The organism is Photorhabdus bodei (genome assembly GCF_003287735.1).
Lineage (GTDB): Bacteria > Pseudomonadota > Gammaproteobacteria > Enterobacterales > Enterobacteriaceae > Photorhabdus > Photorhabdus kayaii.
Genome location: NZ_NSCM01000031.1, coordinates 1 through 53,854, shown reverse-complemented (window position 1 = coordinate 53,854; position 53,854 = coordinate 1). Strand labels below are relative to the sequence as shown.

The following is a 53,854-nucleotide window of genomic DNA, read 5'->3' as shown; positions in this document are numbered from 1 at the left end:
AAAAGTGATAATTCCCTATAAATCAAATGAAAAAGCGCGGTCAGATGGACGGGTTAAATTCGACCATGAAACGTATCGAAGAAGAAATGTTGTAGAAAGATGTTTTGGTCGACTCAAAGAGCATCGTGGCATCGCCACCCGTTATGAAAAGACAGCAAGAAATTATATCGCTATGGTGAAATTAGGTTGTATCCGCTTATTTCTTAAGGCCATAATTTAATTGAGGGACATAACCTAGTATATTTTCTGTTTTTTTCACTGTCATTCATCTCATATAATAAATATGTTCTGAAGACTATAACACCATAGAAAAATGATTTCCAAATGGAAATCATTTTCTTGCGAGTGCAGCCAACAATACCCGCTGACTGCCTTGCCGTTCCTGCCTCAACTGACGAACCCGGCTCCCCAGGGCTGATTTGCTGACATTCATCGCCTTAGCAGCTTCCATAATACTGTAATTTTGGTCAAGGAGTGACTGGGCAGATTCCCGTTTGAATTCAGGGATAAAACTTCTTTTCATCATGTCACCTGTTTGATTGTTGAAGTGAAAATATCACCTTTATTACGGTGACCAAAATTACTGTGCCACATCAGTATGGTGACTGTCTTTGTAGATAAAATAATAAAATCCGCGTGAATATAATAAATATCCGGTAAGGATTTTTATTAATAAGCGAATTATTTGTTATAAAATTAAGATCTAAACTATGCTTATAAAGTATATTGGGAAATTATGATCTTTATATTTAATTCCTTTTAATAACGTTGTTGGAATATATTTCTTGATTATATTCAATATAACCAAAAGTTATATTCTATAGAGGAATCAGACATACATTAAACTGTCACATAAGCCAGCCGGTGATTAACTTTGGCATATCGCCGGTTTTAAACGGTTTGACATACGGATGGTAAGAGCACGTGCTTGGAATATGTCTCGTCGCCAACAATCGGGTTAATTGGGCGTATAAGTTTGTTTGGGTAATAGGTGATGAAAGCTTTCAGGTTTCTCTATGTTGTACTTTGCCCCTCCTATTCTATTGTCATTCTATGAAAATATAACCTAACGGTTAATCCATAACATCATGGTTTTCAACCTTTTTTAAATACGGTAATTATTGCTGAACATTTATTTTATTCTCTGATTAGCCAGAAAATATGAATTTGTATAGTGAAATTATAAAGTAATCTGGTATTATAAGTTTTTGCAAATGTAACACCGGTATATTATTGATTTTTACGTGAAGCGGTTAATATTTTTCGTAAATGCTGACAAAAACTGTCACTAGTTTATGAATAATGCTTGTTAGGGGTAATCGTGTTTTTCCGTGAATAGCAATAATATATACCCTATGGATTTCAAGATGCATTGCGACGGCAAGGGAGTGAATCCCCGGGAGCATAGGTAACTATATGACCGGGGTGAGCGAGTGCAGCCAACAAAGAGGCAACTTGGAAGATAACGGGTATAAATAACGATAGGAATAGTTCAGATGAAATATGCCTTTATTACCGGCGCGACAGGAGATATTGGTTTCGCAATTACAGAGAGATTATCTGAGGATGGTTTTGAACCAATATTATTATCGCGTACTCCTGAGCGTCTTGATAGTGCAATTGGCAAACTACGTAATAAATATGGTAGTCAATTTGCAAAGAAAATAGTTTGTGATGTCTCTAATCATGAAGATGTTAAAAAAGCGTTTGACCAACTGGAGCTTGAAGATAATAAGCTGACGGTACTTGTGAATTGCGCTGGCATTTCTGGTGGCGGTATTACTGCTGAAATAAGCCCACGAACTTGGCAAAATGTCATAAACGTTAATTTAAATGGCACTTATTTTGTTATACGTGAAGTTTTGACAAGAAAATTAATGTTATCTGGTGGCAGAATTATCAATATTGCCTCCACCGGCGGGAAACAAGGTGTTATTTATGGTACGCCTTATTCTGCTTCTAAGCATGGTGTTGTTGGCCTGACTAAATCCTTGGGGCTTGAATTAGCACGTAATGGTTCAGGTGTTACAGTTAATGCAGTTTGTCCTGGGTTTGTTGAGAGTGAAATGGCGGAGCGTGTCAGAGAACATTACGCCAAAATTTGGGGCACTGATATAGCAGAAGCGAAAAGAAGAGTAGAAGAGCGTGTTCCTATCGGAAGATATGTTGAACCTAATGAAGTGGCTGAAATGGTTGCTTATCTTGCATCCCCTCTCGCCGGGGCTGTAACCGCTCAAGCACTTAATGTGTGTGGTGGATTAGGTAATTACTAATCATGGACGATATTTCTTTATCATCTGATTTTTTTGATCTTTGGATTATAAAAATCGACGATATTGATTTAGTTTCTATTGAACAGTTAATTCACCGTTCTGATATAGTTCGCCATAACCAAATTTGTTTAGCGGATAGAAGAAAAAAATTTATATTTAGACGGGTTGCGTTACGTTATGTTTTAAATCAATATTTATCTGATTATGAAATCATAACGAATGATAACGGTAAACCTTATATATCCACGGAGAAAGACTTCAAATATTATTTTTCTCTGAGTGCATCAGGAGACTATTGTGCCATCGGTTTTAGCTCAAGGGAAATAGGTGTTGATATTGAAGTCACTCCTTCTAAGATAAAATTTTCTGAAATTATTGAACGTTTTATTAAGGATAAGGAGTTGGAATATATGAAAGGTGTAATGTTAAAACAACTATCAGGAGTGAGTCCCGGATTTAAAAATTATTATCACTTAATGTCATTATACTATTGGGTTAGACTTGAAACATATATTAAATTATTTGCTTCGACTTTACATGAGAAATTATTGGCTAATAACTCTGATTCTGTTAAAGATATGAAAGAATTAGAGGCGAGCACATTATTGATTCATCATCAGCAATTTGTTTGTGCCTTATCTCAAAAGAAGGTAATTTCTACACCAAATATCAAGGAAATAAACTATTCCGACATTATAAGGAACAAAGATGAGTAATATTATTGACTTAAGTGTTCCTATAGATTGTGATTTTTGGGAACCTGAGAAAGTAACCAGGGGAGTCGTTGATCATAAAGAGGGCGCTAATAAATTAGGTGAAAGTTATTTATATTTTCATACCAGTGCATGGTGGAAAAGAGCCTTTATAAAATTATTCAAACGCAAAAAATGGATCATTGATCACAATGATTTTCCTGATGGTATGGGATTATCACTGATGTATTATCAATTGACCACACATACCGGAACGCATATTGATGCTCCCTATCATTATGGGTGGCATAAAGGACAAGATCAGCCAGCAACAATTACTGATATTCCTTTGGATTGGTTTTATAGCCATGGTGTATTACTTGATTTTAGTCATGATAGTCAGTCAATTGATAAACAGTCGGTAGAAAATCAATTAAAGAAAATTAATTATAAAATAAAAGAAAATGATATTGTCCTGATCAATACCGGAGCTGATAAATTCATGGGGGAAAAATCCTATTTTACTCACTATAGAGCGATTGAAAGTAGTGCTGTTCAATGGCTAGTAGAGCAAGGGGTAAAGATTATTGGGACAGATGCATTTAGCTTTGATCGGCCGTTCATAGAGATGATTAACGATTATAAAAAAACGGGGAATAAAGATTGCTTATGGCCGTCTCATTTTATCGGGCGGGATCACCCTTATTTACAGATAGAACGGCTTTGTAATTTAACCAGTATTCCGAAACCTTATGGATTTAAAGTGTGCTGTTTTCCAATAAAATTAGAGAAAGCAGATGCTTCATGGAGTCGAGTGGTCGCAATATTATAATAAATAATAATATGTAATTATATGGTAAGACGGGGAGAATATGAGCAGAAAAGAGATTTCATAGATCATACAATTAAATCTAATGACCAATATACCTGAGCATGCCTTAGATATTGATATTTAAAAGAAAGGGATTAAGGTATAAGTTGTGCATTGCATGATTTAAATCCACAAAAATAAATCACAGTGTAAATTAATGACTAGAGGTGAGTAGATACGCCGTTTGATCGGAAATTCCCATGATCAAGGCGATATATATACCCTATGGATTTCAAGATGTATCGCGACGGCAAGGGAACGAATCCCCGGGAGCATAGATAACTATGTGACCGGGGTGAGTGAGTGCAGCCAACAAAGAGGCAGCTTGAAAGATGACGGGTATAAGATATAAGTTAGCAAAAGATATATTATCTTGGCTATGTTGTTTGGCTATATTGTACTGTGAGAGGGTATGTCGGCTCTATGATAATAAATTTGTCATCTCCTTTCTGGATGATTTTTAAGAATAAATTGAGATGTTAATAAAAAGCTTAATTATTCTATCCATGTGCAGAGCGAAGGGAGTTAACTTAGTTTGGTTTAGACTGGAGTATTCATATTATTCTTGCAGTTTAAATAGATGAAAGAACAGTGAAGAACCAAATAAGTATTTAAATAGAGTGATGATTTGGTGCTTATTTTAAAGAATTTTGGTTAGGAGATGAAAATCAAATATATATGACAAATATGATTTTATAGATAAATAAAGTAGTTTAATATCACTACTTACAGATAATGGTTTTCTTAAATGAAAATGGGTAATTTTTATATTAATAAAACTTGCCTGAGTAAATGTTTATTCTATACCCAATGGATTTCAAGATGGATCACGACGGCAAGGGAGCGAATCCCCGGGAGCATGGATAACTATGTGACCGGGGTGAGCGAGTGCAGCCAACAAAGAGGCAACTTGAAAGATGACGGGTATATTTCTATCGAGATAATTATTGTGATAATAAATAACAGAAATGAATCTCAACCACGTAGAGTTGTGGTGACAGGGCTAGGTGTTGTTGCACCGACAGGTGTTGGCGTTAATGAATTTTGGAACAATATTCATAACGGGAAATCGGGAGTGAGTAAATATGAGTGGGGAAGAGAAAAATTTGGCTTTAAAAGCGGAGCAATAGGACAAGTTTACGGTAGTGATGGCAATAACAAAGAATTTGTTCTGAAAAGTGAGCGTAAATATCTTCAGTTTGCGCTAGAAGCCTCTGAGATGGCAATGCAAGATGCAAACTTAAAACCCTCAGACATTGATGGCCGGCGTTTTGGTGTTGCGATAGCAACAGCGATTGCCGATGCTGCGGGAATGGAAGAGTGTTTACTCAGGATCACTAAAGGGGGCAAAGAGAATATTCACCCTGATTTAATTAAATCAGAAGATTATGACAGCTTTGATTTCAGCTCTGCCGCAACTTCTGTTGCGAAAAAATATGGTGCGTCTATGTCCGTCAGTAACATATCAACCGGATGCGCGGCAGGACTTGATGCATTAGGCATTGCGATGGAGCATATCCGTTATGGCAGAGCGGATATTATGCTGGCTGGCGCAAGTGAAGCGCCACTTTGTCCACTCTCTATCGGCTCTTTTGAAGCTTTAGGGGCACTATCATCAAGAGAGTTGGAAAATCAGCAAGCAGCGACTTGCCCTTTTTCCCTTGAGCGGGATGGATTTGTGATTGCTGAGGGGTGTGGAATATTAATTTTAGAGTCTTATGAACACGCTAAGCAGCGTGGAGCACATATCTATGCTGAATTAGCAGGGTATGCATCCGTCAATAATGCTTATCATATGACTGACTTACCCGCGGATGGAATGGCAATGGCACGATGTATTGATATGGCGTTGAAGGATGCCCAGATATCGCCATCAACGGTAAATTATATTAGTGCTCATGGTAGCTCTACAGCGCAAAATGATATTAACGAATCAAATGCGATTAAGTTTGTTTTGGGAGAAAGTGCATTTGATATTCCAATTAACTCATTAAAGTCAATGACAGGTCATGCTTTAGCTGCCGCTAATGCGATAGAGTCTGTAGCATTATGTCTTGAAATAGAAAAGCAGTATGTTCACCCAACAATTAATTATCAAACGCCGGATCCTAATTGCGATTTAGATTATATTCCTAATCAAGGTTGCTCATATCCAATTAAGACCGCGTTAAAATTATCAAGTGGTTTTTCTGGTATTCACAGTGTTATTGTTATGAGGGCAGTAGACAATGCGTAAAAGAGTTGTCGTTACCGGTGTTGGTGCAATACATCCTGATGGCAATGATGTCACCGCTATAAAATCAAAAGTCATTCAGAAGTTATTGGGCCAAGAATCGAAAAATAATACGACCGCAAGTTCTGTAATAAGAACATTGAGTGATTTCGATGGCGCGAAATATATCAATAACCGCTTAAGACGTAAAATTGATGAATTTTCGGTTTATGGTATCGTCGCCGTTGAAATGGCATTAAAAGCGAGTAGATTGGATGTAGATAAGCTTGATCCTAATCGCGTTGGAATATATGTCGGAAACTGTTTTGGTGGATGGCAACATATTGAGGATGAAGTTAAAGCGCTCCATATTGAAGGCATAAAGGGAATGGGGCCTTATGTTGCCACGGCATGGTTCCCTGCGGCACTTCAAGGGCAATTGTCACTGCTTTATGGTTTTAGTGCGCAATCTAAAACGTTTTCTACCTCCGATGTGGCAGGGATGCAAGCAATAGGCTATGCGGCGGAAGCAATTTCTAATAGTGTTGCGGAAGTGATGTTATGTGGTGCGTCGGAACATCTTTCCAGCCCATTAGTTAAAAATTTATTGGAGAAAGCGTCAAACCAGAAACACTCTGAGGTTTTTGGCGAAAAACGGCCAGGAGATTTTTCGGAGGGCGCTGCATTTCTGGTGCTGGAAGAGAGACAACACGCTTTAGAGCGTGGTGCTTCGATATTGTGTGAATTAACCGGTTTTGTTGATTATTTTGCACCTGATAAAAATACAAGAAATAATACCTTAGAATATACCGCTGAACTATTCAACCATAATGATAATGCTGTATTTATTATGGATGGAATATATGATGATGAAAAAGAAATAACGAGTAAGGCTTTCTCAAATAAAGAGATAAAAACATCATTTATAAATCTGAGGCCTTATTTGAATAATCAATTTTCAGTCAGTGGCGTGATTGATTCAGTCCTGGCGTCATCATTCTTGTCAGAAAGTCATGGGGATGGGGAACAACAATCTAATAAAATTAATGAGTTTTCAAATGCTAACCAAATAATAATTCAGCGTTTCAGTAACCAAGGTCATGTATGTGCGTTGAGTTTTTCAGCTATTTAATCTCTAAAATATGTAATTACGCGAGGAAAAATATATGAATAATAATCCAGAAGTAAGAATAAAAACAATTTTGTCTCTTTTTCTTAACATTAATATTGATGATTTCAATATGGATGCAAACCTTGCTGATGCCTATGATATGGATTCCACGGAATTAGCTGATTTGGCAAAAGAGATTGAGAAAGAGTTCGGTATTTCCGTGACGAAAAGTCAATTCAGTCATTGGGAAACAGGAAGAGCGGTTCTTGATTTCGTCTCATCAAGTTTAAACGATAAAAATTAACTGCTAATTAAAGGGAAACAGAAATGAAACTAATCTCTATGTTGTTACATTCAGGGCGTGATAACTTACATCATGATTGTATTATCACTAAGGATTATCACTATACAAGAAAAGAGGTAATATCTTCTGTTTCCCATTTAATTGATGATTTACTTAGTCGAGGAGTTAAAAAAGGTAATAAAGTCATTGTTATATTTGAACATGATGAATTAGGTATTTTCTTTTTAGCCGCGGCTAGTGCTATGGGGCTGCATTTATTAATGCCCTATAATTTATCATCAGCGACAATCGATGAATGGATTAATTTTACCAATGAAGTGCAATACGATTTTGTGGTTTACCTTAAAAAAGATAAACATTTTGTTGGAAGATTAAAAGAAAACGACATTAATGTGATTGATATTTCAGATCATAAGATCCGGGTCAGTGATGGTATCGCGGAAACCCCAATAATAACTTATTCTCCGCAATCTATTGCTAACTTTATTGTCCTGTTCACCAGTGGAAGTACAGGTAAACCGAAAGCCATTAGTATTTCAGAATCATTAGTATGTCGACGAATTTATTCGGTGACAGAGAAATTAAAATTTACTCAAGATGCTAAAATATTCATGTCAGGTTTGTTGAATAATACAACGGGAGTGATTTTTTCTTTCGGTTCATTATTACATCAATCAACACTTTTTATACCGGAAGACAGAAATGTAGAGAGATGGCCTGATTATCTTTCTCTCAATAAAATAACTCATATTATGTTACGCCCAGAATCGATGAAGTTATTCGTTAAATCAACCGCAGAACATAATATCGATCTCTCTGACTTACAGGTTGTTGCTTATGGTGCCGCAGCTATGCCGCCTAGCGTACTGGAGAAAGGGCGTCAATTAATTGGCTGTGAATGGATGCAGGGATATGGGTTAAGTGAAACTTATGGTCCTTTCTGTTGGGTAGATGAGCAAGATCATCGTGATAAAAGATATCTCAATTCAATTTATTGTGTTGGCAAAATTGATAATACATTGGAGGTAGCGGTTAAACCTATTATAGGCTCATCTGATGATATTGGAGAAATTATAATAAGGGGTGAAAGTATTATGGAGGGATATTATGACGTCCTTTCTGGAGAAATAACGCCTCCTGATGAGTGGTTTGCCACCGGTGATCTCGGTTATATAGATGAAGAGGGGTATTTAATTTTAAAAGGACGTAAGCAAAATACTTTTATGAGTGCTAACGGACATAGAATTTATCCTGAAGAAGTTGAATCTATTTTATCCCGGATACCCAATGTGAATGTGGCTACGGTTGTTGGTTTTTCTTTCCATGAAAATGGTGTTGCTATTGATCAACCGGTTGCCTGTATGAGTGGCGAGATATCGAAGAAATCATTACCTGAAATTGAAGATATTATTTCATCATTTTTAAGTCGTAAATTAAGTCGGGAAAAGTGGCCGGACTGGTTCTATGTTACTGATGAATACTTTCCAAAGAGCCATAATGATAAAATATTGAAAGCAGAGTTAATTAAGTCAATCGATCCTAGAAAACTATTTACATTGAGGAATCAATAATGAATTATGTAGAATCACATTCAATTATTTGTAATGCTCAGATGGAAAATGTATATCAAATCATTTTAAATTCTGACAAATGGCCGGAAATATTTGAGCCTTGCCAGGAAGTAAAAGCTCTCTTTAGGGATAACGAGGGTGAAAAAATAGAGGTCAAAGCTTTACTTAATGGTATTTTAATGCAATGGGAATCAAATCGTAAATTTTATCCAGAAACATTCAGTATAAAATCAAAACTGAATCCCCCAATGACATTAGTTAAAGAAATGGAAACGTCATGGCGCGTGGTTAAAATCAATTCTCAGCAATGTGTGCTGTTGTTGGAGCATTTATATGATCTTGAGTCTGAAATAGCCGGGTTAATTGATGGTGTTGAAACAATAGAGCAGGCGCACCAATTTATTAGTAAAGCTATTGATACTAATTCAGTTAAAGAGCTCAATAATATAAAAAATATCGTCGAATCAACAGAAGGCGTGGGAAAAGTATTAAAAGGAACGATTACTCACTCAGTCGTATGTGAGGCACCGGCACAGCAGGTTTATACTTTGGTTAAAGATGTCTCTTGTTGGACAGATATTTTTTCATTCTGTGATGGTGCAGAAGTTTTAAAGAGATCAGGTAACGAAGAATTGGTTGAAATCAAAGCAAAACAAAATAATAAAGCAGTAAGTTGGCAAACGCAGCGATATTATTTTGATACTATTTACCGGATTGATTATGTTATGCCTACACCGATGCCATTATTAAAAACAATGAATGGCAGATGGCAAATCATTCCTATTAATGATCAACGCTGTATTCTAACAGTACAAAGGAACTGGGGTTTATTAGAAGATGTCAGTGGTATCGTTGATGGTGTTGATAATCATGACCAGGCTAATTCCTTTATTATCTCATTTATCAATGATAATACTCGAATGGAGATGGATAGTATAAAAAGCCAGGTAGAAAGTCATAAAAAATCAAATTTATTAACTTTTACTGCGGGATATTATATTCCTCACCAGGTTGATGATGTTTATAAGATCTTTTTAAATATCGATGACTGGAGCAAGATATTACCGCATTGTGATTCAGTAAAAGTTATTTATAATGATAATAAACATCAAGAATTTAATATGGAAGTATCAACACCAAATGGAAATGAGACTTTCCGTAGTATACGATTCTGTGATGCGGATAATTTATTGATTGAATATTTTCAACCAGAGCCGCCTTTAGTATTAAAGTCCCATAGTGGCTCATGGCGTATATTAAGTAAAGGAAGTGGTTCGTTCATTGTTTCTAGTCATGATGTTGAGTTAAATCATGATTTATGTGCAGTTAAATTTGGTACGGAAGATAAAGTGAAACAACAAGCGATAGTAAAAAATGCTATTTCAGAAAATAGTGAGAAAATGGTTTTTGCCTGCAAAGAGTGGTTAGACACTCGTATTTAGTAAATCAAAGGAAAATAAGATGAATAATAAAAATAAACCCAATAGAATTTCGCCAGAACTTCTTGCTACTTGTGGTTATTTTATGCCAAGACTATTTTTCCTAAATTCTCAATATGCTCCCCAAGTTCATTGGGGAGATGTTGTTGCGGCATTGAGTCATTTTCCGGTGGGAAACTTAGACTTATCCTCTGAAGAGTTTTGGTATGAATGGATGATTAATTGGTCAAAAGTGGGTGATAGCTATATTAATATCGCTAACTCGGCTAAGAGTGAAGTCAGTCATGTTCGTGCTTTGAGGAGTGCCGCTGCCTGTTATCATTGGGCAGAATTTATGTATTTTAGTGATAAGAGTAGAAAGATACAGCTCAGAGAGTATATTCGTTCATGTTTTTTATCTAGTATAAAATATAGTGATTTGCTGGTTGAGCACCAATATATTGTCGTCGATAAATTTCATATGCCGTTCTTCCTTATATTCCCTAAAGGGTATAAAGAAGAAGAGAATCATCCTTTGCCTTGTGTTATTTTATCCAATGGATTGGATTCAATGACTGAAATTGAAATATTATCTTTGGCCGAGTTTTTCTTAGGGAAAAATATGGCGGTAGCTATATTTGATGGACCAGGACAGGGAATAAATCTTGGAAAATCGCCAATAGCTATCGATATGGAATTATATGTTAGTTCTATAGTTAAATTATTAGAAGATGATACCAGAATTAATAGTAATCTTCTTTGTTTCTTAGGAATTAGTTTTGGTGGTTATTTTGCTCTACGCGTTGCGCAGAGAATTGGCGATAAATTTTGTTGTATCGTCAATTTATCCGGTGGGCCTGAAATAGCAGAGTTTGATAAGTTGCCAAGAAGGCTTAAAGAAGATTTCCAGTTTGCATTTATGCAAGATAATAGTCGTATGCAGTCTATTTTTGACGAAATTAAATTGGATATCTCTTTACCTTGTAAAACCAAGATTTTTACTGTTCATGGTGAGTTAGATGATATATTTCCGATCGATAAAGTGAAAAAATTAGATCAATTATGGGGTGATAATCATAAGTTATTATGTTATGAATCAGAGGCTCATGTTTGCTTAAATAAAATAAACGAATATATGATACAAGTTTCAGATTGGGTTAGTGAACAATTTTGGCTAAATGGCTATAAAAAAGGCTAACTTGAAAGATAACAGGTATATACCCTATGGATTTCAAGATGCATCGCGACGGCAAGGGAGCGAATCCCCGGGAGCATAGCGAACTATGTGACCGGGGTGAGTGAGTGCGGCCAACAAAGAGGCAACTTGAAAGATGACGGGTATAACTGCCTATTCCATTAGAACTCATTATTGTGGACTATTATTTTGTAAGTTAATAGTGAATGTAGACAGCATGCAAGAATCATTGTGTATATATAGTATATGAGAATGAGTTGCATTTCTTCTTATTTGAGATGTACTAACATGTATTTAAAAGTTAACATTTTTGTTTAAGTATTGTCTTGGTTCACTCTTTTTATAAAAAATGGGAAACGAAATAGTCTAATGGGATGGGCGTTAAATAGGGTTAAAGTATGAACATCAGGCTGTGAATAACTGTTCTTATATAGAGTTATAAAATTTTCACAGATTCATTAGATTATCCAGATGATTATTATGGACAGAAAAAATAATTATCAAATCTAAAACATAAAGTTATTAACCAACTGAGGTATTGTTATGGGTAAATATTGGTTTTGCCTTTATCTTTATTAAACACAATAGTGTGCTTATGTAATATTATCGTTTGATATTAATAATCTTATATTAAAAATAAATTAAAGATAAGCTAGGGATTATTTATCTTGTCTAAAGAAATTTATTTTTTCAACAGAAGTTAAGGTTAGACCTATTTGGGTATACCCTATGGATTTCAAGATGGATCGCGACGGCAAGGGAGTGAATCCCCGGGAGTATAGGTAACTATGTGACCGGGGTGAGCGAGTGCAGCCAACAAAGAGGCAACTTGAAAGATGACGGGTATATGCCTTTTAGTTCCGCGGCTCTTTTACATTAGTAATAAAATCAAAACATCTTCCCAGGCATTACGAAGTGATATGCCAGAATAATAAGGCCATACTTTTTCTGCTGAGGTATTAACTGGCAATATGAGAATTGACTTTAATATTTGTGTTTTCTTATATCATTAATACATAGTAAGTTTACTTATGATAAGTTATCTTGTTGTGTGTGAATTTTATTTTTTGTATTAATTAACAGTATATTAAACTTTTAAATGTTTGCGCTATGTATGATGTTCGACACTTACTTCAACCTTGTTTCGGTGTAATGCATCGAATATTTACTCTTGACAGAGTTTGGTAATTATGTAAGACGGCAATAGTATTTTCGTCAATCCTGACAATTGATGGCTATATTAAATATAGGATTTCGAGTTGATGGTTTTATAGAGAAATCTCGACATTGTTCCATGATAGATAATTAAGAATAAATAGTTATACCCTATGGATTTCAAGATGTATCGCGACGGCAAGGGAGCGAATCCCCGGGAGCATAGCGAACTATGCGACCGGGGTGAGTGAGTGCAGCCAACAAAGAGGCAACTTGAAGGATGACAGGTATATATTGGGTAACTGGCTAGTAACTCAATACTATTTATTCAGTAAAGCCTTTCCTATTTGATTTTTATTAAAATGAGGAGTACGGAAATGTCAAGAACCGAAAGACTTATAGTATTATTGCAATACTTGAGACAAAGAAGGTATCCTGTCAGTGGTAAATTACTCGCTAGTGATTTAAATGTAAGCTTGCGCACGCTTTATCGAGATATTGCTTTATTAAATAGTCAGGGGGCAAATATAGAGGGTGAACCCGGTTTGGGCTATATATTACGGCCCGGCTTCATGTTACCTCCTTTAATGTTTACGATGGATGAAATTGATGCCTTAGTTTTGGGCAATAAATGGGTTATTGAACAGAATGATGTTGTTTTGTCTAAGTCTGCTCATAGCTTTATATCTAAGATTGCCGCGGTATTGCCTGAAGAACAGCGTGATCAGCTATATTATTCGCCAATGTTTGTAAAAACAGAAGGTTACAGCAAAGTTACAAATAATAACTTAATGTTATCTGATATCAGAAGAGCGATATACCATAAATCAAAAATAGTGATAACTTTTCTTGATTTAAATAATACACATACTGTGAAGACGACCTGTCCACTGTCGGTCTTTTTCAATAATGAATTCTTTTTAGTTTCTTGGTGTGAATTCAGTCATAATTTTCTTAAGTTACAAGTAGGAAAAATAGAGAAACTGGAAGTATTGTCTGAAAGATATATACAAGATAGAATATTATTACTAAAAAAATGGAGTGAGAAAGAGGGATTGTCTGATAATAATTTATCCTAAGTAAATGATTACGAATGAGTAATTTATATGGGTATTTATCCTATACATGTTTAATTGTTCTTTCTATTAAGTATATAGTTTCAAATATAGAGTAAATTCTGATGATTATCTGGACTTTCTGCTGAGGGTTCGAAAAGTTTAGTGATTTTATTGGGTTTGCTAAAATTCGGTTTTGTTTGCTAAAAATTAGGGGCGAGCCCCTTAAAGAATCGAGTGGACAAGAACGATTATTAGGAAAAATCCGCCCTAGAGTGCCGATTGTGAATGGTAGGATAAATCACTTAATTTGGTAATCTGGGGCAACGAACAACATAGGCGAGCTTGTGATTGAGGATAATAAGGTTCAAGAATTTTCCCAGGGTAAGATTTTAATTCGATTAAACAAAGATCGTGATGCCATCACGATCTTTGTTTTGTCGACTTGCGAGCTTGTCTTTATGTAAGAGTGCTATCGATATTTTCCACATGATGCATTTTTCTTACATAAATAATGAAGTGGAAGAAAAGCTACCATTTCCATGCATCCGGGCTGGTGCCAGTAGGTAATACACTAATGCCAAAATCGCTAATCACAACAGCGACATAGATATCATTGTCATAACAATTTAATTGATATGTTCTCCCTTTTGCCGTCCATTGCCAATAATCATTTTTCCAACTTTCTGGATAGAATTCTTGGATAAGTGAAGCGGTTGCTGGATGTAACCCATCAACATTGAGAGTGCTCGTATTTCCAGAACTGCTCCAAATCACATCACCGATTAAGTTTTCATTGGTAAGATTAATAACGAAAAAATAATGATTATTAATTCCAAGCATTTCACCTTTTTCTTTTTCCTCAGTTTCTCTCATCTTCAACTCCTGGTTAATGGATAAAATGGATGATTATTATAGAAATAATAATAGTTTCTCTGATATTTCTATTTTTATTGTGATAAATGCAATAGCCTAACTAATAATTACCGTAGGAATATAACCATGATAAATATATTTTTATTTGATATTGTTTTGTTTGGATGATTTTTATTGATCTGTTAGTTACAGTATTTTATTACTATTCTGGATGGTTTGTTGCCTATGAAATAATTGCATTTATGAATAGTAATCAGACCATCATGAATGTTTTACATGAATATTAAGTGAAGGTTAATTGTACATTGGAAAATGGTTTGACTTGATGATGTTGAAATTCATGGAGTTACTGTTGGTTCGTCAGCCATCGGTTGTGCGAAATTTACATTGATAATATCGAAGAAATAAGAGATGCTATCTCTCTTTTTATATATTTTTTAACAGTTTGTCATCTTATTTTTTTATTCATGGCAAACATGGTAGGAATGGCATAATCAATATGTCTACGCCTGATTCTGTAATGGGAAAGAATATTTTTAATATTCTTTCCCTGGATGAAGTTATTACGCTACAGAGTATCTACGTGTCATTTTTCTGTAATTTTCTACTTTTCCTGTCATGACATTTTCTATACCGGACAATATTCCAGAACAATTATGACAAGCAGGGAAGTCTTGATTTGTTGCACCAACGAGTCGTTGTGTGAATATGTAGGTCTGACTCAAATGACTTGATAGATTTCCTCCATTTTTAGAAAATTCAGTGACCATATAATTTAAGGCTTGTACTTCAGCATGCAGGCCCGCAATACCTGCCATTTTAGGTAAAATGTTTTTGTTTTCCTTAATATGTGCTTTGATCCTCTGTTCAATCAGAGGATGTAATTCAATGTCCGATGATTTATATGCATCTTTTACACCAGATATAAATTTTTCTATATCAGTAACACGATAGCTGCCAAGATCCATATTTGGCCTCCAACGTTTGGAAGTTTGAAGTGTATTGGGGTGGTATTGTTCGAAACCGGGCTTCGCTTTTTCGCTGATAAGTTGCACACCAGGGAAGGTGTTTTTTGCACCTAAGCTACCACTCAGATTTAAAAATTTATCTTTATAGGTAGTATCATGCATAATACCCGCATGGGCAGCATATCCTTTTAGTTTTGCGTTTGTGAACGTCATTTCTTGGGATGTTTTTATTCTCTGTTTTTGTTTCTGTTTTACTTCCTTTGATATTTTCGCATCTTGCTCTTGTTGCTTCATTCCCTCTATTTTTTGCTCATTTCTTTCTGTTTCTTTTAATATTTCACCGGTGCTTTTAGTAAAATATTTGTATCTCTGCTCAACTCTTGGATTTTGTTTATACAAAAGTGGCGAAATGTCAGGTTTGTTTTGCGCAATGGCTAGATCAAGCCAGTCTAAACTTGAGAGCCCCATATTATCCGCAAGCGTAACTGGGTTATTCATCACCATACAATAGAGATTTAATCCATCAATAGTACCGGCCGGGTCCGCACTTAGCCATCTTCCCACCCACGGTTGATAATACCGATAGCCGTAATAATAGAGTCCGGTGGCATCCCGCTCTTTACCAGAATACCGGATCGTTTTGTAACTGGCTTCTGTCTGGTTTCTTGCGGCCCAGAGCGCTGTACCGCCAAATGGATAGTACTCTTCTTGACTGATAATTTGCCCATCACTATCTAGCTCAAGCTGGCTGGAGCCAATGAGATTGTCATAACTGTAACGTACCTGATTATTGTTGATATTTTCCGGTTTGCCGCTTTCCCAATGTAGAACTCGCACTTGCGCACGACCCGCTTCACCCACTGTAATAATCTGCAACTCTTCCGTTGTGGTAGCACCGTTTTGGGTTGTACGTAGTTCCAGTCCTGACAGGTAAACGACTCGTTGTTGCCGGAGGATATTCTGCATTTGCTGTTCACTGACTTTTAACAGCCGCATCCCGTCGTTGCCATAGCGATACCACTCTATGTCGCTGCCACTGTCGGTGTGGTTATCCCGTTTTACCGGTGTCATCTGTTGTAGTTCACCTCGTGCATTCCAGTTTAGGTTTTGTCCCGGTAGTAATGTCTCCTGATGACCACCTGCCTGAAACAACGCATCCACTTTGGTCGGGTCAGTGGTTAAGGTATTCAGTACCGCACGGTTGCTGCGGTTCGAGACGGTTATGTCTGTGGTGTAGTTGTTTTGGCTCGCGGATGAGCTATGCCGGATTTGGGTCAGGTTGCCACCACGGTCATAGGCATAAGTACGGGTGTAATTGGTATAAGTGTTGTTATCGGAAGGTAGTGCTGTAGAGGGGAGATTCTGATTCTGCTGGCCGATATTCGCCATTTAGCGCCCTGTTGCGCTAATAAGCTGATACAGGGAATCGTAGGTATAGATATTCTCTGGAACCATTTTCTGATTGCGCCAGAAGCGGGTCGCTTCTGCATCGTTACGGAGACTGATTATGTTGCCAACCGGATCATATTCATAACGTAAGTCTTGCAAAGCCTTGCTATCGGTTGAACGACGGGTTGTGATGCTCATCAGTCGCTGGGTTTCCGGCTCGTAAGTATATTCGGTGATGATACCGTTACCGTGTTCTTCGCGTAGTTTTTGTCCTGCGGCTGAATAGGTTAGGGATTTAATGATAATCTGCTCTTTTTGGCCTTTTACCGTTAGCCAGCTTCCTTTCAATTGTCCGGCTACATTATAGGCCAGATGCTGGATGTTTCCTTTGGCATCGGTTTGTGTCAACAGAGTGCCGGTAGCATCCGTCTTGTTTTCGGTGGTGTATACATCACTACTTAATTTCTTATCCCAGATCTTTTTATCATCCCCGAACCAATCTGCTTCTTGACCATCAACCAGTAGCTGACGGGATTGTGATGAAGCCGCTCCGGTCAGGGAAACTCGATTCAGTTGGGTCGCTCCTGCTGTATCGTAGTGATGTACACACTGACCAGCAAGATTTTGGTCTTTTTCTGCCGATGTGTTTCCAGCCCAGATGAGACGTTCGGTGATATGGGATGCCCTTTCCTCTGGCTCTTGTTCGGTTACGGATAACAGATGACCGGGCAGAGAGTTGTCTTCATATTGTCGGGTCTGCTTGACACCCGTTGCAGTTACAGTCAGGACAAGACGGTTTTCAATATCATGAAGAGTGACAGTATTACCCGCATCGACACTCTCTGTACGTAGGACGTTGCCCGTTAAATCATACTGCCAGAGAAAATTGGGTTTTACCGAGCTATCTTTCTGCCAGGCGTCATACAGGCGTGGGTCAATACTTTGGTGCAGGTGTCCGAGAACATCATACTGATGACGGGTGATACGGATATCACTATTTTTTTCTGCGGTAGCTCGGTGATAACGGATTTCACGGACATCCAGCCCACGGTTATCGTGAACAGTGATAGTGGGAGTGTGTTGGTAAATTTTGGGGTCAAAGTTGTTCATAATTTCCCTCTTTGTGGTGTTAACTCATTGTGGTGTTAAATAATTTTTTATCTGCACAGCAGCGAATGAATGTTAAGTTCCATTTCTCCATATAATGAGGATAACCTTTCTATTGAGATACTAGCGGTATGCAAGATTTCAGGAGATAAACAGGAATAATCTCATTCAGAAGTATGCTGCTCAAAGGTGCTGCTACAACCGAATAACAGTAGCAAGTATAGGTAGAGGAGTACAAGTATCGTAGAAAACAGCGTTAGCATCTATTGCTATCGTTTATGGCTGTAATAGGTGAGTTTTTCAATAAAGGAGAAGTAACCTATCTTTATTTAACATACAGTTATGTACCGGTGGAGTGTTTACGGGAAGTACAGTTATCTGTTATAGATGTGAGTTATTTTATTGGCTAAATAATTTTTGATGTTCGTCCATATACGAAACTCGGATTAGTTAGTCTGGCGTCAATTAATGACGCCAGGTAAATCGGATATATCAGATTATTGTGTTAAGCAGATATTCCAATCAGTATCACTGATTTAAACTTCATTTGTACGTCCCTTGCGTTGGAATAAATCTATAGGGTATATTGTTCTTATTACGGTATCGTAAGACACTTTCAGTGATTATTATCTGGCTGTTTGTTGAGTTTCTTAAATAGAAAATTAATTAAAATGAAGAAGCCAGATTTTAATTTGTATGAGGTTTATATTGCATTTATATTTAATTTATATATGAGATAAAATAATAAATTTGGTAAATAATGTAATTATTACATAGGTTAATATTTAAATACATTATGAGTTAGATATTAGTTAATTTACTATTGTTATTTTAATAAAATAAATAATATTATATTGTGATTCTTGGTTAAGTTGTAAAATAAAATATTGGTTTTGGGAATTATAAATATAAATGTTATATTTTTAGTATTATAAATGGAAATTTCAGGTAAAATTAAGTGTTATATTTTGTATATTTTAGATATTTACAAAATAAAAACTTTTGGTTTTTTATTGAAATATCATTATATATAATATTGCTTATTGGCAATTCTTATTTTGATTGTTATTGAAATATTTTATTCTTCCCAGGAGTTATAATGGTTGATAAAGAAATATTAACATGAATGATTAGTAAGATAGGTAAATTAATTATATAAAAGCAAATTTCTATCATGGGTATAGAAATGTGTTTTTTATTTTTAACTTTTTGATGGTTTTACTTCAAGTTTAGAGACTTTACCTGTTGGGAAATTGACAAGAATAAAGAAATAACGTTGTTGATTATTATACTATTCCCTATGGATTTCAAGATGGATCGCGACGGTAAGGGAGCGAATCCCCGGGAGCATAGATAACGATGTGACCGCGGTGAATGAGTGCAGCCAACAAAGAAGCAACTTGAAAGATGACGGGTATAAATATTAATTGCGTAAATATCATGGAGATTTCAGTATCCTATTTGTTTTTCAAATGTTAAATATTGACTATAAATTCATATTTGATGAGTGATTATAGACTTTTTCAGCTGTTATTTACGCATAAATAATGATGTCCAAATTCGTTGATAAGGTTATTAAATATAAATTTTTTATTACATTAGTGTTTATTAATTCATAATTGTTATGTTTTTATTATTTTTATTACAAGGAATTAACAAAATTAAATGTGAGTTTTACCAGAACGGTGACCTGTTTTTATTTGGTTAAGGCGTTGTATTCAACATGTCATTATTTTTTCTTCGGCGGAATTGATTTGCCGGAGGTTGAAATAACGTACCTATTATTTTAAGGGAGTAAATGCCCTTTTTTCTTTAATTTCTGGAGACGACTTTTGACCTCTCTTGCTTATGTTGACGCCCTTTGCGCGCTTGATCATCCTTATCGGGTCGATAGCGTTTGCGACCAATTATTTGATGCTGCCATGCGTGAGTTGACGCTGTATCACTGTGAAAATACTCCCGGTTATTCTCAGTGGTTGAAGGCTAACGGTCTGGAAGTGGAAAGACTGGAGAAACTGGACGATTGGTCGCGTTTGCCGCCTATTTTCGCTAATTATTTCAAACGCCAGTTGTTGCTCAGTACTACGGGTAGGAATGCATTGGAGCTGACCTCTTCTGGGACAACCGGCCAAAAGAGCCGTATGCGTTACGATGCACGTAGTATGCGTGCAGCTCAAAATATGGTTGAACGGATTTTCGAGTATTACGGTTGGAATACGCCGCAGCAGCCCTGCAATTACTTGCTGCTAAGCTATGAGCCTGCCGGTACGGTGACGTTGGGAACCGCGTATACCGATCAGTATCTGTGCAAGTATGCACCGGTAAACCAAGCCTGTTATGCACTGCGCCACAACGGAAAAAGCAATGAGTTTGATCCTTTTGGTGTGATCCGATCCTTACAAGAATTTGCGGCACAAGGGCTGCCGGTGCGTATCTTGGGCTTTCCGGCATTCTTGTGGTTCACACTGGAGCGGATGCAGGAAATGGGGTTGCCGCCGGTGCAGTTGCATCCTGAATCACTGGTCTTTTTAGGTGGCGGTTGGAAAACGTACGCTGATAAAGCCATTCCAAAATCCTTACTGTATCAGCGTTTGGGGGAACAACTGGGTATTCCTGACGAGCGGTGCCGGGATGGTTACGGTTCGGTGGAGCATCCGGTGCCTTATGTTGAGTGCCGAAATCACCATTTTCATGTGCCGGCCTATGCCCGAACCTATGTCCGCGATACCGCTAACATGGCGGTTCAACCCTATGGTAAGCCAGGTTTTCTGCATCTGGTATCACCTTATATCACTTCCAGCCCGGCACACAGTATTGTGGTGAGCGATTTGGCGGTGCTGCATCCCGCTGCTGAATGTGGTTGTGAGTTAGCTACCGATTGGTTTGAGTTACTGGGTCGTGCCGGTACCAGTAAAAGCCGTAGTTGTGCGATTGCCGCTTCTGAGTTGATAAAGGAGTCCTGAAATGTATTTAGTGAATGGTAAGGTTATCTCTGACTTGGAGCCCGCTAGCGTATTGGCGGAACTGAAAGGTAATTTGGCTGAGACGCTGGCTTGTCCCCCAAGTGTACAACAGGTATTGGCGTGTGCTGAGCGCTTCGTTGATGATCTCGATAATGTTGCTGTTAAGCTTGGGCTGGATACCGCTGCTCTCACCGCGTTACGCCACTTCTGTCATCGCGATTCTTTAGAGGCAAAGTTGCGGCACGAACTGGGAGAACAACCCTTTTCTCTGCGTCGTTTTGACTATACACAGCCCCGTTTTGAAACTTGGCAACCATTGGGATTGGTGGTGCATATTACGCCGGCCAACGCGCCTTTACTGCCATTTATGGCCGTGTTAGAGAGCTTGCTAGTGGGTAATGTTAACTGGTTACGTCCTAGTAGCAGCGACCACGGCCTTAATGCGCAGATACTGGCTGAATTCCTACGTCATGACCTGAGCGGCACGTTGGCACCTTATATATCTGTGTTGCCTTTGCCGTCTGATCAATTATCAGAATTATTGTCGTGTGCTGATGCCGTATCCGCCTGGGGTAGCAATAGCGCCCTGACCGCTATTCGTAGCCAATTACGGCCCGGTTGCCGTTGGATAGATTGGGGACATCGTATCAGTTTTGCTTATTTGGACCCGATGGTCGCCAGTGATGCTGATTACGATGCATTGGCTGATGATGTTTGCCGTTTTGACCAACAAGCGTGTTCCAGTCCACAGTGTTTGTTGGTCGATAGCACTGACGAGAACGTCTTACGACAGGTGGTTAGTGCCGTGGCCGCCGCACTGGCACGACGTGCGTCAGTATGGCCAGCCTTACAGCCAGATATACAGGAAGCGGCGGAAATCAGCAGTCAGATGGCATTCTTACAGTTGGATCACACTTTTGCTGATCTCTGCGGCTCAGTAGAAAAGGGCAATGGTTGGCGGGTAGCCTGGATACAGCGTCAAGAACTTGCTCCATCACCTCTGTTCCGTACTTTGCAAGTTCGTCCGGCGCCACGTGCACAATTGGTCGAGATTTTGTTGCCGTGGCGCACCTATTTGCAGAGTTGTGCTTTGATAGCTAAAGAAAAAGAGCTGCCGATGTTGAGTCGTCAGTTGTTAGCCGCCGGGGTTAGTCGGATATGTCAGGCAGGTACGATGCACGATGGCTATGAGGGGGAGCCTCATGATGGTGTTTACGCATTGACTCGGCTGGCTCGACGTGTCTCCGTCAGTTTGAAAGCTGAACAACTACCAGGCCATGTCGCATTAGATAAAGGGTCGGCCAATCCGCCGGAACTGGCAGGGATTCCAGTGATGGATAAAGCAACGTTTCAGAACGGCGGCGTGACGGCAAAAGCACAGGTGTTTTTCCGCAGCGGTGGTAGTAGCGGCGAGCCAAAGCTGGCGGGTTTCAGCCATCGAGATTATCACAGTCAAATGCAGGCCGCGGCAGATGGTTTGTTCGCTGCTGGTCTGGAGCCATCCCAAGACCGGGTAATGAATTTGTTTTATGGCAGTAACTTGTATGGCGGTTTGATGAGTTTCTTCACTGTGCTGGATAAATTATCCGTGCCGCATTACCCGATGGGCGGCCCGATAGACGATGATTTTAGCCAAATCAGGCACTTTATTGTCACTCAGGGAATCAATACGCTGGCGGGAATGTCAAGCACTATCCACCGATTGTTTGAATGTGAAGAGGCTGCGTTGCGCGCCTATGGTGGGATACGCAAAATTTTTACTGGCGGTGAGCATATTGGTGAAGAGCGACGTCGGTTTTTATCCAGTTTTGGTGTACAGATAATTCGCTCGGCGATTTACGGTTCCGTGGATGCCGGTCCGTTAGGTCATGCTTGTGCTTGTTGCCAAGAGGGGGAGTTCCATCTGTTATCTGATATTCAATGGCTGGAAATCTTGGCTCTTGATAGTGATCAGCCTGTTCCGACAGGGGAAAGTGGTCGACTGGTGTTTACCCCTCTGGCGCGGGAAGGGCAGGTGGTCCAGCGTTATGATATAGGTGACTTAGGTTATTGGCTGCCAGATCTCTGCGACTGCGGGTTACCAACGCCGCGGTTTAAACTGGAAGGCCGTCATGGTGCGTTATTACGGGTAGGTTCTATTTTTTTGAACCCAACCGAATTATCAGCCGGGCTACCGTTTCCGGTGCAGTGGTTGGTAGGGAACAACTCCAGTGGTTGTGATTATATCCATATATTAGCCGACGGAGATGCTGATCAGATACGTATGCATCTGTTGCAACATAGGATGCTGAACCAAGTCGTCAGTGGTGGATTGCTTCAATTGGAAGTTATCCCGACACCTGTTGGGCAGTTCCATCGTCACCCGCAAAGTGGCAAAACGCCGCTGGTGCTGGATAGCCGATTCTGAGACCAATAATACTACTTTTTGGGTAAATCATGACACTATCATTACACGATCTGGTTGAATACGCCCGCGATCATGCGCCTTTTTTTAAGGATCTTTATCGTGATCTGCCTCGATCCGGTTGGGCGCTAACTGATCTACCATTGATCAATCCTGATGACTATTGGCAGCAATCGCAATCGCTGGAAAACTGGCCGGTGTTAACCGGCCCTGTTAACGGTGGTCATGTTTTTAAAACCGGTGGCTCTACCAGTGATGGTCGATTGTCGGTATTCAGTTGTAGCGAATGGCGTGCTTTCGTGCGCGCATTTGGTCAAGGGCTTGCACAGCAATTACAGCCCGGTGACCGCGTTGCTAATCTGTTTGTAGCTGGTGATTTGTATACCAGTTTATTGTTTATTCACGGTGCGTTGTCCTATTCACCAGTGCCGGTAGTGGAGTATCCGTTTACCTGGTCAGTTGATGATCGGGCGCTGGCCGATGCGATTGTCAGCTTGGGAATTAATGTTCTGGCCGGCGTGACGGCGCAGCTATTACGTTTTGCCAGTACCTTGCAGCAGTGCGGCCAGTCTATTCCCGGCATTGATCGTCTGTTGTACGGCGGTGAAAGCCTGTTTCCAGAGCAATTGACACTATTGAGTCAGGTATTTCCTAATGCGCGTATTGGTTCAGTTGGTTGTGCCAGCGTAGATGCGGGCCTCATTGGGGCGGCGTCTCCCGATTGCTGTTACGGCGAGCATCGGGTTTTTGATACGGATACCATTGTTGAAATTATTGACGAATCCAATGGTCAGCCGATTACGGTGCCCGGCCAAAATGGCCTGTTGGTTGTGACCAATCTGCAACGACGCTTGATGCCAGTTATCCGCTATCCTACCGGTGACATGGCCTGTTGGTGTGAAGAGTCAGGGCAGCCGAGTCGCAAATTCGCTTTGCAGGGGCGAGCGGGCAGCGCTCACCGAGTGCGAGTTTTCTCGCTATCCATTTTTCCTGACCATATTGCGCGTTTACTGCAACAGCAAGAGGGCATACTGGCTTGGCAGTTATTGCTGAGCCGTCAGGGTGGCATGGATAAGATAGAACTCTTGTTAGCGGGCGATTCATCACTGGCGTCATCGACAACATCAGTGCATCAGACATTGTTGGCGGCACAACCCGCGATGGCAAAGTTATGTGATCAGGGATTTTTGCATGTGGAAGTCACTTACTGCGCTTTGGAAAATATGGTCACTCATCCACGCTCCGGTAAATTAATGCGGGTGGTTGATCATCGTGGTTATGGTGCTGAAGAGAAGGCAGCATGAGCATGAATCTAGGAATACCATTAGTTCGATTATTCCGGGAAGAGGATTCTACCGGTATTAGTGCGTTATTTCGGGTTGTTTACGGCGAAGATTATGTTTACCCGGAAGTCTATTTACCTACCATGCTTGGCCGTTATAACGCGGCAAAACAGTGGTATTCCGCTGTTGCGGTACAGGATGGACACGTGTTGGGGCATGCCGCACTGTGGCGGGATGAACACTGCTCATTAAGCGCTGAACTGGCGTTGATCGCAGTACATCCACAGGCACGTGGGCAGGGTATTGCTACCGCGCTTGGACGATACTTGTGTGATCAGGCTAAGAAAATGGGGTTAAGTATCCTCACAATTAAGCAAGTGTCGTCGCATAACCATAGTCAGCGTCTGGCCCAAAATCTGGGGTTTCACACCACGGGATTGCTGCCGGACTATGTAACATCACCGTTTGATCAGGCACGCCCGGAAAGCATAGTACTGGGTTGTTTACCTTTACAAAGCTGGCCGTTTCCAGAGTTACATTGGCCTTCCGGTTGGCAACTGTGGTTGACATCGGTGACTCAAGTGTTTGGTCAAGAGCCTCTGCAACCGGAGGAGTTGGCTGATGCAGATATCCGTATAACCAATCATGGACGTCGGTTGGAAGTGTGGATAGAAAAGCAGACAACCGAGCGGGTAAAAGAGGTGGCAGAGTTACCGGCACACAAACTGATATACGTGAGATTGCCGGTAGGGGAAGGGACGCTTCAGGCAATGGAAATTTTGCAGCAGGCGGGATTTGCCTGTACAGGGTTTGTGCCCGGTCATCATCACCATTGGGAAGCTTTACTGGTTCGAGGACATAGTAGGAAAGAGTTGACCTTAGATTGTCAGTTTGCTCGTCGTTTGCACCAACAAAGCATGTTTGCTTGTGCAGGCGCATAGCCCACCTGCGATTATCAGAGGTAATCTGGTAAAGCCCATCAAAGCTTGAATAGTTTTGCAGATTTTTGACAAAGTGTTGGTCTTTTGGTCAGCACTTTGAACGGATAGTGGTTAACAGTTTGACCATAATTTGAAAAAATCTACGGTGTATTTCTGCCAACTTGGCACTGCTTCTTAAATTCTCACTTTTGATAATTAATTGTATTAAAATTATTGCAAAATCTAAATTTCAGAATATTCCTATATATTTTTAAGTGAAATTCATTGCACCATTGTGATCGCTGATTAATCCATAAGTGGCAAAAGCATGATGATGATTTTAATCAGATTCACTCTTCATGCTGTAAATCAATGGAGAAGTGAATAGATGGCAATAGGATCTTTCCTGCTGGTTGGTGATAAAACAACCTGCGGCGGACAGATTATTACCGGTGACCACACCATTTATTACCGGTGGCCACACCATGACATTTAATGGACGTGCGACCGCTCGTGAAAGCGATAAGGTTACCTGCGGCAAACCTCCCGATACTTACGTGATTGTTGGTGGTGTATCCGATGTGTTTGATATAGGGCGTTTGTTGGTTGCGTTCACTTACCCCGGTCACATAGTTAGCTATGCTCCCGGGGATTCGTTCCCTTGCCGTCGCGATGCATCTTGAAATCCATAGGGTATATATTGTTTAAAAAATAATGAAAATATACCAAGAATATTCATTATATTAATTGTTTTGTAAATTAATCATCAATATAAGTAAATATTAATTCCAAATAATTATATAAAGGTAAAGTTATTTTATTGTCTGTATTTTGTTTTTTAATGTAAGCAAGTTTTGTGATTTATTATATTTTTCCTCACACATCATCACTGTGTATAGCGCCTTTAGAAGGCAGGAGGACCTGATGTTCTAAAGGCACATGTTTGATCTGGTCCCTCTCTTATACATAACGATGGTGATTATTTTTTTGCGCGAAAAAATCTGTTTCTCATGATAAACCTCAATTCAGGAGTCCGTATGAATCAACTCGCCAGTCCCCTGATTTCCCGCACCGAAGAGATCCACAACTTACCCGGTAAATTGACCGGCCTTGGTTATACCTCAGTGTTTGATGTGGTACGTATGCCGCGTGAGCGTTTTATTCGTGAGCATCGTGCTGATCTCGGGCGCAGTGCTGAAAAAATGTATGACCTGGCAGTGGGCTATGCTCATCAGGTGTTACACCATTTTCGCCGTAATTCTCTTAGCGAGGCTGTCCAGTTTAGTTTGAGAAGTCCGTTTTCCGTATCAGGTCCGGATTACGCCAACCAATTCCTTGATGCAAACACGGGTTGGAAAGATAAAGCGCCAAGTGGATCACCGGAAGCCAATGATGCGCCGGTAGCTTATCTGACTCATATTTATCAATTGGCTCTTGAACAGGAAAAGAGTGGTGCCAGTACCATTATGAATACGCTGGCGGAGCGCCGACCTGATATCGGGGCTTTGTTGATTAATGATAAAGCGATCAATGAGGTGATACCGCAATTACAATTGGTCAATGAAATTCTGTCCAAAGCCATTCAGAAGAAACTGAGCTTGACTGATCTGGAAGCGGTAAACGCTAAACTCTCCACCACCCGTTACCCGAATAATCTGCCGTATCATTATGGTCATCAGCAGATTCAGACAGCTCAGTCGGTATTGGGTACTACGTTGCAAGATATCACTCTGCCACAGACGCTGGATCTGCCGCAAAATTTCTGGGCAACGGCAAAAGGAAAACTGAGTGATGCGACTGCCGGTGCTTTAACCCGACTGCAAATCATGGCGAGTCAGCTTTCACCGGAGCAGCAGAAAATCATTACGGAGACTGTAGGTCAGGATTTTTATCAGCTTAACTATGGTGACAGTTCGCTTACGGCGAACAGTTTCAGCGATATGACTATATTGACTGGCCGAACAAGTTTGACTGTACCCCAAGTAGAACTGATGTTGTGTTCAACTGTCGGGGGTTCTACGGTGGTTAAGTCTGATAATGTGAGTTCTAGTGACACGACAGCGACGCCATTTGCTTACGGTGCCCGCTTTATTCATGCCGGTAAGCCGGAGGCGATTACCTTGAGTCGCAGTGGTGCGGAGGCGCATTTTGCTCTGACGCTTAACAATCTGACCGATGACAAGTTGGACCGGATTAACCGCATCGTGCGCCTGCAAAAATGGCTGAATCTGTCCTATGAGGATATTGACCTGTTGGTGACTTCTGCTATGGATGCGGAAGCAGGAAATACTGCGCTGTTGATGAGTAACAATACGCTGCGTATGTTGGGGGTGTTCAAACATTATCAGGCGAAGTACGGTGTTACCGCTAAACAATTTGCTGGCTGGCTGCGCGTGGTGACTCCGTTTGCCATTACACCAGCAACACCGTTCTTAGATCAGGTGTTTAACTCCGTCGGCACCTTTGATACACCGTTTGTGATAGATAATCAGGATTTTGTCTATACATTGACCACCGGGAGCGATGGGGCGCGTGTTAAGCATATCAGCACGGCACTGGGCCTTAATCATCGTCAGTTCCTGTTATTGGCGGATAATATTGCCCGTCAACAGGGAAATATCACGCAAAGCACACTCAACTGTAATCTGTTTGTGGTGTCAGCTTTCTACCGTCTGGCTAATCTGGCGCGTACATTGGGGATAGATCCTGAGGCTTTCTGTGCCTTGGCGGATCAATTAGATGCAGGTACAGGCATCGTCTGGCAGCAACTGGCAGGGAAACCCGCCATCGCTGCACCGCAAAAAGATTCCCCGCTGGCGGCGGATATTCTGAGTTTGCTGCAAGCGTTAAGTGCGATCGTTCAATGGCAACAACAGCACGATTTAGAATTTTCAGCACTGCTTTTGCTGTTGAGTGACAACCCCACTTCTACTTTGCAGGGCACTGATGACCAATTGAACTTTATCCGTCAGGTGTGGCAGAACCTGGGCAGTACGTTTGTGGATGCAACATTGTTATCCCGTAGTGGTGCGCCATTAGTCGATAACAACGGTCACGTTATTGACTGGTTTGCTCTGTTCTCGACAGGCAATAGCCCGCTTATCGATAAGGTTGGTTTGGTGACTGACGCTGGCATACAAAGTGCTATAGCCACTGTGGTCAATACACAAAGCTTATCTGATGAAGATAAGAAGCTGGCAATCACTACTCTGACTAATACGTTGAATCAGGCACAGAAAACTCAACAGGGCGTGGCTGTCAGTCTGTTAGCGCAGACTCTGAACGTGAGTCAGTCACTGCCTGCGTTATTGTTGCGCTGGAGTGGACAAACAACCTATCAGTGGTTGAGTGCGACTTGGGCATTGAAGAATACCGTTAAGATTGCGGCCGATATTCCCGCTGATTATTTGCGTCAATTACGTGAAGTGGTACGCCGTTCCTTGTTAACCCAACAATTCACGTTGAGTCCAGCGATGGTGCAAACCTTGCTGGACTATCCAGCCTATTTTGGCGCTTCCGCAGAAATAGTGACCGATATCAGTTTGTGGATGCTTTATACCCTGAGCCGCTATAGCGATTTATTGCTCCAAGTGGGTAAAGCTGGTGGTACCGAAGATGATGTACTGGCCTACCTGCGCACGGCTAATGCTGCTATGCCGTTGAGCCAAGCTGATGCTGCACAGACGTTGGCAACGCTATTGGGTTGGGAGGTTAACGAGTTGCAAGCCGCTTGGTCGGTATTGGGCGGGATTGCTAAGACCACACCGCAACTGGATACGCTTCTGCGTCTGCAACAGGCACAGAATCAGACTGGCCTTGGTGTTACACAGCAACAGCAAGGCTATCTCCTGAGTCGTGACAGTGATTATACCCTTTGGCAAAGCACCGGTCAGGCGTTGGTGGCTGGCGTATCCCATGTCAAGGGCAGTAACTGAGCATGGCAGAAGCTTACTACCTGAGTGGATTTGATTTTTCCGTATGGCCCAATGAGGCTATTTCTAAACCGCCATTTAAGTAAGGCAGATAATTATGTTATCGACAATGGAAAAACAACTGAATGAATCCCAGCGTGATGCGTTGGTGACTGGCTATATGAATTTTGTGGCACCGACGCTGAAAGGCGTTAAAAAACAACCAGTGACGGTGGAAGACTTGTACGAATACTTGCTGATTGACCCCGAAGTGGCCGATGAAGTTGAGACCAGTCGAGTCGCTCAAGCCATTGCCAGCATACAGCAATATATGACTCGTCTGGTCAATGGCTCTGAACCGGGGCGTCAAGCGATGGAACCTTCTACCGCTAACGAATGGCGTGACAATGATAGCCAATATGCTATCTGGGCTGCGGGGGCTGAGGTTCGAAATTACGCTGAAAACTATATTTCTCCCATCACCCGGCAGGAAAAAAGCCATTATTTCTCGGAGCTGGAAACGACTTTAAACCAGAACCGACTCGATCCGGACCGGGTGCAAGATGCTGTTCTGGGGTACCTAAACGAGTTTGAAGCAGTGAGTAATCTGTATGTGCTCAGTGGTTATATTAATCAGGATAAATTTGACCAAGCCATCTATTACTTTATTGGTCGCACTACCACTAAACCGTATCGCTACTACTGGCGTCAGATGGATTTGAGTAAAAATCGTCAAGATCCGGCAGGGAATCCGGTGACGCCAAATTGTTGGAATGATTGGCAGGAAATCACCTTACCGCTGTCTGGTGATACGGTATTGGAGCACACAGTACGTCCGGTGTTTTATAACGACCGGCTGTATGTGGCTTGGGTTGAAAGAGATCCGGCAGTACAGAAAGACGCTAATGGCAAAGATATCGGTAAAACCCATGCCTACGGCATAAAGTTTGGTTATAAACTCTATGATGATACTTGGACAGCGCCGAATACCACCACGCTGATGACGCAGCAATCAGGGGAAAGTTCAGAAACACAGCGATCCAGTTTGTTGATTGATGAATCGAGCACCACATTGCGTCAAATCAATCTGCTGGCTACCACCGATTTTAGTATCGACCCGACGGAGGAAACGGACAGTAATCCGTATGGCCGTCTGATGTTAGGAGTGTTTGTCCGTCAATTTGAAGGTGATGGGGCCAATAGAAAAAATAAACCCGCTGTTTATGGTTATCTCTATTGTGACTCAGCTTTCAATCGTCATGTTCTCAGGCCGTTAAGTAAGAACTTTTTGTTCAGTACTTACCGTGATGAAACAAATGATCAGAACTGCTTGCAATTTGCGGTATACGATAAAAAGTATGTAATTACTAAGGTTGTTACAGGTGCAACGGAAGATCCGGAAAGTACAGGATGGGTAAGTAAAGTTGATGACTTGAAACAAGGCACTACCGGGGCCTATGTGTATATCGATCAAGATGGCCTGACACTCCATATCCAAACCACAACCAATGGGGATTTTATTAACCGTCATACGTTTGGATATAACGATCTTGTATATGATTCTAAGTCTGGTTATGGTTTCACGTGGTCAGGAAATGAAGGTTTTTATCTGGATTACCATGATGGAAATTATTACACCTTTCATAATGCAATAATCAACTACTATCCGGCTGGATATGGTGGTGGATCTGTTCCTAATGGAACGTGGGCGTTAGAGCAAAGGGTTAATGAGGGATGGGCTATTTCCCCTCTGCTTGATACTCTCCATACTGTTATTGTGAAGGGCAGTTATATCGCTTGGGAAGGGGAAACACCTACCGGTTATAATCTGTATATTCCAGACGGTACCGTGTTGCTAGATTGGTCTGATAAAATAAATTTTGCTATTGGTCTTAATAAGCTTGAGTCTGTATTTACGTCACCAGATTGGCCAACACTAACCACTATCAAAAATTTCAGTAAAATCGCCGATAACTGCAAATTCTATCAGGAAATCAATGCTGAGACGGCGAATGGGCGCAACCTGTTTAAACGTTACAGTGATCAAACTTTCAGACTTGCCAGCGGTGCGACCTATTCTACAACTTATACCTTGTCCGAGGCGGATTTCTCCACTGATCCGGATAAAAACTACCTACAGGTTTGTTTGAATGTTGTGTGGGATCATTATGACCGCCCATCAGGGAAAAAAGGAGCTTATTCTTGGGTCTGTAAGTGGTTTAACGTCTATGTTGCGTTGCAAGATAGCAAAGCTCCGGATGCCATTCCTCGATTAATTTCCCGTTACGATAGCAAGCGTGGTCTGGTGCAATATCTGGACTTCTGGACCTCATCATTACCCGCGAAAACCCGTCTTAACACCACCTTTGTGCGTACTTTGATTGAGAAGGCTAATCTTGGGCTGGATAGTTTGCTGGATTACACCTTGCAGGCAGATCCTTCTCTGGAAGCAGATTTAGTGACTGACGGCAAAAGCGAGCCGATGGACTTTAACGGTTCAAATGGTCTCTATTTCTGGGAATTGTTCTTTCACCTGCCGTTTCTGGTTGCTACACGCTTTGCCAATGAACAGCAATTCTCACCGGCACAAAAGAGTTTGCATTACATCTTTGATCCAGCGATGAAAAACAAGCCACACAATGCGCCAGCTTACTGGAATGTACGTCCGTTGGTTGAAGGACACAGCGATCTTTCTCGTTATTTGGGCGACTCTATAGACCCAGATACTCAAGCTTATGCCCATCCGGTGATATACCAGAAAGCGGTGTTTATTGCCTATGTCAGTAACCTGATTGCTCAGGGAGATATGTGGTACCGCCAATTGACTCGTGATGGTTTGACTCAGGCCCGTGTCTATTACAATCTGGCCGCTGAATTGCTAGGGCCTCGGCCAGATGTGTCGCTGAGTAGCACTTGGACGCCGCAAACCCTCGATACTTTGGCAGCCGGGCAAAAAACGGTTTTGCGTGATTTTGAGCACCAGTTGGCTAATAGTGATACCGTTTTACCTGCATTGCCGGGCTGCAATGTTAGCTACTTGAAGCTGGCAGATAATGGCTACTTTAACGAACCGCTCAATGTTCTGATGTTGTCCCACTGGGATACGTTGGATGCACGGTTATACAATCTGCGTCATAATTTGACCGTTGATGGCAAGCCGCTTTCGCTGCCGCTGTATGCTGCGCCTGTTGATCCAGTTGCGTTGCTGGCTCAGCGTGCTCAGTCCGGTACCCTGACGAATGGTGTTAGTGGTGCCGTGTTAACAGTGCCACCGTACCGTTTCAGCGCTATGTTACCGCGGACTTACAGCGCCGTGGGTACGTTGACCGGTTTTGGTCAGAACCTGCTTAGCTTGTTGGAACGTAGCGAACGGGCCGGTCAAGAAGAGTTGGCGCAACAGCAACTGTTGGATATGTCCAGCTATGCCATCACGTTACAACAACAGGCGTTGGATGGATTGGCGGCGGATCGTCTGGCGCTGCAAGCCAGTCAGGCGACGGCGCAACAACGTCATGACCACTATTACACCTTGTATCAGAACAACATCTCCAGCGCGGAACAACTGGTGATGGACACTCAAACGTCAGCACAATCCCTGATTTCTTCTTCCTCTGGTGTACAAACTGCCAGTGGGGCACTGAAAGTGATCCCGAATATCTTTGGCTTGGCTGATGGTGGTTCGCGCTATGAAGGGGTAACAGAAGCGATTGCCATCGGGCTGATGGCTGCCGGACAAGCCACCAGCGTGGTGGCCGAGCGTCTGGCAACCACGGAAAACTACCGTCGCCGTCGTGAAGAGTGGCAAATCCAGTACCAACAGGCACAGTCTGAGGTCGACGCATTACAGAAACAGTTGGATGCGTTGGCGGTGCGCGAGAAAGCGGCTCAGACTTCCCTGCAACAGGCGAAGGCACAGCAGGTGCAAATTCGAACCATGCTGACTTACTTAACGACTCGTTTCACCCAAGCGACTTTATATCAGTGGCTGAGTGGTCAATTATCCGCGTTGTACTATCAAGCGTATGACGCTGTGGTCTCTCTGTGTTTGTCCGCCCAAGCTTGCTGGCAGTATGAATTGGGTGATTACGCCACCACGTTTATTCAGACCGGTACTTGGAATGACCATTACCGTGGTTTGCAAGTGGGAGAAACTCTGCAACTCAATTTGCACCAAATGGAAGCGGCATATTTAGTTCGTCATGAGCGCCGTCTTAATGTGATCCGTACTGTGTCGCTCAAAAGCCTATTGGGTGATGATGGCTTTGGTAAGTTAAAAACTGAGGGCAAAGTTGACTTTCCATTAAGCGAAAAGCTGTTTGACAACGACTATCCGGGGCACTATTTGCGCCAGATTAAAACCGTGTCAGTGACACTGCCGACGTTGATCGGGCCGTATCAAAACGTGAAGGCAACGCTGACCCAGACCAGCAGTAGTACGCTGCTCACAGCAGATATCAATGGTGTTAAACGTCTCAATGATCCGACAGGTAAAGAGGGGGATGCGACGCATATTGTCACCAATCTGCGGGCCAGCCAGCAGGTGGCGCTCTCTTCTGGCATTAATGATGCCGGTAGCTTTGAGCTGCGTTTGGAAGATGAGCGCTATCTATCGTTTGAGGGCACGGGTGCGGTCTCCAAATGGACGCTTACCTTCCCGCGTTCGGTGGATGAGCATATTGACGATAAAACATTGAAGGCGGATGAGATGCAGGCCGCACTGTTGGCGAATATGGATGATGTACTGGTGCAGGTACATTATACCGCCTGCGACGGCGGTGCCAGCTTCGCAAACCAAGTCAAGAAAACACTGTTTTAAATTAACTTTTAACTAAGACTTCCCACTCTGGTCGCCAGAGTGGGAGAGGATCTGTCATATCTAAAATCAATCTTGCGATCTTTCTCCATTTCATTGGAAGGGAAGCTTTAAAACAAAATAAAAGGAATATGATATGAGTACGCCTGATACTGCTCTTTATACTCAAACTCCAACAGTCAGCGTGTTAGATAATCGTGGCCTGTCCATTCGTGATATCGGTTTTCACCGTGTTGTGATTGGCGGGGATACTGACACCCGCGTCACCCGTCACCAGTATGATGCCCGTGGATACCTGAACCACAGTATTGACCCACGCTTGTATGATGCAAAGCAGGCTGATAACTCAGTAAAACCTAATTTTGTCTGGCAGTATGATCTGGCCGGTCATGCCTTGCGGACAGAGAGTGTCGATGCTGGTCGTACTGTTGCATTAAATGATATTGAAGGTCGTCCGGTAATGACGATGAATGCGACAGGTGTTCGTCAGACTCGTCGCTATGAAGGTAATACCTTGCCCGGTCGTTTGTTATCTGTGAGTGAACAAGTTTTTGATCAGGAAACTTCTCAAGTGACAGAGCGCTTTATCTGGGCCGAGAATACCACTGCGGAGAAAGCGCATAACCTCTCTGGTCTGTGTATACGCCACTACGACACGGCGGGCGTTACCCGGTTGATGAGTCAGTCACTGGCGGGTGCTATTTTATCCCAATCTCACCAATGGCTGGCAGAAGGGCAGGAGGCTAACTGGAGCGGTGACGACGAAACTGTCTGGCAGCGGATGCTGGCAAGTGAGGTCTATACAACACAAAGTACAACCAATGCCATCGGGGTTTTGCTGACCCAAACCGATGCGAAAGGCAATATCCAGCGTCTGGCTTATGACATTGCCGGTCAGTTAAAAGGCAGTTGGTTGACGGTGAAAGGCCAGCGTGAACAGGTGATTGTTAAGTCTCTGAGCTGGTCAGCCGCAGGTCATAAGCTGCGTGAAGAGCATGGTAACGGCGTGATTACGGAGTACCGTTATGAACCGGAAACTCAACGTTTGATGGGTATCACTACCCGGCGAGCCGAAGAGAGTCAATCAGAGGCGAGAGTATTACAGGATCTCCGCTATAAGTATGATCCGGTGGGGAATGTCATCAGTATCCATAATGATGCTGAAGCCACCCGCTTTTGGCGCAATCAGAAAGTGGAGCCTGAGAACCGCTATGTTTATGATTCTCTGTATCAGCTTATGAGTGCGACAGGGCGTGAAATGGCTAATATCGGCCAGCACAGCAACCAACTTCCCTCACCTGCTATGCCTGTTCCTGCCGACAACAGCACCTATACCAATTACCAGCGTACTTATAGTTATGACCGTGGCGGTAATTTGGTTCAAATCCGACACAGTTCACCCGCGACTCAAAATAGTTACACCACGGAGATGACCGTTTCAAGCCGCAGTAACCGGACGGTATTGAGTACATTAACGACAGATCCAACCCAAGTGGATGGGCTATTTGATGCCGGCGGTCATCAGAAGACGTTAATACCGGGGCAGAATCTGGATTGGAATATGCGGGGTGAATTGCAGCGAGTAACATCGGTGAGCCGCGAAAATAGCAGTGACAGTGAATGGTATCGTTATAGCAGTGATGGCGTGCGGCTGCTAAAAGTGAGTGAACAGCAGACGGGCAACAGTACTCAAGTACAACGGGTGACTTATCTGCCGGGATTAGAGCTGCGCATAACTGGAGTGGCAGATAAAACAACCGAAAGTTTGCAGGTGATTACGGTAGGTGAGGCGGGGCGTGCGCAGGTAAGGGTATTGCACTGGGAAAGTGGTAAGCCGACAGATATCGACAACAATCAGGTGCGCTACAGTTACGATAATCTGCTCGGCTCCAGCCAGCTTGAATTGGATAGCGAAGGGCAGATTCTTAGTCAGGAAGAGTATTATCCGTATGGCGGCACCGCGGTATGGGCAGCGAAAAATCAGACAGAAGCCAGCTACAAATTTATTCGTTACTCCGGTAAAGAGCGGGATGCCACCGGATTGTATTATTACGGCTACCGTTATTATCAGCCTTGGGTGGGCCGCTGGTTGAGTGCTGATCCGGCGGGAACCGTGGATGGGTTGAATGTGTACCGGATGGTGAGGAATAACCCCATCACATTGACTGACCATGACGGATTAGCGCCGTCTCCGAACCGAAATCGGAATACATTTTGGTTTGCTTCATTTTTGTTTCGTAAACCTGATGAGGGAATGTCTGCGTCAATGAGACGGGGACAAAAAATTGGCAGAGCCATTGCTGGCGGGCTTGCGATTGGCGGTCTTGCGGTTGCCATTGCTGGTACGGCTGGCGCGGCTCTCCCTGTCATTCTGGGGGTTGCGGCCGTAGGTGCAGGGATTGGTGCGTTGATGGGGTATAACGTCGGTAGCTTGCTGGAAAAAGGTGGGGCATTACTCGCTCGACTCGTACAGGGGAAATCGACGTTAGTACAGTCAGCGGCGGGCGCGGCTGCCGGGGCGAGTTCAGCCGCGGCTTATGGTGCGCGAGCACAAGGTGTTGGTGTTGCATCAGCCGCTGGGGCGGTAACGGGCGCTGTGGGATCATGGATAAATAATGCTGACCGTGGGATAGGTGGCGCTATTGGGGCCGGGAGTGCGGTAGGCACCATTGATACCATGCTGGGGACTTCCTCCACCCTTACACATGAAATCGGGGCAGCGGCGGGTGGGGCGGCGGGTGGGATGATCACTGGTACGCAAGGGAGTACTCGGGCAGGGATCCATGCCGGTATTGGCACCTATTATGGCTCTTGGATTGGCTTTGGTTTAGATGTCGCCAGTAACCCCGCCGGACATTTAGCGAATTACGCGGTGGGTTATGCCGCTGGTTTGGGAGCGGAAATGGCTATCAACAGAGTAATAGGTGGTGGATTTTTGGGTAGGCTCTTAGGCCGGGCTGTCAGCCCATATGCCGCCGGTTTAGCCAGACAATTAGTGCATTTCAGTGTAGCCAGACCTGTCTTTGAGCCGATATTTAGTGTTCTCGGTGGGCTTGCTGGTGGCATTGGAACAGGCCTGCACAGAGTGATGGGAAGAGACAGTTGGATTTCCAGAGGGCTAGGTGCTATCGGCAGTGGTATAGATAATATTGCTGGCATGATTGGTAATCAGATCAGAGGCAGGGTCCTGACCACCACGGGGATCGCCAATGCGATAGACTATGGAACCAGTGCGATAGGAGCCGCACGACGGGTTATCTCTTTGTAGTCAATATATTGAGTAAACATTGCCAGAAATCTCCATCCAATATTGGGCGGAGATTTCGAGGCAGGATGCGGTTACTTTTATACCCGTTATCTTTCAAGTTGCCTCTTTGTTGGCGGCACTCACTCACCCCGGTCACATCGTTATCTATGCTCCCGGGGATTCGCTCCCTTGCCGTCGCGATGCATCTTGAAATCCATAGGGTATATATCGGAAACAATTTAATTTTTTAATGCGTTTATAATGCTTGTAGCTTGTTCTTTATCTTCTACCCCCATTCTGAATGAAGGACTTAAAGAAGTCTGAATAGTCGCCGTGACAAGATGAGTACCTTTAAATGATATTGTCATTTGGGTACCGATGTTTTTATTGATTAAAGCATCAAAGTGAGCAAAGCATTGTTTATCGTTTTTTATCGTTATTTCTATCTGGTCATTCCCCCCTTCGTCTGGCCCTAAATAATCGATTTTATCGGTACAAGCGTGAGTTAAGATAAAATTGCCACCGGATGAAAAGGCAAATTTTAATCCCTCTTCTGCTTGTGTTTGTCTGTTTGGGTTATTTTTACCGGAGCACCCGGTTATTACAGAGAGAAGTAACATAATAACAAACAAATTTTTCATGATTCCAACCCTGTTATATTGAATAATTACCTGAAATATACGCTATACCCGTCATCTTTCAAGCTGTCTCTTTTTTGTTGGCTGCACTCGCTCACCCCGGTCACATAATTCGCTATGCTCCCGGGGATTCGCTCCATTTTACTTAATCATCGTCAATTTCATGTTATCACCTGATGTTCTGCTCAGATCTTTAAGGTTTATTATCGCCTGAGAAGGTCAGCGTGAGTATTGCTCCCTGACAGTGAGACAAGTCTGTTTTATTGGAGAAGATTATGGCGAGTCATACATCCGATTATCGTACAGATGTCCGCATTGTGGCGCATATACCGCTTAGTAAGTCTGATGGCGATAAATTGCATTTCAGAAAATTAACTGGCAGTGAATCCTTGTCGCAACTGTATCAGTTTAAAGTAGAGTTTCTTTGTCCACGTAATGATCTCGATATGAAATCATTGTTGGGTAAAAGTATGGCTTTGGAGATCCCACTAATACAGGGTGGTTCCCGTTTCCTACATGGTGATATTACCCGTATTGAATATGTCGGACATCATTTACAGGAAGAAAACGATAAGTTATATATTTTCACGCTGCATCCTTCGCTCTGGTATTTGACACAAAACCGTGACTGCCGTATTTGGCAGGGGCAGAGTGTGCCGGATATTATTGCCGGCTTGTTGGCGGAATATCATATTAATATAGAGAATCGTCTCCGTAGCCATTATCGTCAATGGGAGTATTGTGTCCAATATCAGGAAAGTACTTTTGACTTTATCAGTCGATTAATGGAACACGAAGGCATCTACTATTATTTCAGCCATCATGAAAAAGGACATACTTTAATTCTGGCTGACTCACCAAATGCCCACCAGCCATTTAACGATGATTATGCTCAGATTCGCTATTTAGCAGCGCAATCCGGTGTGGTTGATCACCAGGAAGGTGTTATGTGCTGGCGCACAGCACAGGAAATTACGCCACGAGTTTATACGTTGGATGATTACGATTTCCGTAAACCACGGGCGCATTTATTGGAAGTATGCAGTAATCCAGCATCATGTGCGGTTAATAAGACTGATGTTTTTGAATGGCCGGGGCGTTATATCGACAATCAACATGGTCAATTTTATGCACAAATCCGCCAACAGGGATTTGAAGTGCGACAACAACAGATGTACGGCAAGACGACGGCATGTGGATTGGCTCCAGGATGCACTTTTACTTTACAAAACAGTCCTTGTCCGCCTGATGCACAGCCCTTTCTGGTGACGCATGCGGAATATGAATTATATGACTGTACGCTGTATGACGAATTGGATGGGAGTTGTTGGGACCAAGGACCGTTCCGAGCCGCATTTCACGCAATACCCGCTAATGTTATTTGGCGTCCGCAACGGGCAACACCTTGGCCGAAAACCTATGGTCCACAAACGGCGGAAGTTGCCGGTCCAGTGGGAGAAAGCATCTGGACCGATAAATATGGTCGCGTCAAATTGAAATTCCGTTGGGATAGATATAGCCAGCCGGATGATAGAAGTTCTTGTTGGGTGCGGGTTTCCAGCAGTTGGGCTGGTTGGAAATATGGCAGCTTACAAATTCCACGTATTGGTGAAGAGGTGGTGGTTGATTTTATCAACGGCGACCCGGATCGCCCATTGGTGACTGGGCGGGTTTACAATGAAGAGTGCATGCCGCCTTGGCAGTTGCCCAACGATGCAACCCGAATGGGGTTTATGAGCCGCAGTAAGAAAGGCGGGGTAGAAAATGCCAGTTTTCTGTTCCTCGAAGATGCGCCGGGACGTGAATCATTCACCATGCACGCCGAACGCGACATGAATATCTCCGTTGAGCACGATAAAAATATCACCGTTGATGGTGTCTTAGCTCAGGAGATAAAAGGCGAAACTCATCTCAAGCATCATGGTGTGTGTCATACCCTGAAAATGATGCCGGATATACAAACTTTCCGATTGGGGAAAACCGCGATTGTCGGCGCTGGTGGACGCGCAGATTTTATTGCGGGTGGCAGATATGAACGTATTCAAGGTAAATCAGAAACGCAGGTCAGCCAGAGTATTAACCAGCACGCGGGAGAAGATATCAGCCATCATGCCTTGGGTAATATTCTGTTCGATGCCGGCAAACAGATCATCTATGGCGACAGCCTATATCTCAACCGAGAAAGCAACGATCCCAATAATCAGGCGCAGCGGAAGCTGATGACATTGCAGACATTAACCCCTGAAGAAATGGCGGATCAGCAAGCATCAAAGCAGCAGCAACAGCAGAAAATCCCGACCTCAGTAATTTATAAGAGAGGTGTCAGTGTTGAGATCAACGGTGTTGATCAGCAGCGTGTGGATAAAGATCAGAAAGTCGAGATCAAAGGGGCGGTCACTCGAAGTATTGAGGGTAGCTGGCAAGAGCATGTTAAAGATAACCTGAAAATTCAGGCAGATGCGGATGCTTATCTTAATTGTGGCGGCAAGGTGTGCATTGAAACCAAAGATATGGTGCACAAGATTGAGGGGCACATAGAAACCCATGCCGGCAATACCTTAACCGTCTGTGGCACGACGGAAAATGTCAATATGCTCAACTATACCAACTCTTCCGTTGCCATGAAAAACGAGGGGGTGGTGATGTCGAATAATATGCTGAACATCGGTAATACCACGCTGCATATGTCAACCAATACTCTCAACCTTAGTTTTGGGCAGATAAATATCAATGCTGTGGCACTGAATCTGAGTCTCAGCGGTTTAACTATTTTTATCTGACATACCAAGACGGGAGAATGGATGATGAAAATCATGAAACCTCTGCGACTGGGTGTCTTGCACCGCCCGTGGCGTTGGCAACAGCAGAACTATCTGGGGGTGGCGGTGATGGCGCTGACGGATATGAGTGATTCGCCGCAAATCAGACCAGAGCCGGAACTGTGGCAATTGGTGGCTCAAGAGTTACAAAGTACCGGTGGGGTGTTGGATCTCTCTATTCCTAAACCCTGTGCAGAATTCTTTGCTACAGGTTATGCCTGGACAAATCATCAACCACAAAAAGAGGCCTGTATAGCGAAAATTCAGGTTGCCGATAAAGAAAAAAGCCTGATGGTATTTGGTGATCGCTACTGGCGGAACGGGCATCCTTCATCGCCACAGCCGTTCGAGAAGATGCACCTCGATTGGCAAAATGCCTTTGGCGGTCACTGTACCGCAGAAAACCCGTTGGGTAAGGGAGATGAACCTGTTACTCGTGAAGGGGTAGTGTGGCACCCATTACCTAATATTGAACATCCGGATCAACTGCTACATTCACTGCATCAGTGTGTGCAGCCAGCCAGTTTCGCCCCCCTTGATTTTAGCTGGCCGCAACGTAGTCGCATGATGGGAAAAAAATACGATAAGCAGTGGCTGGCGCATGAATTCCCCGGTTTTGCCCGCGATACAGATTGGCACCTGTTCAATATGGCTGGATCGGATCAATGGCTGAGTGGACAACCCTGTCTGCCGTCGGGCACCACTTGGCGTATCTGGAATATGCATCCCACTCAAGCTGTACAACAGGGAACGTTACCTTGCTGGCAAGCACGCTGTTTTATCACGCGTCAGCGTGGTGGAGAAATGCGCTTTGAGGAGCTTCATTTACGTGCTACCACGGTATGGTTTATTCCTCATCGGGAACGTATGGCACTCATTTGGCATGGTGCTTGTCCAATTAATGAAGATGATGCAGCGGATGTGCATCAAATGCTGGTGGCGATGGAGTTGGCACAGGCCGAGCGGCCGGTTGCTCATTACCAACAGGTGATGGCGCAACGGGCAGAGAAAGAGAAGGGGGCGCTTTTTACCCTGCGAGAACAGGATTTGATGGATGAAAGCCTGATTGCGCCTTGGATAGATAATGACGTACAGGTTACCCCCAGCGCACTGGCAGAGACGATGACAAGGCGTGAAACTTATTTGCGTCGGCGGCATCAGGCGAGGAGTGAGAAGCAAGAGCAGGATATTAATCAACTGCTTGCAGAATTGCCTCAGAAAGAGGGAAAAGCGCTCACTGCCGATAAGTTACCGGAGCTGGTTGCCAGCTTGGAACGACAGGCAGAACGGATACAACAGTGGGTTCAGAAAAAAAGTGCTGCATATGCAGCGGCTGAACGTGCCAGTGCTCCAGCGGTTGGTCCTGCAAGTTACTACCGTATGCTGGACTTGTTGCATAAACAGTCACAGAAAAAACCGGAATGTCAGACACCAGAGGCGTTGAAATGTACGCAGCGCAGTTTACATCAGATGTATTTGCTATCTGCGGATACGCGTCCGCCGGCAGGCAGATTACAGGGTGAACAGGCTGAGGTGTTACGCCGCCATGTGATGGCTTGCATGGCAACAAAACGCGATCTCAGTGGGATGGATCTAACGGGTGCCGATCTTTCTGGTTTGGATCTGCGGCGAGCTAATCTACAGCATACTCTGTTGGAAAATGCCAATCTGGATAACTGCTGTTTAGATGAGGCTGATCTGAGTGAAGCTATGCTGGCTTATGCTTCATTGAATAACACTTCGCTAAATGCGGCTTGTCTGAATAATGCTTCCCTGACCGGAGCGAAGTGCCACAACGGTTATTTTATCGGCGCACGCCTTGGCGGTGTGTTGTTGGAACAGGCTGAACTGGTCATGTGTGATTTTTCCCAGGCCGCTCTAAGTGATATTACGTTACGTCAGTGTACGTTACATCATTGTCGTTTCCCTCAGGCGCGGTTGAAAAACTGCCTGTTTATGGATCTCATACCGGAAGCGCTGGATTTTAGCCATGCCTATTTGACGCGTGTGACGGTCATCAATGGCGGCTTTACCGCAGTTCGTTTCAACCATGCGGTGATGGAAAGTTGTACTTTTCTAAACAGCGCGTTAGATCATGCTCAGTACCAGCATGCCCATTTAGACAGTTGTGTGTTTACTGGTAAAACGCATATTCGTGCTGGTCTGTTTCAGCATGCGCGGCTGACCAGTTGTAATTTTCGTCTTATTCTGCTTGAAGCGGCTGACTTTTCAGAGGCAGTACTACAAAACTGTGATTTTAGCGAAGCGGATCTCAGTTTTGCGCAAATGCGCGCCGTCAATGGCAGTCATTCACTGTTTATTCGTACTCTATTGACCAATAGTTATTTGCAGGACGCTAATCTGATGGGCGCGTTACTGCAAAAATCCCATTTAGCGGGCGCGGATTTGCGTCGCGCCAATCTGTTTCGTGCCGATATTTCTCAATCCAGTGTTGATGTGAATACGCAATTGCAGGGGGCTTTGCTTGATCAGTGCAAAACCCTGCCATGTGCCGGAGGCAAATTGATATGAAAACCTTAACACCGGAACAATTGAGCGTGCTGATTTCCCAAGGGGAAATCATTCAGGATGTATCTCTGACGAGTGAGTTGCTGGCAGAGAGGGATCTGGCTGGTATGGTGTTTGTTAATGTTACCTTTGAAGGAACTGAGTTCCGTTGTTGCAGACTTGATGAGACCGTGTTTCAGCAGTGTCAGTTATCATATACCTCTTTTCAGGGGATGACGCTGAAAGGGTGTTCATTTCAGCAATGTAATTTGTCGCAAGCCTGCTTTGATCGCACTCATCTGGATAACTGTATATTTCACGATTGCCAACTGGAACAGTTCTCTTTGCAAGATGCTGCGCTAAATTCTACCTATTTCATCTCTTGCCAGCTTAATCATGCACGTTTTGTCAATAGCACACTTGATAAAGTCACTTTGTACGATAGTGATATGCATAACGGTACTGTACATAATTGCCATTGTCAGAGTTTGACTTTGTTCGGTATGGATCTACGCAGTGTGACCTTTACAGGCAGCCGGTTTGAACGAGGGGTGTTTGCCCATTGTGATCTGCGCGAAGGGCAGTTTCAGGGACTCACCTTTCTGGCTTGCCAATTTACTGATAATCCGTTGGATCGTGCCGATTTCCGGCAGGCGATACTGACGCAAAGCTGCTTTAAAGGCGCATCACTGCGTGGTGCCTGTTTAGATGAGATAGAGGCCGAAGGGGCGCTATTTATTGAAAGTGATTTACGTGAAGCGCAGTGCCGGCAGGCAAAAATCAATCACGGCCAGTTTATTGCGGCCTGTCTACATCAAGCTGATTTCTCCTACAGCATGTTAGTTCAGAGTCAATGGCGCTATGCGCAAGCGGATAGCTGCTCTTTTGTCGCCTGCGATTTGAGTTATGCCGATTTCAGTTGGGCGGATATCAGTCATGCGGATCTGCGCCAGGCGCGTTTTAAGCGCACATTGATGCATCGGGCCTGTCAGCAGGGCAGTCGCTTCTCCGATCGTCGGGGGATTTTGGCACGAGATGAGGCACTGTTTGCGGCAGAAACATGGAATGCGCGTGGTTAGCGCTTAACGGGATATCGGGATTTTTATTTATGAACGCAACGCAAAAATCATTTCCATTGGAGATTAATCTTCCTCAACAGGCTGTGGGGCAAGTTGTTAATACCTTGCCAACAGGGGAAGTGGTCGTGGAGTATCAGCAGCGTGGCTGGCAATGTGGTGTCGCCATCAGTTGTTTGTTAATACCGCAAATCGGTGATGAGGTGCTGATTCATGGTGATGATAACCATCGGCTATGGGTGCTGGCGGTGTTAAGTCGGGCTGATGAACAGCAACCGGTGACGCTCACTGTTCCGGGAGATTTGCATATTGCTCCGCAAGGCGAATTGATGTTCCACAGTGCTGAACAGATCACTATTGATAGCCAATCTGTGCAGATTAGTGCGCAACAGAGTGATTGCCATATCACCCATATGCGTTACAGCGGTGATGAGTTGACGGTTTGGGTCAATGTGGCCTGTCTGCTTGGCCAGCGTGTGGAGGCATTGTGGAAAACCGTGGTTCAAATCAGCCAGCGCGTATTGCGTAAGGTCGAACAGGCAGAACATGTACGTGTTGGGCAACTGGATTGCCAAGCCCGCGATTATGTACGTTTACATGCACGTAATACCATCATTACGTCGCAGGCAGTGACGAAAGTGGATTCTGAACAGATTCATATGGGCTAAATGATGAGCAAAATACCAGAGAAAAACGCAGGGGTATGCCGTTCTCCTGCAATCTATGGCGCTCCTATGTTGCTTGAGCGTCTGACTGAGAATGGCAATGATGGGGAACAGGTACTGTTTGGCAATAGCGCTCAACAGCTTCGCCTTTCGGTTCTGCATAATTTGCAGGCTCTGCTTAACTGCGATCACTACTCTTCTGGAGCCGATCTTTCATCCTGGCCGCATGTTAGTACCAGTACGTTAAATTTTGGCATCCGGGCGCTGGCCGGAAAGTTTATTTCTCAGGTGAACTGGGAAAGTATTGAGTGCGCGATACGTGAAGCCATTATCCATTTTGAACCGCGCATTATTCCGCGGGAATTAACCATCACGGGAATGCGGGGTGATCAGCAACTGAATGCTCACAATATTCTCTGTTTTGAAATCCGAGGACATCTGTTGGGTTTTTCTCGCCCATTAGCCTTCACTTTCAGTAGCCATGTTGATCTGGAAAACGGGCATTTTGAGCTGGTGGATGGAGGATAAATCATGCATGAAAAATTACTGGAGTATTACAACCGCGAGTTGGCATGGCTGCGTGAAATGGGAGATGAATTTGCCCATTATTATCCTGGCATTGCCGGGCGGTTAGGGATGCAGGGCAATGACATTACCGATCCTTACGTTGAGCGTTTGCTGGAGGGCGTTGCTTTTTTGACTTCGCGTATTCAACTCAAGATGGATGCTGAATTTCCACGTTTCTCTGCCCAGTTGCTAGAAGCGCTTTATCCTAACTATCTTGCTGGCTTGCCTTCAATGGTAATTGTTGAATTACAACCAGATCCCACTAAGGGGGATTTGAGTAAAGGTTTTCTGGTGCCGCGAGGTTCATTGATGGAAAGTCAGGCACTGAAAAAGAAAGGGATCAGTTGCCGCTATCGTACCGCGCAGGATGTGACTTTGCAGCCGTTGCGTTTATTACAGGTGGAATTGGGGGGCGTATCCGCGGATGTTCCTCTTTCTGCCTTTGGCGGTGCTAATGTGCAGGGCACTTTGCGTATCCAGCTATCGTGTTTTGACAATGTGTCATTGGGTGAATTGCAATGTGATACGTTGATGTTCTACCTCAGTGGCGGTGATATTCCCGCTTTACAACTATTAGAGTTACTGATGGTGCATTGTCAGGGGGTATTGTGCCAAATCCCCGGAAGTACTGTACAACGGTTATTATTGCCTCCTCAGTCACTGCGTCATGAGGGGTTTACTGCCGAGCAGGCGTTGTTGCCCGTTGATTTGCGCAATGTCGACGCGTATCGCCTGTTGCAGGAATATTTTGCCTTTCCGGCCCGTTTCCAGTTTTTCAGCATCAGTGGCTTGCAGCCGTTGCTAGCGCAGGCCGGTAAACAACAGCGATTGGAAATTCAGATCCTGCTGGATGTACGTTCGCCACAGTTGGAAAAGGTGGTGGATGTTAGCCACTTGGCTCTACACTGCACCCCTGCTATCAATCTTTTTCCCCGTACCGCTGAACCGATGACGCTCAATGAACAACAGCATGAATACCATGTTGTGGTCGATAACATGCGTCCGCTTGATTATGAGGTTTTTTCTGTCACAGCATTACGCGGTATTGGTACTCAGCATGACAGCGACGAACGCTATATTTTCCATCCCCTTTATCGTACCCAATGTAGTGATGTGTTAGTTAATGCGGGGTATTTTTCTATCCGCCGTGAATCGCGCCTGTTGCCACAGCATGTGGATCGTTATGGCATGCGTTCTGATTATCTTGGCAGTGAGGTCTATCTCTCTTTGGCAGATGAGCATCATCCGCCTTGGCGCAGCGATTTGAAATATCTCAGTGCGGAAGTTCTGTGTACCAACCGTGATCTACCTTTATTACTGCAACGACAGGCGCAAGAGGGGCTGGTGATGCAGGATTCAGTTCCCGTTGCTGCTGTGCGGTTGCGTAAAGGCCCTACTGAACCTCGTCCGGCATTGGCAGAGAGTAGTGCCTGCTGGCAGTTGATCAATCAATTACAGTTCAACTATTTCAGCTTGCAGAATTGCGCCACTGAACAAGGTGAAGCGGAATTACGGCGGTTATTACGTTTTCATGCCAGTCAGGCTGATGCGGTGATTGCTCAACAAATTAACGGCATCCGGAGTTGCCGCTTGCAAGCGCAGAATCGTCATATGGTTGGCACACCGCTATTTCGACGCGGGATTAGCGTGGCGTTGGAGATAGACGAACAGACATTTTCTGGCCGATCTCCTTGGCTAATGGGGAGCGTATTGGCACATCTATTTAGCCGTTTGGTGACAGTAAACAGTTTTGCGGAAACAACATTATCCAGTGTGCAACGAGGCGTTATCGGGTTCTGGTCGGCATGTGATGGAGTGAGGACATCGTTATGAAGATATTCGCCATACATGCCGACAATCAGATCGTACCGGCTGGAGAGAAAGCGCATGCTGCGTCATCCGCACTTGATGCGTATTTTTGGGCTGAAAGAGAAAAGAGGCCGTGGAATTTCGATCTGTTTCAGTTGTTGCGGCGGATTGATGCACAGTCAGGTTCACCTTATCCACTGGGGCGTTCACCTTTACCGCGTGATGAACCCCTACGTTTGGGGCAACAGCCAGCATTATGCTTTGCGCCGGCAGAAATTGCGGCCATCGCACCTTATCCAAATGGCACTTGTTATCAGATTAATATCAATAACTTTGGCCTGTTTGGCCCGAATGGGCCTCTGCCTTTGCATGTCACCGAGTTTGCCTGGCAACGTCAGAAGCAACATAAAGATCATGCGTTGAGTGCCTTTTTCAATCTGTTTCAGCACCGTCTAATCACTCTGTTTTGGCGTGCATGGGCGGATGCTCAACCTTGCCTCTCTTTTGATCGTAGTGATAACCGCCGCTTCGATTATTTTTTTGCCAGTTTGATCGGCCGGGGCCATTGCCTCCGGCACCAGCGGACGCACCACTATATGGTGGGGCATCTGAACCGCCAGCTGCGTAACAAAGATGGCCTGTTGTGTCTGCTGCGTTACCACTTTGGCTTGCCGGTGACATTGCATGAAAACCAGTTTCATTGGTTGACGATAGACCGTGATGATCAGTTGCGGTTGCACAATGGTCATGCTGGTGCTCGGTTAGGCAGTACTACTCGTCTCGGTATTGCGGTGGCTGATGTGCAATATGCATTTTGTCTGGAACTTGGACCGCTCTCTTGGCCGGTATATCAGCGTTTCTTACCGGCTTCACGGTTTGCAACATCCTGTCGTGATGAGCTGCGGCAATTGTGTGATTGGGTTCGGTGTTATGTCGGCCTTGAATATGCCTGGAAGCTCAGAGTTACGCTGGATCATCAGCATTATCAAGGATGTTCGCTAGGAAGCGCTCAGTCTCTAGGGCAGAACTGTTGGTTAGGGCTGAATATCCACCATCATGATCGCAGTGATCTCTGCTTTAGCCCAAATAACCCTGCGCAGTCATAGCAGACTGTACTTGTTTTCTTTATCTACCAATATGGACGAGGATGTTATGTTGGATATCAATCGCCAGTCACTGTTTAATAAACTGAATGCGCCGTTATTTCGAGCTTTGGACAGCGCCAGCACGTTTTGTAAATTGCGGGGCAATCCTTATGTGGAACTGGCGCACTGGTTGCATCAACTGATGCAGCAGGCAGCGGGTGATCTGCAACAGATCATGGGCTATTTTGCGCTGGATGAACAGCAAATGGCGCTGGATATTGTACAAGCGCTGGATACATTACCGCGTGGAGCCAGCGCGATTTCCGATCTCTCTACCCATATTGATGAAGCAGTGGAACAGGCTTGGGTATGTAGTTCTGTGACCTTTGCGGCAAGTGAGATCCGAGGGGCGCATCTATTGCTGGCATTGTTAACCACCTTTAATCTGCGCCAACATCTATTGGCGATTTCTGCTCAGTTTGCCCGGATTAATGCGGAGAGTCTGGCACAGGATTTTACCCGTATTCTGTGCGACAGTACGGAAAATAGCCTACTGAAAACAGTGGCGGCGGAGAGAGGGGGAGGGCTGTTGGCATCCGACAGTGCGCTGCAATGTTATGCACAGGATATGACTGCATTGGCGCGTGCTGGACAAATTGATCCGGTTGTCGGGCGGGATAAAGAGATCCGCCAACTGATTGATATTCTGTTACGCCGTCGGCAAAACAATCCGTTGATTACCGGTGAGGCAGGGGTGGGTAAAACGGCGCTGGTAGAAGGGTTGGCGCTACGGATTGCATCGGGTGATTTACCACCGTCATTGTGCCATGTTCAGCTCTGGTCATTGGATATTGGCCGTTTAGAAGCAGGGGCGGGCCTGAAGGGAGAATTTGAAGCACGTTTGCAGGCGGTGATTAACGAGGTTCAACAAAGCCCAGTGCCCATTATTCTATTTATTGACGAGATTCACATGTTGATTGGCGCCGGTGGCGTGCAAGGGATAGGTGACGCGGCAAACCTGTTGAAACCGGCTCTGGCGCGTGGACAGTTGCGTACTATTGGGGCGACCACTTGGGCAGAATACAAAAAGCACATTGAAAAAGATCCGGCGTTGACGCGACGTTTTCAGGTGTTGCAGGTTGCACAGCCGGACGAAGCATTAGCTTTACAGATGGTACGTAGCCTGTCCAGACAATTAGAACGACATCATGGCGTGTTATTGCTGGATGAAGCGTTAGAAGCCGCGGTATCGTTCTCTCATCGTTATATTCCGGCTCGCCAGTTGCCCGATAAAGCAATAGCCCTGCTTGACACCACTTGCGCGCGGGTAGCGGTCAGTCAGCACAGCCCGCCGGCGGTATTGGAAGATTACCGCCGTCGGCTTGATGCACTTCAGATTGAATATGAGATTGTTTGCCGCGAACAGCAACTGGGTGGTGATGGCGATCATCGTGCACGTTTAGCACAGCTTGACGGCCAACGTCATGAATTGCAGGCAGAGGAGCAGCAAATCGCGCAGCGTTGGCAGGATGAAATGCGGCTGGCTCAGCAGATTATCAGCTTACGCCAGCAACTCATTGCTGATGATGAAATGTCGGCAGATGATGCGCAGCGTTTGGCTTGGCAGACACAATTACAGAATTGCCGACAACAATTGAGTTTATTGCAGGGGGAACAGCCATTAATTACGGTTGCAGTGGATGCCCACAGTGTTGCAGCCGTGGTTGCGGATTGGACTGGAATTCCTCTTGGCCGGATGGTGAAAAATGAGATCAGTATTGTCCAGAATTTGGAACATAGCTTGGAGCAACGGGTTATTGGTCAGCAACATGCGTTAAGTATCATCAGTGAACGGGTACGTACGGCACGTGCACACTTGGGTGATCCCAATAAGCCGGTGGGGGTATTTCTGTTATGTGGCCCTTCTGGGGTAGGGAAAACCGAAACAGCGTTGGCATTGGCTGAAAATCTGTATGGTGGTGAGCAGAATCTGATCACTATCAACATGAGTGAGTTTCAGGAGCCACACAGTGTATCAACGTTGAAAGGGGCACCGCCGGGATATGTCGGTTATGGTGAAGGTGGCGTGCTGACGGAGGCTGTTCGCCGACATCCATACAGTTTGGTGTTACTGGATGAGGTGGAAAAAGCACATCCTGATGTACATGAGCTGTTTTTTCAGGTGTTCGATAAAGGCTGGATGGAAGATGGAGAAGGTTGTCGCATTGATTTCCGCAATACGTTAATCATACTGACCTCGAATGTGGGTAGTCAGGAGGTTATCAGTGCCTGTACCCGGCAGGATGGTTTGCTGGATGTGGAAATGTTGACGCAGCAGTTACGTCAACCGCTGCTACGGATATTTCCTGCGGCTTTGCTTGGCCGTCTGACGGTCATTCCTTTCTTGTCATTGAGTGATGAAATACTGGAAAAGATTGTACAATTGCAATTGACGCGGGTAGCCCAACGCCTGTGGGAAAATTATGGTATTGAAGCGCAATTTGATCGCCGAGTGACACAACAGATTATGGCTTGTTGTATGGAACAGGAATCTGGCGCTCGCAGGGTTGATTCTATTATTACTAATATTTTATTGCCGCAGATGAGTCGTAAATTGCTGACAGCAACGATGGAGAATCAACGTTATTCTCAATTGAAAGTTGCTTGGGAGAATGCGGTATTTCAGTGTTATTTTGGTTGAGATAGATACTACCCTTAGTCAGAGGTTTTTAGCAAAAAACACCGAAAACCTTCGTATTGGGTGGGGAAACTAATATAAATCTACCTCCTACTTAAATATACCTGTTATCTTTCAAGTTGCCTCTTTGTTGGCTGCACTCGCTCACCCCGGTCACATCGTTATCTATGCTCCCGGGGATTCACTCCCTTGCCGTCGTGATCCATCTTGAAATCCATTGGGTATAATACAGTTAGAAAACTGACGAAAAACTTCTCTGATCCAATATATCGGCTGAGATCTTCTCAAAGGTTGCAAAACAGGTTTTAAAGTCGTGGGGTTGTTGATTGTAAACCATAGGAGCTACATAAGCCTCAAAGCGTTGAGCGTACTTTTTATTGTTTTTTAGCTGTAACAGTGCATATTTCATCTCGTCAAATGGGTTATCAGTAAACTCAGGGTGTTTACGTCCATATTTAGCAATATCTTCGGAAACAACTTTGCTAAATATTGAAAATACATTAGCTAAATCCAGTTTATAGCTGGTGGCTATCAGATGTACATCGTAGATATGCCTTATTAAAGTTTCATCATCCTTTTCTGGATTACGCTCAGCTAATGCTGTACGTCTTAACATAGATACTATTTTTTCTACAAATGTCGATTCGATGTTAACGCATAAAAACTCTTTTACCTCGGTATCACGTCTATATAGTTCAGCCACAAGCGATGAAATAGCTCGGTGATCTGGTTTTTCAAATAAAGTCGTTTCCATTAACTCAAGTTTAATAATAGGTCTTAAACAAGGGGCAATCTGGTATTGTTGAGGATATCTAATTTCAATTTCTACATACCGGTATTCATCACGTTTTATCGGTTTTTCAGTAATTTTGAAAGCATCATCAGTAATAATGGTAGCAAGTAGCTGTTCTTGAAAAATCTTCCGCATTCTCTTACGTTCCGAACGGTTAACAGATTGCCAGTTGCTACGCGGAATAATTTTAAGATCAACATCTTCAGACATTCGCATAATTTTAACGTGTGATTTAGCGAGAGCAATACCACCACCAAAAATAATGGTAAATACGCCAGATTCAACCTTTGCAATTAGAGTAAGTAAATGGACTATCCAAAAGTCTTTTTCAATGATTGCAGGGTTATCTATGCCTAGTTCAAATGCAACATCATTAAACTCTTTTTTCAGTTGATCTATCTTTTTCATTTATGACTTTTCTGCCTATTTGTAAGCGAGTGCTAAATTTCCGATTATCAAATTTGAATTTAATTGATGCCGGGATTTGGGTTATTTCACCGTTCATAAATCTGAGTGTTAAATCATCAAAAGTAAAATCAATTTTTTTGAGTTTTAGCACCTCAGACACAATGGCATCTACACCGCCAGGTTTTGCTGGGATAGGCTTGCCTGATATAGTGCTCGGTCTGGCTTTTGTATATAGCCCATGACCAATTTTAATGAGTAGCCCTTTCTGTGTTAGTTGTTTAAGTGCTCGGCCAGTCTGATCATAACTGGCGATATCAGCAAAATCTTTGCGTTCAAAAACGTAACGTCTTGATCTGTTTAATTTTTGTTTTATTTTTTCGTAAGCTGTCATATCTCCTCCTTTAAAGGGATGCAAAATTGCTGCATATAATAGTAGTATAATACGGCATAAAACAAAAAACTATCCGTAATAATTTATTATATATCAGTAACATGATTGATTTTAATAGAAAATGACCTTTTGAAAAAAATAGTTGTGAGCTATGGTAAGCAATTGCATCACGTGCAAATTTGAAGTTAATAGTGATATTAGTTTGACGGGCTAAAATAATGAGTAGGAAAATTGTGTATATTGAGCTGATAGAATTTTGTGGTAGTGAATATTGAGATCAACCCGTCTTTTATATAATCCATTATTATGCAAAGTGCTAACCAAAAAGTCGGCACTTTGTTATTAATTGGTTTATATCGGTTATCTTTCAAGTTGCCTCTTTGTTGGCTGCACTCGCTCACCCCGGTCACATCGTTATCTATGCTCCCGGGGATTCACTCCCTTGCCGTCGCGATCCATCTTGAAATCCATAGGGTATATATCCTTATCATCAGTTTTTGATTCAAATAAACTGATTCTAGTTATTTTACTACCTGATTACCATCGAATCTCAGCTAGCTTGAGTAAATACTCAGGTATAGGTGCTGCCCGGATACATGAATAAATAAGCTGTTCGAATGTTTTTTTAAGGTTAAAGCGCCAATTGAACCTGAAACAGA

The 53,854-nt window shown here is 43.4% G+C and carries 34 protein-coding genes and 5 pseudogenes; 28 read left to right on the top strand and 11 right to left on the bottom strand.

Annotated features, from left to right (window positions below; translation table 11 throughout):
• Positions 1 to 220, top strand: a 220-nt coding sequence (locus tag CKY02_RS15905; RefSeq protein ID WP_146747461.1) for a transposase, incomplete at its 5' end; no start/stop codon positions are given.
• Positions 221 to 370: 150 nt separating this feature from the next.
• On the opposite strand, the pseudogene CKY02_RS15900 reads toward CKY02_RS15905, so the two are convergent.
• Positions 371 to 526: pseudogene (locus CKY02_RS15900) on the bottom strand (transposase); the annotation flags it as partial.
• 970 nt (positions 527 to 1,496) lie between these two features.
• Between CKY02_RS15900 and CKY02_RS15895 the strand changes: the two are divergent.
• From CKY02_RS15895 to CKY02_RS15850, 11 genes are all read left to right on the top strand, one after another.
• A complete protein-coding gene (locus tag CKY02_RS15895) occupies positions 1,497 to 2,273 on the top strand; it encodes an SDR family oxidoreductase (protein WP_112896052.1) in 777 nt (258 codons plus the stop codon).
• Between the two features lie 2 nt (positions 2,274 to 2,275).
• Entirely contained in the window at positions 2,276 to 2,989 is a 714-nt protein-coding gene (locus CKY02_RS15890; RefSeq protein ID WP_112896051.1) for a 4'-phosphopantetheinyl transferase family protein, read from the top strand.
• Positions 2,982 to 3,797 (top strand): cyclase family protein, encoded by an 816-nt coding sequence (locus tag CKY02_RS15885; RefSeq protein WP_112896050.1) that lies wholly within the window; start codon positions 2,982 to 2,984, stop codon positions 3,795 to 3,797. The genes CKY02_RS15890 and CKY02_RS15885 overlap by 8 nt, the downstream gene beginning before the upstream one ends.
• 223 nt (positions 3,798 to 4,020) lie before the next feature.
• Positions 4,021 to 4,188, top strand: a complete 168-nt coding sequence (locus tag CKY02_RS24765) for a hypothetical protein (RefSeq protein WP_162120368.1) — start codon at positions 4,021 to 4,023, stop codon at positions 4,186 to 4,188.
• 396 nt (positions 4,189 to 4,584) lie between these two features.
• Positions 4,585 to 6,072, top strand: coding sequence for a beta-ketoacyl-[acyl-carrier-protein] synthase family protein (locus tag CKY02_RS15880; protein WP_146747460.1), 1,488 nt, complete (start codon positions 4,585 to 4,587; stop codon positions 6,070 to 6,072).
• Positions 6,065 to 7,180 carry a beta-ketoacyl synthase N-terminal-like domain-containing protein gene (locus tag CKY02_RS15875; RefSeq protein WP_112896048.1) on the top strand — a complete coding sequence of 372 codons (1,116 nt, stop codon included), beginning with the start codon at positions 6,065 to 6,067 and terminating at the stop codon, positions 7,178 to 7,180. The genes CKY02_RS15880 and CKY02_RS15875 overlap by 8 nt, the downstream gene beginning before the upstream one ends.
• 34 nt (positions 7,181 to 7,214) lie before the next feature.
• Complete coding sequence (locus CKY02_RS15870; protein ID WP_112896047.1) at positions 7,215 to 7,463, top strand: acyl carrier protein; 249 nt, start codon at positions 7,215 to 7,217, stop codon at positions 7,461 to 7,463.
• A gap of 23 nt (positions 7,464 to 7,486) precedes the next feature.
• The gene (locus tag CKY02_RS15865) at positions 7,487 to 9,034 is read left to right on the top strand and encodes a class I adenylate-forming enzyme family protein (protein ID WP_112896046.1); all 1,548 of its coding nucleotides are present in this window, start codon (positions 7,487 to 7,489) and stop codon (positions 9,032 to 9,034) included.
• Entirely contained in the window at positions 9,034 to 10,476 is a 1,443-nt protein-coding gene (locus tag CKY02_RS15860) for an SRPBCC family protein (RefSeq protein ID WP_112896045.1), read from the top strand. Before CKY02_RS15865 ends, CKY02_RS15860 begins: the two co-directional genes overlap by 1 nt.
• Before the next feature lie 19 nt (positions 10,477 to 10,495).
• The gene (locus CKY02_RS15855) at positions 10,496 to 11,650 is read left to right on the top strand and encodes an alpha/beta hydrolase family protein (RefSeq protein ID WP_112896044.1); all 1,155 of its coding nucleotides are present in this window, start codon (positions 10,496 to 10,498) and stop codon (positions 11,648 to 11,650) included.
• 1,529 nt (positions 11,651 to 13,179) lie between these two features.
• The gene (locus CKY02_RS15850) at positions 13,180 to 13,881 is read left to right on the top strand and encodes a helix-turn-helix transcriptional regulator (protein WP_162120370.1); all 702 of its coding nucleotides are present in this window, start codon (positions 13,180 to 13,182) and stop codon (positions 13,879 to 13,881) included.
• A 507-nt stretch (positions 13,882 to 14,388) separates the two neighbouring features.
• Here CKY02_RS15850 and CKY02_RS15845 read toward each other — a convergent pair.
• The 4 genes and pseudogenes from CKY02_RS15845 to CKY02_RS26355 all read right to left on the bottom strand — a co-directional run bounded on the left by CKY02_RS15845 (position 14,389) and on the right by CKY02_RS26355 (position 19,639).
• Positions 14,389 to 14,733, bottom strand: a complete 345-nt coding sequence (locus CKY02_RS15845) for a hypothetical protein (protein WP_112896042.1) — start codon at positions 14,731 to 14,733, stop codon at positions 14,389 to 14,391.
• A gap of 563 nt (positions 14,734 to 15,296) precedes the next feature.
• Positions 15,297 to 15,647: pseudogene (locus CKY02_RS26750) on the bottom strand (YwqJ-related putative deaminase); the annotation flags it as partial.
• 510 nt (positions 15,648 to 16,157) lie between these two features.
• Positions 16,158 to 18,200 (bottom strand): annotated as a pseudogene (locus CKY02_RS15840) (RHS repeat-associated core domain-containing protein); the annotation flags it as partial.
• A gap of 1,304 nt (positions 18,201 to 19,504) precedes the next feature.
• Positions 19,505 to 19,639, bottom strand: a complete 135-nt coding sequence (locus tag CKY02_RS26355; RefSeq protein ID WP_275658223.1) for a hypothetical protein — start codon at positions 19,637 to 19,639, stop codon at positions 19,505 to 19,507.
• A 390-nt stretch (positions 19,640 to 20,029) separates the two neighbouring features.
• On the opposite strand from CKY02_RS26355, the gene CKY02_RS15835 reads away from it, so the two are divergent.
• From CKY02_RS15835 to tccC, 8 genes and pseudogenes are all read left to right on the top strand, one after another.
• Positions 20,030 to 21,160, top strand: a complete 1,131-nt coding sequence (locus CKY02_RS15835; RefSeq protein ID WP_112896041.1) for a LuxE/PaaK family acyltransferase — start codon at positions 20,030 to 20,032, stop codon at positions 21,158 to 21,160.
• 1 nt (position 21,161) lies between these two features.
• Positions 21,162 to 23,567 carry an acyl-CoA reductase gene (locus CKY02_RS15830; RefSeq protein WP_112896040.1) on the top strand — a complete coding sequence of 802 codons (2,406 nt, stop codon included), beginning with the start codon at positions 21,162 to 21,164 and terminating at the stop codon, positions 23,565 to 23,567.
• Between the two features lie 29 nt (positions 23,568 to 23,596).
• On the top strand, positions 23,597 to 24,868 hold the full coding sequence (locus tag CKY02_RS15825; RefSeq protein ID WP_112896039.1) for a phenylacetate--CoA ligase family protein: 1,272 nt from the start codon (positions 23,597 to 23,599) through the stop codon (positions 24,866 to 24,868).
• On the top strand, positions 24,865 to 25,788 hold the full coding sequence (locus tag CKY02_RS15820; RefSeq protein WP_112896038.1) for a GNAT family N-acetyltransferase: 924 nt from the start codon (positions 24,865 to 24,867) through the stop codon (positions 25,786 to 25,788). Before CKY02_RS15825 ends, CKY02_RS15820 begins: the two co-directional genes overlap by 4 nt.
• Positions 25,789 to 26,155: 367 nt before the next feature.
• Positions 26,156 to 26,372 (top strand): annotated as a pseudogene (locus CKY02_RS15815) (PAAR domain-containing protein); the annotation flags it as partial.
• A 432-nt stretch (positions 26,373 to 26,804) separates the two neighbouring features.
• Complete coding sequence (gene tccA / locus CKY02_RS15810) at positions 26,805 to 29,702, top strand: insecticidal toxin complex protein TccA (protein ID WP_162120373.1); 2,898 nt, start codon at positions 26,805 to 26,807, stop codon at positions 29,700 to 29,702.
• A gap of 94 nt (positions 29,703 to 29,796) precedes the next feature.
• A complete protein-coding gene (tccB, locus tag CKY02_RS15805) occupies positions 29,797 to 34,494 on the top strand; it encodes an insecticidal toxin complex protein TccB (protein ID WP_112896036.1) in 4,698 nt (1,565 codons plus the stop codon).
• 133 nt (positions 34,495 to 34,627) lie between these two features.
• Complete coding sequence (gene tccC / locus CKY02_RS15800) at positions 34,628 to 37,759, top strand: insecticidal toxin complex protein TccC (protein ID WP_112896035.1); 3,132 nt, start codon at positions 34,628 to 34,630, stop codon at positions 37,757 to 37,759.
• Here tccC and CKY02_RS24760 read toward each other — a convergent pair.
• Together CKY02_RS24760 and CKY02_RS15795 are read right to left on the bottom strand one after the other, a co-directional pair.
• Complete coding sequence (locus CKY02_RS24760) at positions 37,746 to 37,976, bottom strand: hypothetical protein (protein ID WP_167405319.1); 231 nt, start codon at positions 37,974 to 37,976, stop codon at positions 37,746 to 37,748. The genes tccC and CKY02_RS24760 overlap by 14 nt on opposite strands.
• 1 nt (position 37,977) lies before the next feature.
• Positions 37,978 to 38,379, bottom strand: a complete 402-nt coding sequence (locus CKY02_RS15795; RefSeq protein ID WP_112896034.1) for a hypothetical protein — start codon at positions 38,377 to 38,379, stop codon at positions 37,978 to 37,980.
• Between the two features lie 272 nt (positions 38,380 to 38,651).
• On the opposite strand from CKY02_RS15795, the gene CKY02_RS15790 reads away from it, so the two are divergent.
• Genes CKY02_RS15790 through tssH form a run of 8 tightly spaced genes read left to right on the top strand, consistent with a single transcriptional unit; the run spans position 38,652 to position 51,606 of the window.
• Positions 38,652 to 41,156 (top strand): type VI secretion system Vgr family protein, encoded by a 2,505-nt coding sequence (locus CKY02_RS15790; RefSeq protein ID WP_112896033.1) that lies wholly within the window; start codon positions 38,652 to 38,654, stop codon positions 41,154 to 41,156.
• A gap of 24 nt (positions 41,157 to 41,180) precedes the next feature.
• Positions 41,181 to 43,727 carry a DUF2169 family type VI secretion system accessory protein gene (locus tag CKY02_RS15785; RefSeq protein ID WP_167405318.1) on the top strand — a complete coding sequence of 849 codons (2,547 nt, stop codon included), beginning with the start codon at positions 41,181 to 41,183 and terminating at the stop codon, positions 43,725 to 43,727.
• Positions 43,724 to 44,782 carry a pentapeptide repeat-containing protein gene (locus tag CKY02_RS15780; protein ID WP_167405317.1) on the top strand — a complete coding sequence of 353 codons (1,059 nt, stop codon included), beginning with the start codon at positions 43,724 to 43,726 and terminating at the stop codon, positions 44,780 to 44,782. Before CKY02_RS15785 ends, CKY02_RS15780 begins: the two co-directional genes overlap by 4 nt.
• A 29-nt stretch (positions 44,783 to 44,811) precedes the next feature.
• Positions 44,812 to 45,447 carry a DUF3540 domain-containing protein gene (locus CKY02_RS15775; protein ID WP_112896030.1) on the top strand — a complete coding sequence of 212 codons (636 nt, stop codon included), beginning with the start codon at positions 44,812 to 44,814 and terminating at the stop codon, positions 45,445 to 45,447.
• Positions 45,448 to 45,450: 3 nt separating this feature from the next.
• Entirely contained in the window at positions 45,451 to 45,972 is a 522-nt protein-coding gene (tssE, locus tag CKY02_RS15770) for a type VI secretion system baseplate subunit TssE (protein ID WP_162120381.1), read from the top strand.
• A gap of 3 nt (positions 45,973 to 45,975) precedes the next feature.
• A complete protein-coding gene (gene tssF, locus CKY02_RS15765; RefSeq protein ID WP_112896028.1) occupies positions 45,976 to 47,844 on the top strand; it encodes a type VI secretion system baseplate subunit TssF in 1,869 nt (622 codons plus the stop codon).
• Complete coding sequence (tssG, locus tag CKY02_RS15760) at positions 47,841 to 48,926, top strand: type VI secretion system baseplate subunit TssG (RefSeq protein WP_112896027.1); 1,086 nt, start codon at positions 47,841 to 47,843, stop codon at positions 48,924 to 48,926. The genes tssF and tssG overlap by 4 nt, the downstream gene beginning before the upstream one ends.
• Positions 48,927 to 48,972: 46 nt before the next feature.
• Positions 48,973 to 51,606, top strand: coding sequence for a type VI secretion system ATPase TssH (gene tssH, locus CKY02_RS15755; RefSeq protein ID WP_112896026.1), 2,634 nt, complete (start codon positions 48,973 to 48,975; stop codon positions 51,604 to 51,606).
• Between the two features lie 229 nt (positions 51,607 to 51,835).
• On the opposite strand, the gene CKY02_RS15750 is transcribed toward tssH, so the two are convergent.
• The 4 genes and pseudogenes from CKY02_RS15750 to CKY02_RS25810 form a co-directional block, all read right to left on the bottom strand.
• Positions 51,836 to 52,804 carry a nucleotidyl transferase AbiEii/AbiGii toxin family protein gene (locus CKY02_RS15750; RefSeq protein WP_202924615.1) on the bottom strand — a complete coding sequence of 323 codons (969 nt, stop codon included), beginning with the start codon at positions 52,802 to 52,804 and terminating at the stop codon, positions 51,836 to 51,838.
• Entirely contained in the window at positions 52,770 to 53,195 is a 426-nt protein-coding gene (locus CKY02_RS15745) for a type IV toxin-antitoxin system AbiEi family antitoxin domain-containing protein (RefSeq protein WP_112896025.1), read from the bottom strand. Before CKY02_RS15745 ends, CKY02_RS15750 begins: the two co-directional genes overlap by 35 nt.
• Positions 53,196 to 53,392: 197 nt before the next feature.
• Positions 53,393 to 53,605: a hypothetical protein gene (locus CKY02_RS23990; RefSeq protein ID WP_146747457.1), complete on the bottom strand. Its 213-nt coding sequence runs from the start codon at positions 53,603 to 53,605 to the stop codon at positions 53,393 to 53,395.
• A gap of 127 nt (positions 53,606 to 53,732) precedes the next feature.
• Positions 53,733 to 53,854: pseudogene (locus tag CKY02_RS25810) on the bottom strand (IS1595 family transposase); the annotation flags it as partial.

Coding starts and splice junctions, on each gene's coding strand:
- CKY02_RS15895 (WP_112896052.1), top strand. CDS start 1,497: ATGAAATATGCCTTTATTACCGGCGCGACAGGAGATATTGGTTTCGCA.
- CKY02_RS15745 (WP_112896025.1), bottom strand. CDS start 53,195: ATGACAGCTTACGAAAAAATAAAACAAAAATTAAACAGATCAAGACGT.
- CKY02_RS15845 (WP_112896042.1), bottom strand. CDS start 14,733: ATGAGAGAAACTGAGGAAAAAGAAAAAGGTGAAATGCTTGGAATTAAT.
- CKY02_RS15785 (WP_167405318.1), top strand. CDS start 41,181: ATGAAAATCATGAAACCTCTGCGACTGGGTGTCTTGCACCGCCCGTGG.
- CKY02_RS26355 (WP_275658223.1), bottom strand. CDS start 19,639: ATGATATTTACGCAATTAATATTTATACCCGTCATCTTTCAAGTTGCT.
- tccC (WP_112896035.1), top strand. CDS start 34,628: ATGAGTACGCCTGATACTGCTCTTTATACTCAAACTCCAACAGTCAGC.
- tccA (WP_162120373.1), top strand. CDS start 26,805: ATGAATCAACTCGCCAGTCCCCTGATTTCCCGCACCGAAGAGATCCAC.
- CKY02_RS15890 (WP_112896051.1), top strand. CDS start 2,276: ATGGACGATATTTCTTTATCATCTGATTTTTTTGATCTTTGGATTATA.
- CKY02_RS15860 (WP_112896045.1), top strand. CDS start 9,034: ATGAATTATGTAGAATCACATTCAATTATTTGTAATGCTCAGATGGAA.
- tccB (WP_112896036.1), top strand. CDS start 29,797: ATGTTATCGACAATGGAAAAACAACTGAATGAATCCCAGCGTGATGCG.
- tssE (WP_162120381.1), top strand. CDS start 45,451: ATGAGCAAAATACCAGAGAAAAACGCAGGGGTATGCCGTTCTCCTGCA.
- CKY02_RS15750 (WP_202924615.1), bottom strand. CDS start 52,804: ATGAAAAAGATAGATCAACTGAAAAAAGAGTTTAATGATGTTGCATTT.
- CKY02_RS15795 (WP_112896034.1), bottom strand. CDS start 38,379: ATGAAAAATTTGTTTGTTATTATGTTACTTCTCTCTGTAATAACCGGG.
- tssF (WP_112896028.1), top strand. CDS start 45,976: ATGCATGAAAAATTACTGGAGTATTACAACCGCGAGTTGGCATGGCTG.
- CKY02_RS15850 (WP_162120370.1), top strand. CDS start 13,180: ATGTCAAGAACCGAAAGACTTATAGTATTATTGCAATACTTGAGACAA.
- CKY02_RS15885 (WP_112896050.1), top strand. CDS start 2,982: ATGAGTAATATTATTGACTTAAGTGTTCCTATAGATTGTGATTTTTGG.
- CKY02_RS15870 (WP_112896047.1), top strand. CDS start 7,215: ATGAATAATAATCCAGAAGTAAGAATAAAAACAATTTTGTCTCTTTTT.
- CKY02_RS15775 (WP_112896030.1), top strand. CDS start 44,812: ATGAACGCAACGCAAAAATCATTTCCATTGGAGATTAATCTTCCTCAA.
- CKY02_RS15820 (WP_112896038.1), top strand. CDS start 24,865: ATGAGCATGAATCTAGGAATACCATTAGTTCGATTATTCCGGGAAGAG.
- tssH (WP_112896026.1), top strand. CDS start 48,973: ATGTTGGATATCAATCGCCAGTCACTGTTTAATAAACTGAATGCGCCG.
- CKY02_RS15865 (WP_112896046.1), top strand. CDS start 7,487: ATGAAACTAATCTCTATGTTGTTACATTCAGGGCGTGATAACTTACAT.
- CKY02_RS15830 (WP_112896040.1), top strand. CDS start 21,162: ATGTATTTAGTGAATGGTAAGGTTATCTCTGACTTGGAGCCCGCTAGC.
- CKY02_RS15875 (WP_112896048.1), top strand. CDS start 6,065: ATGCGTAAAAGAGTTGTCGTTACCGGTGTTGGTGCAATACATCCTGAT.
- CKY02_RS15780 (WP_167405317.1), top strand. CDS start 43,724: ATGAAAACCTTAACACCGGAACAATTGAGCGTGCTGATTTCCCAAGGG.
- CKY02_RS15825 (WP_112896039.1), top strand. CDS start 23,597: ATGACACTATCATTACACGATCTGGTTGAATACGCCCGCGATCATGCG.
- tssG (WP_112896027.1), top strand. CDS start 47,841: ATGAAGATATTCGCCATACATGCCGACAATCAGATCGTACCGGCTGGA.
- CKY02_RS15790 (WP_112896033.1), top strand. CDS start 38,652: ATGGCGAGTCATACATCCGATTATCGTACAGATGTCCGCATTGTGGCG.
- CKY02_RS15880 (WP_146747460.1), top strand. CDS start 4,585: ATGAAAATGGGTAATTTTTATATTAATAAAACTTGCCTGAGTAAATGT.
- CKY02_RS15855 (WP_112896044.1), top strand. CDS start 10,496: ATGAATAATAAAAATAAACCCAATAGAATTTCGCCAGAACTTCTTGCT.